41 protein-coding genes (2 of these 41 only partly in view) are annotated in these 57,671 nt (G+C 71.4%); 25 read left to right on the forward strand and 16 right to left on the reverse strand.

Going from position 1 to position 57,671, the window contains the following annotated elements:
• The 3 genes from AB0F56_RS14485 to AB0F56_RS14495 all read right to left on the reverse strand — a co-directional run.
• Nucleotides 1-3,268: the 5' portion of a discoidin domain-containing protein gene (locus AB0F56_RS14485; RefSeq protein WP_362008469.1), read on the reverse strand. It extends 1,028 nt beyond the left edge of the window; the window shows 3,268 of its 4,296 coding nt (coding positions 1-3,268); its start codon is at nucleotides 3,266-3,268; the stop codon falls past the left edge of the window.
• Nucleotides 3,269-3,385: 117 nt separating this feature from the next.
• On the reverse strand, nucleotides 3,386-6,757 hold the full coding sequence (locus tag AB0F56_RS14490; RefSeq protein ID WP_362008471.1) for a CARDB domain-containing protein: 3,372 nt from the start codon (nucleotides 6,755-6,757) through the stop codon (nucleotides 3,386-3,388).
• A 260-nt stretch (nucleotides 6,758-7,017) separates the two neighbouring features.
• Complete coding sequence (locus AB0F56_RS14495) at nucleotides 7,018-8,028, reverse strand: LacI family DNA-binding transcriptional regulator (protein WP_362008474.1); 1,011 nt, start codon at nucleotides 8,026-8,028, stop codon at nucleotides 7,018-7,020.
• 335 nt (nucleotides 8,029-8,363) lie between these two features.
• On the opposite strand from AB0F56_RS14495, the gene AB0F56_RS14500 reads away from it, so the two are divergent.
• From AB0F56_RS14500 to AB0F56_RS14515, 4 genes are all read left to right on the forward strand, one after another.
• Entirely contained in the window at nucleotides 8,364-9,554 is a 1,191-nt protein-coding gene (locus AB0F56_RS14500) for a cytochrome P450 (protein WP_362008477.1), read from the forward strand.
• A 121-nt stretch (nucleotides 9,555-9,675) separates the two neighbouring features.
• The gene (locus tag AB0F56_RS14505; RefSeq protein ID WP_362008687.1) at nucleotides 9,676-10,605 is read left to right on the forward strand and encodes an ADP-ribosylglycohydrolase family protein; all 930 of its coding nucleotides are present in this window, start codon (nucleotides 9,676-9,678) and stop codon (nucleotides 10,603-10,605) included.
• 135 nt (nucleotides 10,606-10,740) lie between these two features.
• A complete protein-coding gene (locus AB0F56_RS14510) occupies nucleotides 10,741-12,417 on the forward strand; it encodes a peptidase M23 (RefSeq protein ID WP_362008479.1) in 1,677 nt (558 codons plus the stop codon).
• 215 nt (nucleotides 12,418-12,632) lie between these two features.
• The gene (locus AB0F56_RS14515; RefSeq protein WP_362008481.1) at nucleotides 12,633-13,247 is read left to right on the forward strand and encodes a hypothetical protein; all 615 of its coding nucleotides are present in this window, start codon (nucleotides 12,633-12,635) and stop codon (nucleotides 13,245-13,247) included.
• 100 nt (nucleotides 13,248-13,347) lie between these two features.
• Here the strand turns inward: AB0F56_RS14515 and AB0F56_RS14520 are convergent, their stop codons facing one another.
• Together AB0F56_RS14520 and AB0F56_RS14525 are read right to left on the reverse strand one after the other, a co-directional pair.
• On the reverse strand, nucleotides 13,348-14,433 hold the full coding sequence (locus AB0F56_RS14520; protein ID WP_362008483.1) for an alpha/beta hydrolase-fold protein: 1,086 nt from the start codon (nucleotides 14,431-14,433) through the stop codon (nucleotides 13,348-13,350).
• Between the two features lie 39 nt (nucleotides 14,434-14,472).
• Entirely contained in the window at nucleotides 14,473-16,953 is a 2,481-nt protein-coding gene (locus AB0F56_RS14525; protein ID WP_362008486.1) for a penicillin acylase family protein, read from the reverse strand.
• Between the two features lie 200 nt (nucleotides 16,954-17,153).
• On the opposite strand from AB0F56_RS14525, the gene AB0F56_RS14530 reads away from it, so the two are divergent.
• From AB0F56_RS14530 to AB0F56_RS14585, 12 genes are all read left to right on the forward strand, one after another.
• Entirely contained in the window at nucleotides 17,154-18,146 is a 993-nt protein-coding gene (locus AB0F56_RS14530; protein ID WP_362008488.1) for an esterase family protein, read from the forward strand.
• A 4-nt stretch (nucleotides 18,147-18,150) separates the two neighbouring features.
• Nucleotides 18,151-19,674 (forward strand): peptidoglycan DD-metalloendopeptidase family protein, encoded by a 1,524-nt coding sequence (locus tag AB0F56_RS14535; RefSeq protein WP_362008490.1) that lies wholly within the window; start codon nucleotides 18,151-18,153, stop codon nucleotides 19,672-19,674.
• Between the two features lie 109 nt (nucleotides 19,675-19,783).
• Nucleotides 19,784-21,817, forward strand: a complete 2,034-nt coding sequence (locus tag AB0F56_RS14540; protein WP_362008492.1) for a family 43 glycosylhydrolase — start codon at nucleotides 19,784-19,786, stop codon at nucleotides 21,815-21,817.
• A 275-nt stretch (nucleotides 21,818-22,092) separates the two neighbouring features.
• The gene (locus tag AB0F56_RS14545) at nucleotides 22,093-22,902 is read left to right on the forward strand and encodes a serine/threonine protein kinase (RefSeq protein ID WP_362008495.1); all 810 of its coding nucleotides are present in this window, start codon (nucleotides 22,093-22,095) and stop codon (nucleotides 22,900-22,902) included.
• A complete protein-coding gene (locus AB0F56_RS14550; protein WP_362008496.1) occupies nucleotides 22,899-24,416 on the forward strand; it encodes a serine/threonine-protein kinase in 1,518 nt (505 codons plus the stop codon). The genes AB0F56_RS14545 and AB0F56_RS14550 overlap by 4 nt, the downstream gene beginning before the upstream one ends.
• Before the next feature lie 75 nt (nucleotides 24,417-24,491).
• Complete coding sequence (locus tag AB0F56_RS14555) at nucleotides 24,492-24,686, forward strand: DUF4236 domain-containing protein (RefSeq protein WP_362008498.1); 195 nt, start codon at nucleotides 24,492-24,494, stop codon at nucleotides 24,684-24,686.
• Between the two features lie 148 nt (nucleotides 24,687-24,834).
• The gene (locus AB0F56_RS14560) at nucleotides 24,835-25,227 is read left to right on the forward strand and encodes a hypothetical protein (RefSeq protein WP_362008501.1); all 393 of its coding nucleotides are present in this window, start codon (nucleotides 24,835-24,837) and stop codon (nucleotides 25,225-25,227) included.
• Nucleotides 25,224-26,996 carry a GMC family oxidoreductase gene (locus AB0F56_RS14565; protein ID WP_362008503.1) on the forward strand — a complete coding sequence of 591 codons (1,773 nt, stop codon included), beginning with the start codon at nucleotides 25,224-25,226 and terminating at the stop codon, nucleotides 26,994-26,996. Before AB0F56_RS14560 ends, AB0F56_RS14565 begins: the two co-directional genes overlap by 4 nt.
• On the forward strand, nucleotides 26,993-27,862 hold the full coding sequence (locus AB0F56_RS14570; RefSeq protein WP_362008506.1) for a hypothetical protein: 870 nt from the start codon (nucleotides 26,993-26,995) through the stop codon (nucleotides 27,860-27,862). Before AB0F56_RS14565 ends, AB0F56_RS14570 begins: the two co-directional genes overlap by 4 nt.
• A gap of 122 nt (nucleotides 27,863-27,984) precedes the next feature.
• Nucleotides 27,985-28,698 (forward strand): VanZ family protein, encoded by a 714-nt coding sequence (locus AB0F56_RS14575; RefSeq protein ID WP_362008509.1) that lies wholly within the window; start codon nucleotides 27,985-27,987, stop codon nucleotides 28,696-28,698.
• A gap of 34 nt (nucleotides 28,699-28,732) precedes the next feature.
• Nucleotides 28,733-29,443, forward strand: coding sequence for a response regulator transcription factor (locus AB0F56_RS14580; RefSeq protein WP_362008512.1), 711 nt, complete (start codon nucleotides 28,733-28,735; stop codon nucleotides 29,441-29,443).
• The gene (locus tag AB0F56_RS14585; RefSeq protein ID WP_362008515.1) at nucleotides 29,436-30,527 is read left to right on the forward strand and encodes a HAMP domain-containing sensor histidine kinase; all 1,092 of its coding nucleotides are present in this window, start codon (nucleotides 29,436-29,438) and stop codon (nucleotides 30,525-30,527) included. The genes AB0F56_RS14580 and AB0F56_RS14585 overlap by 8 nt, the downstream gene beginning before the upstream one ends.
• 157 nt (nucleotides 30,528-30,684) lie before the next feature.
• Here AB0F56_RS14585 and AB0F56_RS14590 read toward each other — a convergent pair whose 3' ends face one another.
• On the reverse strand, nucleotides 30,685-32,586 hold the full coding sequence (locus AB0F56_RS14590; RefSeq protein WP_362008517.1) for an alkyl sulfatase dimerization domain-containing protein: 1,902 nt from the start codon (nucleotides 32,584-32,586) through the stop codon (nucleotides 30,685-30,687).
• Between the two features lie 117 nt (nucleotides 32,587-32,703).
• On the reverse strand, nucleotides 32,704-33,498 hold the full coding sequence (locus AB0F56_RS14595) for a YhjD/YihY/BrkB family envelope integrity protein (RefSeq protein ID WP_362008520.1): 795 nt from the start codon (nucleotides 33,496-33,498) through the stop codon (nucleotides 32,704-32,706).
• Nucleotides 33,499-33,820: 322 nt separating this feature from the next.
• On the opposite strand from AB0F56_RS14595, the gene AB0F56_RS14600 reads away from it, so the two are divergent.
• From AB0F56_RS14600 to AB0F56_RS14630, 7 genes are all read left to right on the forward strand, one after another.
• A complete protein-coding gene (locus AB0F56_RS14600) occupies nucleotides 33,821-35,476 on the forward strand; it encodes a GMC family oxidoreductase (protein ID WP_362008523.1) in 1,656 nt (551 codons plus the stop codon).
• A complete protein-coding gene (locus AB0F56_RS14605) occupies nucleotides 35,473-36,984 on the forward strand; it encodes a patatin-like phospholipase family protein (RefSeq protein WP_362008526.1) in 1,512 nt (503 codons plus the stop codon). Before AB0F56_RS14600 ends, AB0F56_RS14605 begins: the two co-directional genes overlap by 4 nt.
• Before the next feature lie 75 nt (nucleotides 36,985-37,059).
• On the forward strand, nucleotides 37,060-39,006 hold the full coding sequence (locus AB0F56_RS14610) for a hypothetical protein (protein WP_362008529.1): 1,947 nt from the start codon (nucleotides 37,060-37,062) through the stop codon (nucleotides 39,004-39,006).
• A gap of 172 nt (nucleotides 39,007-39,178) precedes the next feature.
• A complete protein-coding gene (locus AB0F56_RS14615; protein ID WP_362008532.1) occupies nucleotides 39,179-40,591 on the forward strand; it encodes a family 2B encapsulin nanocompartment shell protein in 1,413 nt (470 codons plus the stop codon).
• 4 nt (nucleotides 40,592-40,595) lie between these two features.
• Nucleotides 40,596-41,819, forward strand: a complete 1,224-nt coding sequence (locus AB0F56_RS14620) for a family 2 encapsulin nanocompartment cargo protein terpene cyclase (protein WP_362008688.1) — start codon at nucleotides 40,596-40,598, stop codon at nucleotides 41,817-41,819.
• A gap of 14 nt (nucleotides 41,820-41,833) precedes the next feature.
• Nucleotides 41,834-42,718 carry a geranyl diphosphate 2-C-methyltransferase gene (locus AB0F56_RS14625; protein WP_362008534.1) on the forward strand — a complete coding sequence of 295 codons (885 nt, stop codon included), beginning with the start codon at nucleotides 41,834-41,836 and terminating at the stop codon, nucleotides 42,716-42,718.
• 153 nt (nucleotides 42,719-42,871) lie between these two features.
• Entirely contained in the window at nucleotides 42,872-44,158 is a 1,287-nt protein-coding gene (locus AB0F56_RS14630; protein WP_362008690.1) for a cytochrome P450, read from the forward strand.
• 194 nt (nucleotides 44,159-44,352) lie between these two features.
• On the opposite strand, the gene AB0F56_RS14635 is transcribed toward AB0F56_RS14630, so the two are convergent.
• The 4 genes from AB0F56_RS14635 to AB0F56_RS14650 form a co-directional block, all read right to left on the reverse strand.
• Nucleotides 44,353-44,628: a hypothetical protein gene (locus AB0F56_RS14635; RefSeq protein ID WP_362008692.1), complete on the reverse strand. Its 276-nt coding sequence runs from the start codon at nucleotides 44,626-44,628 to the stop codon at nucleotides 44,353-44,355.
• Between the two features lie 181 nt (nucleotides 44,629-44,809).
• Nucleotides 44,810-46,372, reverse strand: a complete 1,563-nt coding sequence (locus AB0F56_RS14640) for a GMC oxidoreductase (RefSeq protein ID WP_362008537.1) — start codon at nucleotides 46,370-46,372, stop codon at nucleotides 44,810-44,812.
• 55 nt (nucleotides 46,373-46,427) lie between these two features.
• Nucleotides 46,428-47,975 carry an APC family permease gene (locus AB0F56_RS14645; protein WP_362008540.1) on the reverse strand — a complete coding sequence of 516 codons (1,548 nt, stop codon included), beginning with the start codon at nucleotides 47,973-47,975 and terminating at the stop codon, nucleotides 46,428-46,430.
• A complete protein-coding gene (locus AB0F56_RS14650; protein WP_362008542.1) occupies nucleotides 47,972-49,441 on the reverse strand; it encodes an aldehyde dehydrogenase family protein in 1,470 nt (489 codons plus the stop codon). The genes AB0F56_RS14645 and AB0F56_RS14650 overlap by 4 nt, the downstream gene beginning before the upstream one ends.
• A 314-nt stretch (nucleotides 49,442-49,755) precedes the next feature.
• On the opposite strand from AB0F56_RS14650, the gene AB0F56_RS14655 reads away from it, so the two are divergent.
• Complete coding sequence (locus AB0F56_RS14655; RefSeq protein WP_362008545.1) at nucleotides 49,756-51,138, forward strand: MFS transporter; 1,383 nt, start codon at nucleotides 49,756-49,758, stop codon at nucleotides 51,136-51,138.
• A gap of 61 nt (nucleotides 51,139-51,199) precedes the next feature.
• Here the strand turns inward: AB0F56_RS14655 and AB0F56_RS14660 are convergent, their stop codons facing one another.
• From AB0F56_RS14660 to lnt, 4 genes are all read right to left on the reverse strand, one after another.
• On the reverse strand, nucleotides 51,200-53,095 hold the full coding sequence (locus tag AB0F56_RS14660; RefSeq protein ID WP_362008547.1) for a GAF domain-containing protein: 1,896 nt from the start codon (nucleotides 53,093-53,095) through the stop codon (nucleotides 51,200-51,202).
• Nucleotides 53,096-53,173: 78 nt separating this feature from the next.
• On the reverse strand, nucleotides 53,174-54,034 hold the full coding sequence (locus AB0F56_RS14665) for a 3-hydroxybutyrate dehydrogenase (protein WP_362008549.1): 861 nt from the start codon (nucleotides 54,032-54,034) through the stop codon (nucleotides 53,174-53,176).
• A 55-nt stretch (nucleotides 54,035-54,089) separates the two neighbouring features.
• Complete coding sequence (locus tag AB0F56_RS14670; RefSeq protein WP_362008552.1) at nucleotides 54,090-54,572, reverse strand: NUDIX domain-containing protein; 483 nt, start codon at nucleotides 54,570-54,572, stop codon at nucleotides 54,090-54,092.
• A gap of 65 nt (nucleotides 54,573-54,637) precedes the next feature.
• Nucleotides 54,638-56,239 carry an apolipoprotein N-acyltransferase gene (gene lnt, locus AB0F56_RS14675; RefSeq protein WP_362008555.1) on the reverse strand — a complete coding sequence of 534 codons (1,602 nt, stop codon included), beginning with the start codon at nucleotides 56,237-56,239 and terminating at the stop codon, nucleotides 54,638-54,640.
• Between the two features lie 212 nt (nucleotides 56,240-56,451).
• On the opposite strand from lnt, the gene AB0F56_RS14680 reads away from it, so the two are divergent.
• The gene (locus AB0F56_RS14680; protein ID WP_362008558.1) at nucleotides 56,452-57,531 is read left to right on the forward strand and encodes an O-antigen ligase family protein; all 1,080 of its coding nucleotides are present in this window, start codon (nucleotides 56,452-56,454) and stop codon (nucleotides 57,529-57,531) included.
• 5 nt (nucleotides 57,532-57,536) lie between these two features.
• Here AB0F56_RS14680 and AB0F56_RS14685 read toward each other — a convergent pair whose 3' ends face one another.
• Nucleotides 57,537-57,671, reverse strand: partial view of a hypothetical protein gene (locus AB0F56_RS14685; protein WP_362008561.1) — the 3' portion only. The gene runs 441 nt beyond the window's last position; 135 of the gene's 576 nt are visible here — the last part of the coding sequence; its start codon lies beyond the right edge, outside the window; it ends in the stop codon at nucleotides 57,537-57,539.

The following is a 57,671-nucleotide window of genomic DNA, read 5'->3' on the forward strand; positions in this document are numbered from 1 at the left end:
ACACCTGGAACTTGCTCGACGTCTGGTAGTCGCCCGCCGGCAGGTAGACGCCCACGAGGGTGCCCGTGGTGTCCATCCGTACCCTGTCGAGCGCGTTCTGGACGTCCTGGTGGCCGAAGCCGGCCGGGACCGCGTACGTGGCCGGGTCGGGGTTCGCGACCGGCGCGACCTGCTCCAGGTTCACGAAGTCGACCGCGTAGTACGGCTGGTTGTTCGCGGCGTCCTTCTGCAGCCGGATCCTGCTGCCCGCCCGCACGGTCTCGCCGAGCATGACGTTCGCCTCGTCGTAGATGTGCCGCGGGGCGCCCGAACCCGGGGAGTTGCCGGGCGCGGTCTCGGCGCCGTACAGCCAGGCGTACTTCGAGGTCACCGGGAGCGCCTTCTTGAACACCCCGTCGATGTAGACGTTGATCGTGGAGTCGACGCCCCCGCCGCCCGGGGCGTCGGGCAGCGAGACCCGGGCGACCAGGGTGTTGGTGTCGGCGCGGGTGGTGAACTCGACGTACTCGCCCGTCGCGTCCAGGTTCACGGCCTTGCGGCCCGAGGCCTCGCCCGCGATGTCGCCGACGGTCCGGTTCGGGCCGACGACCTGCGCGCCTCCCCCGGCGGTGCCGTCCTCCGCCTCGTACATGTCGTACGGCATGTTGGCGCCGCGGCCGACGAAGAGCGGCTGGGTGGAGGTGTTGTTGGCGCGTTTGACCGGCAGCTCGTTGGCGTCGTCGGCGAGGACGACCTTCACGGTGTACGAGCCGCCCGCCGCGGTCCAGGGGCCGAGGCCCACCTCGGTCATGGCCCCGGCCGCGAGGGCCCCGCTGTGCGCCCCGGTCAGCGTCCTGACCGTGGCGCCCGTGGAGTCGAGCAGGGTGAGGGTGACACCGTGGCTGCCCGGGGCGCTCGCCACGGTGCCCTGGTTCTTCACGGCCACCTTGAACGTGACGGCCTGACCGGCGGCCGGGCTGGACGGCGAGGTGGTCACGGAGCTCGCGATCAGGTCCGAGCTGGCGACCGGCCTGACCACCAGGGCGGTGGGGCTGGTGAACGTGTTGTTGGACTCGTTCTGCTCGATGACCGCGCCCGCCTCGTCGGCGACCGCGCTCAGCTCGTACGAACCGGCGTCCCGCGCCCCGATGGAGGCTTGAGCCGTGGTCTGGGCGCCGGCGGCCAGGGCTCCGACCTGGGCGGTGGCGACCTTGGTGCCGCCCAGGCGCAGCGCCACGGCGCTCGCGGGCGAGGCGGCCGGGCCGCTGTTGCGGACGGTCGCGCTCACCGTGATCGGGTCCGACTCGACCGGGGAGGCGGGCGAGGCGGTCAGTCCTGTGACCTCCAGGTCCGGGTTGGGCGCCGGGACGCCGACGACCTGGAACTCGGCGAGCTGGCCGGCCGGGGCGCCGGAGTTGGCGGTGAACCTCAGCTGGACGTCGGCGACCCGGGCGGAGACCGGGATCGTGACCGTGTTGCCGCTCGACGGGTCGAAGGTGTAGCTCTTCGCCGCGACGAGGCCGGTGTGGCCGGAGGCGCTCTGCTCGCGGCCGAGGACCTCGATCGTCTGGCTCCGGGTGGCCCAGGCTCCGTCCGGGTTGAGCTTGAGGACGAGCCGTTCGACGTCGGCGTTGGAGCCGAGCTTCACGGTGAGGGTCTGCGGGTAGCTGCCGCCCGCGCCCTCCCAGTACGTCGTGAGGTTGTTGTCGTTGGCGTTGACGGCGGCGTACGTGTGCACCGTGGAGGAGGCGGCGATCTCCTTGCCGACCGCGAGGTTGGAGCCTGTGCCGCCGGTGCCGTCGCGGGTCACGGCGTTGCTGTTGGCCGACTGGTTGCCGGCCGCGTCCTTGGCGCGGACGTGGTAGGTGACGGTCGCGGAGGCCGGCTGGGTGTCGGTGTACGTGGTGACGTTGCCGGCCACGCTGCCCCGGAGGGTGTTGTTGGCGTAGACGTCGTAGCCGGTGACGCCCACGTTGTCCGACGAGGCGTTCCAGGCCAGCCGGATCTGGCCGGCCGCGGGCTCGGTGAGCTGGAGGTTCGCGGGGGCTGTGGGTGCCTGGGTGTCCCCGGTGTCGCCGGTGCGGGTCACGGTGTTGCTGTCGGCGGACTGGTTGCCCGCCGCGTCCTTGGCACGGACGAGGTAGGTCACCGTCTGGTTCGCCGGCCGGGTGTCGGTGAACGTGGTGACTCCCCCGGCGACACTGCTGAGCAGGGCGCCGCCCGCGTAGATGTCGTAGCCCGTCACGCCGACGTTGTCGGTGGCCGCGTTCCAGGTGAGCCGGATCTGGTCGGTGGCGGGCTGGGTGAGCGCGAGGTTCGCGGGCGCGGACGGTGGCTGCGTGTCGCCGGTCTCCGGGCCGTAGACCTCCAGCTCGGAGAGCTGTCCGGCGGGCTGGACGCTGTTCGCGGTGATGAGGACGCGGACGTGGCGGGTGGTGGTGGCGTCGAAGGTGATCGTCGCGGTGTGTCCGCCGGCCGCGTCGAAGGTGTACGCCTGGGATGCGGTCAGGTCGGTGAAGGCGGTGCCGTTGGTGCTGCCCTGGATCTTCAGGGTCTGGCTGCGCGTCTCCCAGCCGGAGGGCAGCCGCAGGACGACCCGGTCGACGCGGACGGCGGAGCCGAGGTCCGCCTGGATCCACTGCGGGAGGGCGTTGTTGGCGCTCTCCCAGTAGGTGGCCCGGTTGCCGTCGTTGGCGTTGCCCGCCCCGTACACCTGGGTGTGGCTGCTCGCGGTCAGGGTGCGGCCCGCCGCGAGGTCGACGGAGGAGGCGTCGGCGGCGTGCACCTCCAGCTCGGAGAGCTGGGCGGCCTGCCAGCCGGTGTTGGCGGTGACGGCGATCCGGACGAACCGCGTCTGGGTGGCAGGGAACGTGACCGTGACGGTGTTGGCCGTACCGGGGCTGAAGGTGTAGGTGGCGGAGTTCTTGAGGGTGGCGAAGCTGGTGCCGTCGGCGCTGCCCTGGACGGAGAGCGTCTGGTTACGGCTCTCCCAGCCGGCGGGCAGCTTCAGGACCACCTCGTCCACGCGGGTCGTGGTGCCGAGGTCGGCCTGGACCCACTGGGGCAGGCCGCTGCCGGCGCTCTGCCAGTACGAGCCCTGGTTGCCGTCGGTGATGTTGGCGGCGCCGTACTCGGCCAGGGCACTGCTGCCCGCCGCGGCGTCGCCGAGGGCGATGTTGGGGCCGCCCGCGGCCTGCGCGTTCCCGCTCATCAGCGGACCGCCCAGTGCCAGGAGGCTGGTCGCGACCACGGCGCTCAGGAACCGCGGTCTCCATGCGGAGATGCTCATCTGTCCTCTCAAGTCTCGTTCTCGGCCTCGCGCCGACCGGCGACAAGGCACGGCTCAGTGGCGGCGGCCCCGCTGGAACGGGGCCGCCGCATGGCGTTTCTCAGGGGGTGCGGGAGGTCAGTTCCGGTTGACGACGAACTGCGAGCCGGGCTCGATGAGGACGTCGCCCTCGGCCGAGTTGGTGATCGTGACGCCGGTCAGGGTCGCGCTGCCGCGCGCGCCGCTCATGGCGAGGACGCCGGAGCCGTTGTTCGACTTGTCGATCCGGACGTTGGTGATCTTCACGTCCGGCATCTCGCCGCCACCGGTCTTGAACTGGATGCCGTCGTACGTCGAGTCGAGGATGTCGGTGTCCCGGATGGTGACGCCCGGGATGGGCTGGCCCTGCGCGAAGAGCGTGATCGCGCCGAACTCCTGGTCCTCGTTCCAGAACGCGCCGCCGGTGCGGTGCAGGGCGTTGTTGGCGATCAGCGTCTGCCCGGTGAAGGGCAGCGGGTCGTGGTCGGTCGCCAACATGATGCCCGGGTAGTTCATGGTGTCCGCGATGATGTTGTTCTCGATGGTGTTGCCGAAGCCGCCGTAGACGGCGATGCCGTTGGCCCGCCACGGCAGCTGGATGGTGTTGTTGCGGAAGTGGTTGTTGGATCCGATGTCCACCGAGGTGTCCTTGACGTACTTGCTGGCCCACACGGCCAGCGCGTCGTCGCCGGTGTTGCGGAAGGACGAGTCGAAGACGGTGGAGTTGCGGGTGCCGTTGGCGAAGTTGATGCCGTCGGCGTAGGTGTTGCGGATCCGCATCCCGGTGAACTCCAGGCCGTCGCCGGGGCCCCACAGCTCGGGGATGTTGGAGTAGTCGCGGCCGGCCCAGACGCCGACGTTGGCGTGCTCGATCCAGACGTTGTTGATCTTGGTGTTCTTGCCGAAGCGCCCGTTGAGGCCGACTCCGCCCTCCGCGTTGCCGTCACCGCCGCGGATCTGGCCCGAACCGAAGATGGCGATGTCGGAGATCTGCGTGTTGTGGTCGATGTCGAAGCCGAAGTTGCCCTCGTGCGGGTGGTTGATGCCGCCGGCCTGGTGCGGCGGAGTGAGGGTGTAGAGCTGGGAGTGCCACATGCCCGCGCCGCGGATCGTGACGTCCCGGATGCCGACCTGGTTGAACTGGCCGCGGTTGAGCGGGTCGTCGGTCAGGATCTTCTGCTCCTGGCGCCACTGCCCGGCGGGAATCCACACGCAGGAGATCTGGCCGTTCTGGTCGGCGGTGACGGCGCGCTGGAGGGCGTCGGTGTCGTCGATGCCGTCGTTCGGGACCGCGCCGTACTCGGTGATGGAGGTGCAGTTGGCGGGCTTGGCGGCCGGCGGGGCCACCTGCTCCAGGTCGATCAGGTCGATGACGTAGAAGGCCGCCGAGTCGCCCGCGTCGCGCTGGAGCCGGAACTTGGTGCCCACCGGGTACGTCTGGGTGAGCAGCGCGTGGGACTCGTCGAAGAGCCGCCGGGCGTCACCGCCGGGCCGGTTGGTGAGGCCCTCGGGGTCGTCGGTGGTGCCGTAGAGCCAGCTGTGCTTGGACGACAGGGTCAGCTTGCGGACGAAGACGCCGTCCGCGTAGAGGCTGATCGTCGCGTCGGCCCCGCCGCCCGCGGCCGAGTCGGGGACGGAGTTGCGTACGACGATCGAGTTGGAGGGGTTCGTCGAGGTGAACTCGACGTACTGGCCTTGGGAGTTGAGGCGCACGGACCGGCGGCCCGAGGACTCGGTGGCGAAGTTGGTGTGGCCGAAGGTCCGCTTCTGGTCGGCGGTGAGCAGGGTGCCCTCGTACCGGGCGTCCTCCGCCTCGTACTCGGTGTACGGCACGGCCGCGCCGCGTCCGACGACGAGGGAGCGGGTGAAGACGTTGTTGTTCTCGTCGGTCTCGGCGAGGACGCCGGTGGCGTCGGCGGTCGCGGTGAGGGTGGCGCCGCCGCTGGTGGCGGTCCACGTGCCGGAGATGGCGACGGTGGCGGTCTGGCCCGCGGCGATCGCGCCCGCGGTGCCGTTCAGGGTGGTGGTTCCGGCCGTCAGCCGGGTGACCGTGCCGGCCGGGGCGCCGGTCGTGCCGCGGTTGTCGACCGCGACGGTGAAGGTGACGGCGGAGCCGACCGCGGGGCTGGCCGGGTTGGTGGTGATCCCGGTGACCCGCAGGTCGGGGCCGGGGCTCTGGCCGACGACGAGCTTCGTCGCCGCGGTCCGGCTGTTGTTGGTGTTGTCCTGCTCGGCGACGGTGTCGGTCGGGTCGACCACGGCCGAGACGGTGTACGAGCCCATGGGCCGCTTGCCGACCGCGACCGGGACGGTCGCCGAGGCACCGGCGGCGAGGGCCGGGACCGGGGCGGAACCGGCGACGGCGCCTTCCAGGCTGACCTGGACGGTGGTCGCGGCGGCGGCAGCGGTGCCCGCGTTGCGGACCGTGGCGTTGACGGTCACGGTGTCCGTCTCGGACGGGGAGGAGGGGGTCCACGTCAGATCGGTGACGGTGAGGTCGGGGTTGGGTGCGGCCGCGCCCACGACCTGGAACTCCGCGACCTGGCCGCCCGGGGCGCCGGTGTTGGAAAAGATCGTCAGGCGCAGGTCGGCGTACCGGCCGGTGACCGGGATCGTGACGGTGTTCTGGCCGGAGGGGCTGAAGGCGTAGTCCGCGCGTGCCTTCAGCGAGGTGAAGCCGGCGGCCCCCTGCTCACGTCCGAGGACCTCGATCGACTGGGTCCTCGGACCCCACACCGGGTCGGGGTTGAGCTTGACGACCACGGCCGTGACGTCGGCGTTCGCACCGAGCTTCACGGTCAGGCTCGACGGGAAGCCCGCCGACTCCCAGTAGGTGGTGGCGCTGTCGTCGTTGGCGTGGGCGGCGACGTACGTCTGGGTGGTCGACGTCGCCTCGATCGGCTTGTTGCGCGCGAGGTTGGTCCCCGGGGGCGGGTCGACCGGGCCCCCTCCGGCGTCGCCGTAGACCTCCAGCTCGGAGAGCTGGGCGGCGTTCCAGCCGGAGTTCGCCGTCACCTGGATCCGCACGTACCGCGTGGTGACGGAGGTGAGGGCGAGGGTGACGGTATTCGCCTGGGAGGGATCGAACGCGCGGGGCTGGGCCGCGGCGAGGGTGGTGAACGCGGAGCCGTCGGCGCTGCCGAGCACACCGACGGTCTGCGAGCGGGCCTCCCACGTGGTCGGGAGCTTCAGGACGACGCTGTCGACGCGGGTCGCGGCGCCGAGGTCGACCTGCACCCACTGCGGGAAGGACCCGGCCGGGCCCTCCCAGTAGGACTGCTGACCGCCGTCCGTGACGTTGCCGGCCGGATACGCGCCGTGGGCGCCGGCGGCCGTGGCGGGTCTGCCGAGCGCCAGGTTGGGCGCGGCGGTGGCTGCTGCGTGTGCGGTGACCGGCAGGAGTCCGACGGCCACCAACGCGGCTATCAGCATGCCGACCGTCAACCGCCAGCTCAGGGTTGTGCCTCTCATATGGGCCTCTCCACCGTGCTGGGCCCCGGCGCCGCCCCGAAACATGCTTCTCGCCAGGAACCGAGCGGAACTCTGACAATGAATGACGGCTACCTACAGACTTATTGAGCTCTTTCGTTAATCTTTTGCACCGTCGGCGTGTCAGGTTTCTATCAGGTCACCGCTTTGTCAACAGCCGTGACATGAAAAGGCTCCGGCGCCGGGGAGGCGGGATGCCTCCCCGGCGCCGGAGCCGGGGGAAGGGTGGGTGAGGAGTGGGGTCAGCCGAGCGGCGGCGGCGCCGTCGAGCCCCGTACGACGAGTTCGGGCTCGAAGAGCAGCTCACTGGGGTCGGTCTGCGTGCCCTGGATCTGGGCGCTGAGCAGTTCGACGGCCGCGCGCCCCATCGCCTCGATGGGCTGGCGGACGGTGGAGAGGGGCGGCTCCGTGCAGTTCATGAAGGCGGAGTCGTCGAACCCGACCACGGACACCTGGTCGGGAACGGAGAGCCCGCGCCTGCGCGCGGCCCTTATGGCTCCGAGGGCGAGCGGGTCGCTGGCGCAGACGATGCCGGTGACGCCCCGCTCAAGGAGGCGGGTGGCCGCCGCCTGGCCGCCTTCGAGCGAGAAGATCGAGCGGACGACGTGCTCGTCGGGCAGCTTCGCGCCCGCCGCCTCGGCCACCGCGCGAGCCGCTTCGAGCTTGCGCCGCGAGGGGACGTGGTCGCTGGGGCCGAGGACGAGTCCGATGCGCTCGTGCCCGAGGGAGGCGAGGTGGCGCCACGCCTGCTCCACGGCGACGGCGTCGTCGCAGGAGACGCAGGGGAAGTTGAGGCCCTCGATGGAGGCGTTGATGAGGACCACCGGAATGTTGCGCTCCGCCAGCTGGTGGTAGTGGTCGTGCGGCGCGTCCGCCTGCGCGAACAGTCCGCCGGCGAAGACCACGCCGGACACCTGCTGCTGGAGGAGGAGTTCGACATAGTCGGCCTCGGAGACGCCGCCCTTGGTCTGCGTACAGAGCACGGGGGTCAGCCCCTGCTGCGCGAGCGCACCGCCGATCACCTCGGCGAACGCGGGGAAGATCGGGTTCTGCAACTCGGGCAGGACGAGCCCGACGAGCCGCGCGCGCTCGCCGCGCAACTGCGTGGGCCGCTCGTACCCGAGCACGTCGAGCGCCGTGAGGACGGACTGCCGCGTCGCCTCGGAGACACCGGGCTTGCCGTTGAGCACACGGCTGACCGTCGCCTCGCTGACTCCCACCTTCTTGGCCACTTGAGCAAGTCGTCGCGTCATGAACGCAAGCGTAGCGCAAGAACCGCAAGAATGTTGCGCGGCCAGGTCGGCCGATCAGGCGCGACGGGCGTACGCGGACAGCCGCCGGTTCGTCGCGACGCGCACCCGCCTTCGCGATACGGGCGCGAGGGGGACACGACACGGGAGCCGATGGCCGCGCATTGCCTTGAACGCCCACTGATTGCAACGCACCATTGCGTTCACTCCACGTGTCATTGCATCAATTTACCGCCACTCACCTGCTATTACCCCCATCACCTGATTGACGACACCATGAACGCAACGTAGCTTTCGGCATACGTCAAACACGCTATGTCGCGAGATGAGGAACGGCCATGAGTGAAGCCCTCCACCACGTCACGGATCTGCCGACCGAGCGCCCGACCGGCTGCCCCTTCGACCCGCCGGCCGAGCTGACGGAAGCGCATGGACACGGCCCCATCAGCCGGTACACCCACCCCGGCGGCAAACCCGGCTATCTGATCACCGGGTACGACCTGGTCAGGTCGGTCCTGGCCGACTCGCGGTTCAGCTCGCGCAAGGACCTCATGAACGTGGTCGACTTCCAGCTGCCTCCGGCGCCGCCCGGCGAGTTCCTCCTCATGGACGAACCGGACCACAGCCGCTACCGGAAGCCGCTGGTGGGCAAGTTCACCGCACGGCGGATGCGGCTCCTCACCGAGCGCGTCGAGCAGATCACCACCGCGTGTCTGGACGCCATGGAGAGGAACGGCCCCTCTGCGGACCTGGTGACCGCGTTCGCCAAGCCCATCCCCACGATCATCATCTGTGAGCTGCTCGGAGTGCCGTACGAGGACCGGGACTCGTTCCAGGAGCAGATCGACACCTTCATGAGCGGGGAGACGAGCGACGAGGATCTGATCGCGGCCTACACCGCGACGCAGGAGTACCTCGCGCAGCTGGTGGTGGCCAAGCGCGCCAACCCGACCGACGACGTGCTCAGCGAGCTCACCGACAGCGACCTGACCGACGAGGAGCTGAAGGGCATCAGCCTGATCCTCCTGGCGGCCGGCTTCGACACCACCGCCAACATGCTCTCCCTCGGCGCCTTCGCCCTGCTGCAGAACCCGGAGCAACTGGACGCGCTGCGCGCCGATCCCGAGCTCACCGACAAGGCCGTGGAGGAGCTGCTGCGGTACCTGAGCGTCGCCAAGACGTTCATGCGGACGACGCTCGAGGACGTCGAGGTCGGCGGCCAGACCATCGAGGCCGGCACGACGGTCTTCCTCTCGTACAACACCGCCAACCGCGACCCCGAGCGCTTCCCGGACCCCCACACGCTCGACATCCGGCGGGAGTCGGGCGGCCATCTGGCCTTCGGCCACGGCATCCACCTGTGCCTGGGGCAGCAGTTGGCCCGGGTCGAGATGCGGGTCGCGTTCTCCGCCCTCTTCAAGCGCTTCCCCACCCTCCGCCTCGCCGTCCCGGCCGAGGAGGTCGCCCTGCGCCCGGAGACCGCGGACATCTACGGCGTCAAGAGCCTCCCGGTCACCTGGGACGCCTGACCCACGAACCGGTGGTGGGTGAGACAGCGCGGCCCCCCTCACCCACCACCCCTCACCCCCGGGACCGCTCCTGAGGCATCGATACCCTGCGCGAATGCAGCAGATGAAGCAGACGCAGGGGATACGGCGGACAGAGCGGGCCGCCGGCGCGGTCGTCGGCTCGGCGGTGGGCGACGCCCTGGGCGCGCCCTTCGAGTTCGGCCTCCCGGGAGCGTTCTCCGCGCGGTTTCCCGCGCCCGGTGCCGGCGGCGAGATGTGCGGAGGCGGCGGCTGGGACCCGGGCGAGGCCACCGACGACACGCAGATGGCCGTCATGGTCGCGGAGTCCCTGCTGGAGCGGGGCGGGCTCGACCTGCCGGACATCTTCGCCCGCTTCCAGCGGTGGGCGGCGGCCGACCCCAAGGACATCGGCCTGCAGACCGAGGACGTCCTGACCAACGGCGCGCCCTGGGGCCTCGCCGCAGGGATCCACTTCCAGGTCAATCAACGGGCCGCCGGCAACGGCTCCTTGATGCGCGCGTCGACCTCCGCCGTCCACTTCGCGCCCGCCGGCCGGGACGCGACCATGGACGCGGCCCGCCGCATCGCCGCCCTCACGCACGGGGACCGCGCGGCCTGGGAGGGCACCGCGATCTTCCACGAGCTCGTCCGCGTCACGCTCGAAGGCGCCGACCCGCTCGCCGCGCTCCCGGACATCCTGACGCTCGTCCACACCGACCACCGCGAGCGGTACGCGACCGTCCTCGCCCCCGACTGGCACCCCGATCGGGCGACCGAGTTCAACGGCGCCGTCTGGCCCTGCCTGGGCTCCGCCGTCTGGGCCCTCCGTACGACGACGGGCTTCGAGGACGCCGTGCGCGCGGCGGTCGACCTCGGCGGGGACACGGACACGGTCGCCGCCGTGACCGGAGGCCTCGCGGGCGCGTACTACGGCCTCGACGCGATCCCGGCCCGGTGGACCCGGCCGCTCCATGTCCCCCTCCCCGGGTTCGACGGACGGGTGTTGCACCTCGCGGATCTGATCGACCTGGCGCAGCGCCTCGAAGGCTGAACCGGGTCTCCTTCGTCGCGCGTGTCACTCCGGATCGTTCCGGATGCCTTGTCCTCGGTGGCCCCCCTTACTTTGTCGACGGCGCCGGGCGGCCCTCAGCCGGGCGGGAACTCCTCGACGACAGAGAGGCACTCCATGGCAAGAACCGGCTTATCCCGCCTGCTCTCCAGACTCGCCGTCATCACCGGCCTGTGGGCTCTGGTCATCGGCATGACCGCCTCGGCCGGCGTCGCCCGGCCCGTGCCGCCCAGGACCGGTGACGACCATTACGGCGTCTCCCGGTACTTCCTCGGCCCGGAGGGGGTGGCCGAGGGGAAGGCCATTCCGACCGTCCCGTGTGATCCCGCCGGACCGTCGGCCACCGACGGCATCATGGCCGACCAGCTCAACCCGCAGCTCAACAACAAGATGGCCGGCTATCTCGACGCGTACAAGATGTCCTGCGCCCGGATGGTCACGCAGGCGGTGAAGGACCGCGGGCTCAACCCGAAGGCCGCGACGATCTCCATCGCCACGATCATCGTCGAAGCCAGCATGAACAACTACTCCGCGGCCGTCGACCACACCAGCCTCGGCCTGTTCCAGCAGCAGGACTGGTGGGGCACGCGCGAGCAGCGACTGGACCCGACGTACGCCACCAACGCCTTCCTCAACGCGATGGAGCAGCAGTTCCCGAACGGCTCGTGGAACGACAACGAGATCGGCTACGTCGCCTGGAACGTCCAGCGGCCCCGCGAGGACCTGCGCCACCTGTACGGGATCGAGGCCGGCGACGCGGCGCTCATCGCCAACGCGCTCTGGGCCGGTGCGAGCGGCGGGCCCAAGCACCCGTACGGCTCGGGCCGCGTGGTCTCCGGGCGGTCCGCGGACGGGCGCCTCGAAGCGTTCGCCGCCGGGGCCGACGGCGTGTACCACGCGTGGCAGACCGAGGTGAACGGCAACTGGTCGCCGTGGCGGTTCCAGGGCGGTCCGCGCAACGCGCAGCTGGCGGTGGCGGCCAACGCGGACGGCCGCCTCGAGCTGTTCGCCCTTTCGGACACGACCTTCGACCACATGTGGCAGACCGGGCCCAGCGCGGGCTGGTCCGGCTGGGCGAACTTCGGCACCGGCGGATACCGAGTGGCGGCGGGCACCAACGCCGACGGCCGGATCGAGGTGTTCGCCTCCAACGCCGAGGGTGTGTTCCACCGTTGGCAGACCGCACCCAGCGGCGGTTGGGCCCCCTGGGACGGCACCGGCGGCGGACCGGTCACCTCACGCCTCGCCATGGAGACCGCTCCTGACGGCCGGCTTGAGGTGTTCGCGCTCTCGGACTCGACGTTCAAGCACCTGTACCAGACCGGCGTCAACGGCGGCTGGTCCGCCTGGGAGGACTTCGGCGACGGCGGAAAGGCGGTCGCCGTGAGCCACAACCAGGACGGCAGGCTCGAGGTGTTCGCGTCCAACGCCAGTGGCGTGTTCCACCGCTGGCAGACCAGCCCGACCTCGTGGTCGGCGTGGACGGGAACCGGCGGCGGAGGGCCCGCCAACGCCGAGCTGGCCACGTCCCGGTCGGTGGACGGCCGCGTCGAGGTGTTCGCGATCAACGGCACCACCGCGAGCCACGCCTGGCAGACCGGCCCGAACGCGGCGTACGCGGAGTGGGAGACGTTCGGCGGAGGCGGCACGACGGTCGGCGCGAGCAACAACGCCGACGGCCGCATCGAGGTGTTCGGCACCAGCCACGCCGGCGTCTACCACCGCTGGCAGACCGGCTTCACCACCTGGTCCGAATGGCGCTGGCTCAACGACTCCGGGCCCGCGATGAACTAGATGAAGCAGATGGACCGGCTACAAGGCTGCCGCTCGGGCCCGTCCGCCACCTCCGGTGCGCGGGCGGGCCCGGGCGCGCTTCATGAGCCGCCGATGATCTTACGTATTCCTGACGCAACCCGCCTGGAGCGCCCACACGGCCCGTCCTGCCCCTAGCGTGATCGTCATGCCGGTTCGGTCCCGACGAAACCGGAATGTCACGAGAAGGCGGAATCATGACGGTCGAGACGCTTCCCCGCTGCGCGTACCCCGAGTGCACGAACCACCCCGAGGCGCCGACGCCCGACAACCCGGCGCCCCGCTACTGCGCCCACCCGGACCACAACGCGCTGGGGGCGTTCCGGTTCTTCCGCGCCAAGCGGCAGCAGCGCAAGGAGGAGAAGCGGCAGGCGGCCAAGGCGGCCGGCGCCCAGCTCCCCGCCCAGATGTCCGGCGGTCGCGACGACCTCGTGGCGCTCATCAACCAGCTCGCCACGGACCTTCCGGGCTACATCGAGGAACTGGCCATCATCACCGACTCGGCTGCCGCCGAGGCGCGCATAGAGACCCTGACCGAGCGCACCGCGCTCGCGGAGGAGGCCGCGGAGATGGCCGTCGCCGAACTGGACGCGGCCACGCGGCGGTTCGAGGCGGAGACGGAGAAGGTCCGCAAGGAGACGGCACAGCAGGTGGCCGATGTCGAGTTCGTCCGTGCCGAGTTGGAGCGCAACCGCGAGCGCGTCGCCCAGCTGGAGGAGCGTCTCGACAAGGTGCGCGACGAGGCGGACGCGGCCCGCCGTGAGCGCGGCGAGCTCGCGCTCCAGGCCGAGCAGCACCGGTGCAAGGTGTGACGACCGGTCGGAGGGACAACCGGCGCGGCCCGTACCCGACGACGGCGTGCGTTGGTCGTCGGGTACGGGCCGGGCATGGGCGAAGGCGTCGACGTCGGTGTCAGGAGGCGAAGGACCTCTCCAGCCTCGGGATCAGGTCCCTCAGCGACTCCTCCCAACAGCCGCCGTTGTGGCCGCCGTTGCACTGGGTGCCCCAGCCGGAGCCGTCGCCGTAGTTGACGTAGTAGTACGACATCCCCAGCGCGTCCATCGCGTTCTTGACGTGCTTCGCCGCTCCTTCGAGCCAGAACTCGATGTCGGCGGGCGAGCCGCCACCGTTGCCCACGTAGATCGAGACGCCGACTCCGGCGGCCTTGAGCCGGTCCATGTGCTGCGACGGGTCGACCTCGTTCCACCGCCAGTCGGCGTTGAACACCGGGTACGGCGAGCCGAACGCGGCGTCACTGTCCACGCCGGGCTTGTACGGGGAGTCCTTGGGGTCGCAGACTCCCGACGCCGAGCCGCAGATCGCGCCCTGCGCGTCGATGAGCGAGGCGACGACGGCGAGCCGCAGGTCCATGGACCTGACCGACATGTCGATGTCGCCGGACAGGGACGCGGTCTGGCTGAACAGGTCGGGACGGGACTGGGCGTAGCGGAAGGCCCCGAACCCGCCCATGGAGACGCCGGCGACGGCCCGCGCCTTCTTGGTGGGGATGGTGCGCAGGTTCGCGTCGATGAACGGGATCACCTGCTTGAGGTGGAAGTTCTCCCAGTTCTGGGCCCCGGCCGCGGTCTTCTGGTTGAGCCAGTTCGCGTACCAGCCACGGGCGCCGCCGTCCGGAATGACGGTGATCATGGAGTCCGACATGGAGAGCGCCGGGTAGTTCTGCCGGACGGGGTCGTCGGGCGAGCCGTGCAGGAAGTACATCACCGGGTAGCGCCGGCCCGGGTCGTCGTAGTATCCCTTCGGCAGAATGATCTTGATGTGCTGCTCGCCGGCGACCTCGGGCGTGGTCACCGTGAGGTAGAAGTCGGTGGAGCTGCCGTACGCCGTGTCGACCTGGGTCAGGCCGAAGCCGTTCGCCATCGGCGGCGGTGCGGTGGAGCCGTCGGCGGCCTGTACGGAACCCGCCGGCGCGACCATGGCCGCGGCGGCGAGCATCCACGCCGCCCCCAGTCGCCACCAGTTCGCTCGTCGTGTCACAGGATTTCCCCCTCGTGAGTGGTCGGGCATGGGGTGTACTCAGTTCAGGACCTTGATCCGCAGCTCCGGTGAAGCCGCGATCTGTTCCTCGGTGAAGCGCTCGGTCACCCACTTCCCGGCCGAGAACAGCTTCGTCTGGTCGGCGTAGTGCGGTGAATTCGGGTTGGCCGACTGGGAGTAGGCCATGACGGACAGGGCCTGCGGCGGGCCGTCGGCGGTGAACCGGACCTGCTGGATGAAGCTCGACCCGTGGACGATGTCGAACTTTCCGTCGACCTGACCAGGAGTGATCACGTTCAGCACGCCCAGCTGGCCGATCGCGCCGTGGATCGGGATCTGCTCGCCGCCACGGGTGACCTTCTGGACGTCCGACAGCGGGGCGTTCAGCGCGATCCCCGCCTTGCGCAGCGCGAGTACGGCCCGGGCGAGGGCGTCACGGACGGCCGAGCTCCCGGGATCCAGCGAATTCGGCGTGTGCACCGGGTCCTTGGGGTCGAAGGGCACCCGCCACGGCAGCTTCTCGATCCCCTGTCCCCCGAGCAGGTAGGACCAGTACGTGGCGAACAGCCAGGAGCCTCGGCTGTCCGACGTGTAGTCATGGCTCTTCCAGGCGGCCAGGATCGGACAGGCCTCACTCACGTTGACCAGGTTGCCGTCCACCAGGACGAGCCCGAAGGGGACGCCCTGGCACATCGACACCGTCGCGTTGAGGGCCAGATCGGCAGCCCGGCTGTTGTCGGCGAACAGCAACTGCCCCATGGTCTCCGGGGTGAAGCCCTTCCCCGGCAGCCCGTCGGTGCCGTTGATCCGCCGCTGCGCGGTCAGGAGGAGCTCCTGCGTGCGCAGCGAGCGGGGCGCCGCGCTGTCGCCCATCACCCTGGGGAAGGTCAGTGGCTGCTCGGGGTTGGCCAGCCAGGCGCTGTCGTTGGCGTTGCCCACGAAGTCGGTACGGATCAGGCGCGGCTGCCTCTTCGGGTCCAGGAGGCCCGGCGCGACCGCGTTCGGGTCGTCGGGCCAGTCGCAGGCGCCGCGCTTGCCGTCGAAGATGGAGATCGGCGGAACGGTCGGCAGGCGTAGCGTCTGGTGGAAGAGCAGCTTGCCGGTCTCGGTGAGACACGACTGGGCGTGCGCGTCGGTGATGTTCGGGGTGGCCTGGATGTCCGCGTACAGGGCGTTGCCCTTGCGGTCGGAGGCGACGGTGTTGAAGAACGGCACACCCTGTGTGCTCTCCAGCGTGTCGACGACCTCGTGGACGTCCTTCGCCTGGTCGAGACGGAACCAGGTGTTGAGCGCGCGCAGGTTGTCCATGTTCACGTCGCGCACCGCGTGCGCGCTCACCACCCACGGCAGGGCGACGCCCTGTAGGGAGGTGGTGATGGGGCCGTAGCGGGTGGACCACAGGGTCCTGGTGACCTTGGAGAGGGTGCCGTCCGCGTTCTTCACGTCGACCGCGACCTGCTGCGAGGTCATCTGTTCCCAGGCGCCGTCGACCAGGTACTTGGTGGGGTTCAGCGGATCCACCTGGACGTCGAAGAGACCGAACGGGGCGACGGTGGCGACGGTGTGGCTCCAGGCGACGTTGTCGTTGTAGCCGATGTTGATCGCGGGGAGGCCCAGCAGGCTGGCCCCGGAGACGTTGACCTTGCCCGGGATCGTCAACTGGCTCTGCCACATGCGGTTCTTGCCCTGCCACGGGAAGTGCGGGTTGGCGAGGAGCATGCTGGTGCCGCCGGACACTCCTTGCGATCCGACCGCCAACGCGTTGCTGCCCATGCCCTGTTCGCGGCTCACGGCCATCGCGTCGCGGATCTTCGCGGCGGTCGTGGCGGGTGAGGAGGCCGGCTTCCTGGGGGCAGCAACCGAGGCGCCCGGGGGCGCGGCGTTGACCAGTCCGTCCAGCAACGCGTCGGCGCTGCCCATGATGATCTCGGCATGGGCGTGCCGGTACACGTCCAGCTCGGTGATGGGTCGCACCCAGGCGGCACCGCGGCAGGCCGGGTCGGAGAGGTTGTCCACGCCGGTCTCCGCCAGGTACCGGTTGTAGCCCTGGACGTACCCGCGGATGCCCTCCTGGACCTCCGGCGTGGGACCGTCGGGGGCGGGCTTGGCGAGCAGCCGCTCCACCACCCCGTTGTCCTTGATCCGCTGGAAGTACAGGTCGCTGTTGAGGTTGGTGGTGGTGTTCTGGTTCTGCCCGGGGCTCGCCCTGCCGTCGGGCCCCAGATGGCGGGACCTCTGGGCGTTGACCATCAGATAGGTGTCGGCCAGGGTGCAGATGTTGTCCTTGGCCGCCGCGTACCCGTACCCCGTGCCGAGACCCTCCCAGTCCGAGGCGACGATGTGCGGGATGCCGTACTCGGTGTAGCGGATCGTCGGCTTGTCCGGCGCCGGCTCGGCGACGGCCGACGTCGGCCTGTCCGGCACCGCGGCCGTCGACCCGGTGGCCGCCATCGTGCTCATCACCGCCACCGCGGCCAGGACCGCCATCGGCAGCCGCGCCCTGAATCTCCTCCGTGCCATCGAGCCGTCCTTCCCCTGGGGTACGGGCCTTGGTCCGAACGCGGACACGCCAGGGATAGCCGACGCGCCTGCCGCCTGTCCCTCCGTAACCTTCCGGAGTCCCCCGGACCCGTGGCGTTGCTACCTTCCAGACGCCCGTTCGCACGGCCGCTCTCCGCCGCGCCGGACACCTCGCCACCACTCCCGACCAGGAGGACACGTTGAGCGCGCAGCAGCCCACCCGCAGGAGCATCCTGAAGTCCGCCGGAGGCCTTTCGGCCGCCCTGGCCCTCGGCGCCGGAGGCGTCCTCGCCGGCGCGTCCCCCGCCGCCGCCGTCGGTGACGGCTTCGGCCTGCGCATCGTGGAGCGCGGCGAGGCCGACCCCCGCATGTGGTACTACCGCTTCCAGACGAACGCGATCGGCTGGAACCCGGCCGTCAACGTGCTCCTCCCGGACGACTACCACTGGAGCGGCGGCCGCAGGTACCCCGTGCTCTACCTCTTCCACGGGGGCGGCGACGGCCAGGACTTCATCACCTTCGACCGCGAGCGCATCCGCGACTGGACCGCGGGCAAACCACTCATCGTCGTGATGCCCGACGGCGGCCGCGCCGGCTGGTACTCCAACCCCGTGAGCTCCAACGTCGGCCCGCGGAACTGGGAGACGTTCCACATCGATCAGCTGATCCCGTGGATCGACGCGAACTTCCGCACCTTCGCGGAGTACGACGGCCGTGCCGTGTCCGGCTTCTCGATGGGCGGGTTCGGCGCGCTGAAGTACGCCGCCAAGTACTGGGGCCACTTCGCCTCGGTCAGCTCCCACTCCGGCCCGGCCAGCCTGCGGCGGGACAACGGCCTCGTGGTCCACTGGGCCAACGCCACCTCCGGCGCCCTGGACCTCGCCGGCGGTACGGTCTACGGCGCGCCGTTCTGGGACGAGGCCCGGGTGAACGCCGACAACCCGATGCAGCGGATCGAGAGCTACCGCAACAAGCGCGTCTTCCTGGTCGCCGGCACCAGCCCCGACCCGATCTCCTGGTTCGACACGGCCAACGAGACCCAAGTCCTGTGGGGACAGCGGGAGTTCCGTGTCGCCCTCGGCAACGCGGGCATCCACCACGAGTGGCACGAGCTGCCCGGCGGCCACTTCGTCCGCCACGACATGCTGGTGCGCGACATCGACGGCGTCATCGCCCGACTGCGCAAGGCGTGACCTCGTGTTCCGTGGACTCTCCCGACGCGCGCTGACCTGTGTCCTCGCGGCGACGGCCGCCCTGCTGCTGCCGACGACTCCGGCTCCCGCCGCGGCCGCCGCTCCGGCCCGCGCCGCCGTCGCCGGGGCGGCCTGTCCGACCTCCGGCACCGTGACCCAGCACTACCACGCCAACCACAACGGCGTGGACATCGCCAACTCCGTCGGCACGCCGATCTACGCGATCGGCGACGGTGAGGTGACCATCTCCGGGTACGAGTCCGGCTACGGCCAATGGATCCGGGTCCAGCACCCCGACGGGCGGATCTCCGAGTACGGGCACATGTCCCGGCGGGACGTCTTCGAAGGCGACCGCGTCGTGGCCGGTCAGCAGATCGCCCTGATGGGCTCCGAGGGGAACTCCACCGGCCCCCACCTGCATCTGCGGATCTGGGGCGACCCGGCCACCTCGTACCACCTCGACCCCGAGGTGTATCTCGCGGAGCGCGGTGTGGTGCTGCCCTGCACCCCGGGCACGGGCCCGCAGCCCAGGCCACTGGTGTATCCGGCGGAGTCGGGCCGGGTCGTGTCGGCGCGCTCCGCCGACGGGCGCCTCGAAGTGTTCGCCGCCGGAGCCGACGGCATCCACCACGCCTGGCAGCAGCAGGTCAACGGCAACTGGTCGTCCTGGGAGGCCCTCGGCGGGCCCGCCAACGCCCAACTCGCCATCGCCCCCAACGCCGACGGCCGCCTGGAGCTGCTCGCCCTCAACGGCAACACCTTCCAGCACCGCTGGCAGCTGAACCCGTCCGGCGGCTGGTCGAACTGGGAGACCTTCGGCATCGGCGGCCGGGACACCGCGGCCGGCGTCAACGCCGACGGCCGTATCGAGGTCTACGCGTCCGGCCCCGTAGGCCTCTTCCACCGGTACCAACTCGCCCCGAACGGCGGCTGGTCGGAGTGGGAACCCACGGGCGGCGGCCCCGCCGACAGCCGCGTGGAGATGGGGAAGGCGCCCGACGGCCGCCTGGAGGTCTTCGCCCTCAACGGCAACACCTTCGAGCACAAGTACCAGACCGCCCCCAACGGCGGCTGGTCCGCCTGGAGCACCTTCGGTGAACAGGGCGGCCACGACCTGACCGTCGACCACAACGCGGACGGCCGCCTGGAGGTCTTCGCCTCAGGCCCGGCTGGGGTATTCCACAAGTACCAGACCAGCCCCACCAGTTGGTCCGGGTGGGAAGGAACCGGCGGCCCCGTCAACGCGCAGCTCACCAGCGAACGCACCCCCGACGGGCGCGTCGAGGTCTTCGCGATGAACGGCACCTCCGCCATGCACATCTGGCAGACCGGTCTCAACGCGCCTTACAGCCAGTGGGCCGCGTTCGGCACCGGCGGTACGGAGGTCACCGCGGCCTCCAACGCCGACGGCCGTATCGAAGTCTTCGGCACCAACCCCGTCGGCACGTTCCACACCTGGCAGACCGGCTTCAGCAGCTGGGCCGACTGGGTCTGGGTCAACGACACCGCAGGTCCCGCCCTCGACTGACCCGCCCCCTCACACCCGCCGTCGACCGACCCGCCCCCTCACACCCCACCCGCGTGGCCGGCCGTGCCCCCTGCGACACGGCCGGCCGCGCGGTACGTCCGGAGGACCCATGCTTCCGATCAGCAGACGGAGCCTGTTGCGCGGCGCGGCCGGAGCGGGCGCGCTCCCGCTCATAGCGATGACGGCCGTTCCCGCCGCCGCGTCCTCCGCGGACGTCCCGCCCCCGCTCTGGGTGGGCGCGGGACCCTTCACGTACGTCTACGACCCGTCCACCTCCACCGGCTCGCGCTATCTCAACGATCACACCCTGGTGAAGGCCCAGGGCCGCTGGCACCTGTTCGGCATCGTCGGGGACAGCGCCCCGCGGGGCGAATCCCCGGACAGCGCCGAGGAGATCACCTTCGCGCACGCCTCCGCGCCGACCCCGGACGGGCCGTGGACCACCCACCGCGACGCGCTCACCCTCGACCCGTCCTACTACGGCGAGGAACACCTGTGGGCCCCGCACGTCGTCGAAGCCGGCGGCCGGTACTGGATGTTCTACGCCGCGGGCGGCGCGACCGGGGCCGCGATCAACCTCGCCACCTCGACCGACCTGTTCACCTGGACCCGCGAGCCGTCGGGCCCGCTCTTCCGGGGGCTCGCGGCGCGCGACCCGATGGTGCTGCGGATCGGCGGCGAGTGGGTCATGTACTACACCGAACTGTCGGCCCCGGGCGGCCACCATGTCGTGGCGTACCGGCGCTCCGCCGACCTGGTGAACTGGAGCGAGCCGGGCGTCGCGTTCACGGACGCGAGCACGGACGCGACCGTCTCCGTCACCGAGTCGCCGTGCGTCGTCGAACGGGACGGCTGGTACTACCTGTTCATCGGCCCGAGGGGCGGCTACGAAGGGACCGACGTCCTGGCGTCGCGAGACCCCTTCCGCTTCGAACTCGCCGGGTACGCGGGCCATGTGGCCGGTCATGCCGTCGAGGTGGTCCGCGACGGGGACACCTGGCATGCCAGCGCCGCAGGCTGGTTCCGGCACGGGCTGTACGTGGCGCCCCTGCACTGGCGGGACGCGCCGCCGCCGTGGCAGAGCGCCGACAACCCGGTGGCCGGTCTCGACGCGCTCGGCCGGCTCACGGTGTTCGCGCTCGACGCCGCCGACCGCTCGATGCTGCGGCGCGTCCAGATCGACCCGTCCACCGACAGCTGGTCGGAGTGGGAGCCGTTCGGCGGGCCCGCCGGTGCGGTGCCCACCCTCGGCCGCACCACCGACGGCAGGCTGGAGGTGTTCTCGCTCGCCCCGGGCGGAGTGAATCTGCACCACCGGGTGCAGCGGCCGGACGGCGGCTGGCACGCGTGGGAGGAGTTCGGCGGCCCGGCCGGCGCCGCACCGTCTGTCGCCCGCGACGCCGACGGCCGGCTCGAGGTCTTCGCGCTGAGCCCCGGGGGCGGCTCCGTCGCACGGCGGCGGCAGCGGTCGGCGGGGGCACTGGTCTGGGACGGGTGGGAGGTCGGCTTCGGCGGGGCGGCGGGCGCGCCCCCGGTCGTCGCGGCGAACGCCGACGGCAGGCTGGAGGTGTTCGTCCTCTCCCCCGGCGGCGCGGGCATCCGCCACCGTTGGCAGGAGACTCCGGGCGGCCCCTGGACCCCGGCATGGCATCCGTACGGCACCGCCGCGGGCGCCGCGCCCCGGGTCGCCAGGGACGGCAGCGGTCGGCTCACGGTCGCCGCGATCGGGCCGTCGGGCGTGGGCACCTTCGCCCGGCGGCAGGCCGTGGCGAGCGGCGGCTGGGCCGAGTGGCTGCCGCTGTTCGGCTGGAGCGCGGCCGCCCCGGCGTTCGCCGCCAACGCCGACGGCCGCCTCGAGGCGTTCTCGTTGTCGCCGGGCGGCGCCCGGCTCAGCCACCGCTGGCAGGTCGCCCCGGGCGGGGACTGGGCCCCCGGCGGGGAGTTCGGGGAGCCCGGTCTCCGGCTCGCGGCGACGCCGACGTCCGCGCTCGACTCGACCGGGCGGCAGCACGTCTTCGCCGTCACCGTCGCGGGCGGGGTACGGACCCGTGTCCAGGAGCGGCCGAGCGGCGGCTGGCGGCCCTGGGCGGCTTTCGGCGAGCGCACGGTCGCGCCCCTCGTGTCGGGCAGCCCCGCGCTCTGAGGAGCGTGCGGATCGCGCCAAGTGAACGGAGCGGGCGGGGTCGCGTTCGCGCGGCGCGGAAGGAGGCTTGCGCAGGTCGACCGCTCGTGACGGCCGCCCGTATCCCCACGCCTCGGCGGGAGTTCGCCCGCCGGGCCACCCCGATTCGCGCCGGAGGGCCGCCCGCCAGGGCAGATCGGGTTTCGGCGATGTGGCCGAAGTGCGCCGGTGAACTCCCCTGAGAGATGAGTATCGTTCCGCTCGTCCGACAAGCGACGCGGGGGAACGGGGGAGCGGTGAGTGGCGTAGTCGTCCATCTGCCGCAGGGAAGCGGTGGCGCCGACGGCGCCGAACCGCGCGGTGCAGCGGTGACGTTACGGCTCGGGCCGGGCGAGGTCGCCCGCTTCGGGCGGGGCTCCCCGAGGGTCCCCGTCGAGCTGTGCCTCGCCGACCCGGCGATCTCCCGGCTGGCCGGTGAGATCCGCGTGACCGACGACCACTGGCAGCTGACGAACCACAGCACCACCCACAGCTATCTCGTGGAGAACCCTGAGGGGGCGGGCGAATACCTGCGGGTTCCGCCGCGCCGAGTCGGGGCGCCGATCCCCTTCGAGTTCGCCCGCGTGGTGCTGCCCACCCGCGGTGACGTCACGGTCTCCTTCCAGGTCTTCGCCCCCGACCACATCTACCTCGACCCCGAGGCCATGGGGCTGCCCTGGGGGAACAGCACGGTCACCGCGTACTCCCTCGACGAGACGGCCACCTACTTCCTGGTCCTCGTCGCGCTCTGCGAACCGCGGCTTCGCGACCAGTCCCGGGTGGCGGTCCCCACGACGCCCCAGATCGTCGAGCGGCTCAAGGGGCACGCCACGTGCTCCACGCTGACCGCGCGGGCGGTCAGCTCGCACATCGACTACCTCGCCGAGGAGAAGCTGCGCATCGGCGGCCAGGACGCCCACGAACCCGGCAAGGGCGACCGCCGCAACGGCAAGCGGGAGGAGATCGTCGGGCTCGCGCTGCGCTTCGGGCTCGTACGGGAGGAGCACCTCGCGCTGCTGCCGCCCCTGACGGCGGCCGGCGGGCGGGAGCGGCAGGCCGCGCGATGACACGGCCGCACGGCCCGGGAGACACCACGGAGTGCGACCGCACGGACCAGCTCCCTCCGGGCTTCCAGGTGGGCGACTGGGTGGTGACCGAGCTCATCGGCGCGGGAGGCTGGTCCACGGTCTACGCGGCACGGCGGGCGGACGGGTCTTCCGGCGGCGCCAGCGGCATCGCGGGCGGCTCGTCTGACGGCCCCGCCGACGTCGCGGGCAGGTCTTCCGGCGGCCCCACCGGCGTCGCGGGCAGGTCCTCCGGCGGTCGCGCCGACGTCGCGCTCAAGATCATGCCGACCGCCGGGCTCGCGCCGCTGCAGACGCGCAGGATCGTGGAGTCCGCCCGCCGCGAGGTCGAGCTCGGGGGCAGGGCCGGGCATCCCCGGCTGATCGGGCTCCTGGAGTCGTTCACCCTGAGCGCCCCCGAGCACCCCTCCCTTGAGGGCGCGATCGTGCTGGTCATGGAGCGGGCCGCCGGCAGTCTGCGGGAGCTCCTGGACGCGGGGGTGCCCGAGGCCGAGCGCGGTCGGCTGATCGCGGGGATCTGCGAGGGGCTCGCCCACCTGCACCGCTCGGGCTGGGTCCACGCCGACCTCAAGCCGGAGAACGTCCTGCTCGCCGAGGACGGCTCCGTGAAGCTCTCGGACTTCGGCCTCGCCACCGAGCTGACGGGCACCCACGGGTACGCGCCGCCCATGGGCACCCTCGACTACCTCCCGCCCGAGCGCTGGCGGGCGCCCCTCGGCGAACTCGGCGTACGGGTCAGGCCGACCGCCGACATCTGGGCCCTGGGCATCGTCGTCCACGAGGTGTTCGCGTCGGGCGGCTCACCGTTCCCGGGCGCCACCCCCATGGCGCGGGGCGCGTCGGTCCAGGCGTACGGCCAGGGGCGCGCCCCGCTCCGCATGGACCACGAGATCCCGCCGTTCTGGCGCGCCCTGGCCGCCGACTGCCTCGCCCCGAACCACGAGTCCCGCGCCCCGCACACCGCGGAGAGCCTGCTGGCCCGGATCAGGGCGGAGCAGGGGCCGGCCGGGGCGCGGCCGGGCACGGGTACGGGGCGGTTACGGCACCGGGCCCGCGCCGCCGTCCTCGCCACCGCGCTGTGCGGGATCGCCGGCGCGACCCTGGCTTCGGACGCGGTACGGGCGGGCTCCCCCGCGCCGACGGGCCGCGCGGGCGCGACGGCCGGCACGGTACGGGTGTTCAACGCGGAGCGCGGCTGCCGGGAGCGGGCCGACCGGGACCGGCAGTGCAGCCTGGGCCTGGCGATCGACCCGGCGCGGCCGTACACCGCGGACAACGTCGTGGAGACCCGGGTGTGGCACGGCGACGCCCTGGTCGCCGACTGCCGGTTCACCGGCGGCGAGCTCATCATCGACGAGGAGGACGTGCGGTCCACCGACTGGTACCGCGTCCGTCTCCCGTCCGGCGCCCTGCCCCCGGCGGCCTGGCTCCCGGCCGTGCGCACCAGGGACCGGCCGTCGCTGCCGGACTGCCCGCACCCCACGGCCGGACGCTGAGCGGTGACACGACCGTGGCGTGGCAGTGACGGCCCCGCCGCCACCTTGACGCAGCATGGAGTCGAGGAGGCCGACATGTCGATCTACTACCACAAGCAGATCACGATCATCCCGAAACTGCTCCGCCTGAACATCGGCACGCACGGCTGGTCGCTGAGCTTCGGCCCGCGCCGGGCTCACGTCACCCGGCACAGCGGCGGCGGGCACAGCGCGTCCGTGCGGCTGCCGGGCGGCATCAGCTGGCGCCGGCGCTTCCGCCGCCGACGCTGAGGCACGGGGCGGGCGGGTTGTCATGTGAACGCCCGTCGAACGGCAGGCCGTACGCCGCCATTCGTACGAGGGAGAGCCCGGCGTCGCAATCGAGCCGTTGCGGGGGCGCACCGCATGGGCCGGCGGGCGGCGGGGCACCGATGATCACGTGCCCAACAGAGACGAGACACAGCGCTTCACCGCCCTGTCGGTACGGCTGACCGGATTCGACGAAGTGGCCCTGGAGGCCACCGAGTTGACCGAGGTGTATCGGTCGGTGGCGGCGGAGCAGCTCGGCGCGCAACGGTACGAGCGCCTGCTGCGCGAGCTGCGGAACCCGGACGAGGCCCTGGACCATGAGCTGCAGGAGGCGGCCCGGGCGGTGACGTACCTCTGGTACACGGGCAGTTGGCCGGGCACGCCACCGATCGTGGTGTCCCCGCGCGCCCAGGCCGAGGGCCTGGTGTGGAAGGCGGCCGACCTCTACGCACCGGCCACCGAACCGTTCGGGTACGGAAGTTGGGCCGACGCGGGCGACGCCGTCAAGGGGAGCGTCCGGTGAGCTCGATCCGGTACGACGTGATCGTCGTCGGCGCCGGGGTCGCGGGCTCGCTCGTCGCGGATCGGCTCGGCAGGCAAGGCCGCCGGGTCCTGGTACTGGAGGCGGGCACCTCGGGCGACGCGCCCCCGGCCCGATCGAATCCGGCTGCCCCCTCGCCTGAGGTGACGGACCTCGTCGGCACCGACGACGTACCCGGCTTCCGCGCATCCGGCCACCTGCTGCAGGACGGCCCGCTCCCCTACGCGAGTGGTTACGTCCGCGCCAACGGCGGTACGGGCAACGTCTGGACGGGCCTCGCGCCGCGCATGCTCCCGGAGGACTTCGACACGGAGGCCTTCGGCTACGGGCGGCGGTGGCCGCTCTCGTACGAGGAGCTCGAACCCCACTACCGGGCGGCCGAGGAGGAGTTGGGGGTGGCCGCCGACGCCGACGAGCAGCGCGAACAGCTCGGCCTGCCGTTCCCCGACGACTACGTCTTCCCCATGCGCCCCTTGCCGGCCGCGCGTCTGGACCGCCTCCTGGCCGGCCGCCTCGACGGGCGGCGCGTCAAGGACCCGGTCGCGCTGCGGGAGGTGGAGCTGCGGGTGGTCGGCACCCCGCACGCGCGCAACGGCGTCCCGGACCCCCGCTACGACGGCGGTCGCGGTTACGTGCCGCGCGGGCGGGACGGGCGGCCGGATCCGGGCAGCCGGTGCGTGGGCAACGCGAGCTGCATCCCGCACTGCCCCTCGTACGCGAAGTACACCCCGCTCAAGACCCAGGGTCGCTGGAGCAGGACCGTCACGCTCCGGGACCGGTCCGTGGTGAGCCGCGTCCTCGTGGACGGGCGGGGGCGGGCGACGGGGGTGGAGTACCGCGCGTACGACGGGGAGGTGTCCGTCGCGTACGCCGATGTCGTCGTGCTCGCCGCGCACGCCGTGGAGAACGCCCGGCTGCTGCTCCTCTCCGAACTGGCCGAGGGCAGCGGCCAGGTCGGCCGCAATCTGATGGACCATCCGGTCCTGCTGACCTGGGGCCTGCTGCCCGAGGACACCGGACCGTACCGGGGTCCGGGCTCCGTCTCGGGCTTCGAGGGCTTCCGCACCGGCCCGGCCCGGCAGCTGCGGGCGCCGTTCCGCGTGGAGTTCGGGACGTGGGGCTGGGTGTGGGCGAAGGGCCCGGTGGACACGGACGTCCACCACTTCCTCACCGAACAGGGCTTGTTGGGCGCCGAGTTGCGGCGGGCGGTAGGTGACCGGCTCCGCCGCCAGTTCACGTTCCAGTTCGAGATGGAGCAGGCCGCCGATCCGGCGAACCGGGTCACTCTCCACCCGTACGAGCGCGATGCGTTGGGCCTGCCGCGCCCTCTCGTCACGTACGACCTCGACGACCATGTGAAGGAGGGCATGGCGGCGGCGCGGGCGGTCTCGGACCAGATCTTCGCGCTCCTCGGCGCCGAGGACCACACGGACTACGCGCCGGTGGCGGCCTGGCCAGGCCGTTTCGAGCACGGTGGCCGTACGTACGGCTACCGCGGGGCCGGTCATGCCGCCGGCACGCACATCATGGGCGACTCCCCCGCCACCTCGGTGGTGGACGCCTGGCAGCACTGCTGGGAGCACCCCGGCCTGTACGCAGTCGGCTGCGGCAGCATGCCGTCGGTGGCCACCTCGAACCCGACGCTGACGATGGCGGCGCTCGCGTTGCGCAGCGCCGAGCGGATCGAGCGGGACCTGACGGCCCGCGACCGCCCGACCTCCCTCTCACCGACCGAAGGAGCCCAGCAGTGACGCCCCACCTCCCCCTGCCTCCCGTCCTGGACCCTTTCCAACTCCCCTTCCATTACGGGGCGTTGCACCAGCTAGGCATCGACTGGCTGGTCGAACCGGAGCCGGTCCGCGAGCTGCTCGCCAAGCAGCACCCGGACCTGACCGCGGCGACGTTCGAGGACGGCCGGGCGCTGGTCTCGCTCAACTACCAGCTGTACTTCGCGCAGTACGCGTTCGGCGGCGGGGTGACCCAGGAGATCGAGGTCAACGTCATCGCCTTCCCGACGGCCGAGGGCCACCGCCTGCCGCGGCTTACCTACGCCCAGTACGCGCAGGGCTGGGACCAGACCAAGCTGCTCGGCATCGCCCGCCTGCACGTCGTGTGCGACAACCCGTTCGCGATCCGCGCCGGTCGCGAGCTCTACGCCGAGCCCAAGCACCCGGGCTGGTTCGAGGTGAGCCTGCCGTCCCTCAACGGTCCGGCGGGTGACACGTGGACGGTGCGGTGCAACGCGGCCGCGATCGGTCCGGGCGACGCACTGGAGAAGGGCCTGAGCCCGCTGCTCGACCTCACGGCCGACCTGGACGGCCTCGCCTCGGTCGCCGCCAACTCCGCCCCGGTCACCGGCTACGGCACGGACGCCGAAGGCCGCCTGCTCGCCGGCCCCATGAACCTCTCCCAGCCGTACCGCTGGTACGACCTGACGTCCCCGGAACACTCCACCCGCACGCACCTGACGCTCCACACCCCGGCCGCCACCCTGGGCGACGACCTCCACACCCTTCTCCCCACGACCATCCCGGCCACCGGCGCCTGGACGTACCAATCACCCCCGGTGGCCACCCACAACCGCCCTTACTACCTGCCGAAGGGACCCCGCGCATAACCACCGGCCCCTTCGCACCGTCGCGCCGGCCGAGTGGGACCGACGAGCCGGCGTCGCGTGTATCGCGGGCATATCGAAATCCGCATATGCCCTCGCAACGGCCGTCCGCTTCTCATGGGGGCATGAACCATGACGCCTCCCTGTCCGCACCACCCCGCCGCACGCTCAGGATCGTGATCGTCGGCCTGTTGGTCCTCGGCCTGGGGTGTGCCCTGTTCGTCATACGGGGGCCGCTCATGATGTCCGCTCCCCGGTGCATGGCCGGGCGGTGGCACGGTTGCTACGACACGTTCAACGGTGTGGTGCTCATGACCCTGGTCGCGGTGCCGCTGTCCCTGCTGGTGGTGTGGGCGCTGGCGCGCCTTCGGCGGACCGCCGGTGTCGACGGCACATCGGCGTGGCGCAGGTCGCTGGCCGAGGTGGGCATGGTGCACGGGACGGTGCCGTTCGTGTGGATGATCCTGATGCCGGGCGGCGGGGCCGGCGTCGTTCCCCAGCGGGTGAGCCTGGTGCCGCTGCGGGACCTGGTCACGATGGGGACGCTCGGGATCGTCGGCAACCTGCTGGTCTTCGCGGCGCTCGGGTTCTTCGCCCCGATGCGGTTCGCCGCGCCGGCCTCCGTACCGCGGATCCTGGCGCTCGGGGCAGGCTGCTCGGTCCTGGTCGAGACCGCACAGTACGTCCTGGACCTCGACCGGGTGTCCTCCGTGGACGACGTCCTGGTCAACGCCACCGGCGCCGTACTGGCCGGGCTCGCGTCGCGCCGCTGGTGGCGGACGCGGGCCGAGGAGCCGGTGGACCGGCCGCGCCGGCCGGTGCCCGCGGCGGCAGGCTGAGTGGCGTGCCCTGTGATGTGTCTAGGCTTCGGTCATGCGCGTACTGATCGTGGAGGACGAGCCCTACCTGGCCGAAGCCGTCCGTGACGGTCTGCGCCTGGAGGCGATCGCCGCCGACATCGCGGGCGACGGCGACACCGCCCTGGAGCTGCTGAGCGTCAACACCTACGACCTCGCGGTCCTCGACCGCGACATCCCCGGCCCCTCCGGCGACGAGGTCGCCCGGCGCATCGTCGCCTCCGGGAGCGGCATCCCGATCCTCATGCTCACCGCCGCCGACCGGATCGACGACAAGGCCTCCGGGTTCGAGCTCGGCGCCGACGACTACCTCACCAAGCCGTTCGACCTGCGGGAGCTGGTGCTGCGGCTGAGGGCGCTCGACCGGCGACGCGCGTACGCCCGGCCCCCGGTCCGCGAGATCGCCGGGCTGCGGGTCGACCCGTTCCGCCGGGAGGTCTACCGCGACGGGCGGTACGTCGCGCTCACCCGTAAACAGTTCGCCGTCCTCGAAGTCCTCGTCGCCGCCGAGGGCGGGGTCGTCAGCTCCGAGGAGCTCCTCGAACGGGCCTGGGACGAGAACGCCGACCCCCTCACCAACGCCGTGCGCATCACCGTCTCGGCGCTGCGCAAGCGGCTCGGCGAGCCGTGGATCATCGCCACGGTGCCGGGGGTCGGCTACCGCATCGACGCCCGCCCCGGTCCCGGCCCGGGTCCCGATCCCCGTCCGGGCCGTCCGCATGGCTAGGCGGCGCGGGCTCAGCGCCCGGTTGAAGCTCACCCTCAGCTACGCCGGGTTCCTCGCCGTCGCCGGAACCCTGCTCCTGGTCGTGGTGTGGGTGTTCATCCTGCGCTACGTCCCCGACAACCCGCAGGGCCTCCTCGGGAAGTCGCCCAACCGCTACCTCCTCGTGCGTACCTTCGCGCCCGCCGCGGCGCTCTCGATGCTCTTCCTGCTCGTGTTCAGCCTGGTCGGGGGGTGGTTCCTGGCCGGCCGGATGCTCGCGCCGCTCACCCGGATCACGGCCGCGGCACGGACGGCCGGGACGACCGGGTCGCTGTCCCATCGGATCCACCTGGAGGGCCGCCAGGACGAGTTCCGTGAACTCTCCGACGCCTTCGACTCGATGCTCGCACAGCTCGAGTCGCACGTCGCCGAGCAGCAGCGGTTCGCCGCGAACGCCTCCCACGAGCTGCGCACCCCGCTGGCGATCTCGCGGACCCTGCTCGACGTCGCCCGCAAGGACCCGACGCGGGACCGGGAGGAACTCCTCGCACGCCTCCAGGTCGTCAACACGCGGGCGATCGACCTGACCGAGGCCCTCCTACTGCTGAGCCGCAGCGACCGGCGGACCTTCGCCCGTAAGAGCGTCGACCTCTCCCTCATCGCGGAGGAAGCGGCCGAAACCCTGCTTCCTCTCGCCGAACAGCGCGGGATCACGCTCGACGTCACCGGCGGAGCGACCCGGACCAGCGGCTCCTCGGAGCTTCTGCTGCGGATGATGACGAACCTCGTCCAGAACGCCATCGTCCACAACGTCCTCGTCGGGGGGACCGTGACGGTTCACACCGAAGCGGGGGGCGAGGCATGCGTGCTGCGGGTCGAGAACACGGGCCACCCGATCGCCCCGGACCTCGTACCGACCCTCACCGAACCCTTCCAGCGCGGTACGGAACGCACACGCGACGCCGCCCGTACCGACGAGCACGTCGGCGCCGGGCTCGGCCTGGCCATCGTGCACAGCATCGTCCGCGCCCACGACGGCACCCTCGATCTCACCCCGCGCCCCACCGGCGGCCTCGTCGTCACTGTCCGACTCCCCGACATGTGACCCACCTCACACGCTCGGGACGCGCTGCACCGCCCCGAACAGCTCGCCGGGGTCGTCCTGTGCGAGAGCACGCCCGTCACCGGACCCGAGCACGGCGAGGAACTCATGCGCCGGGTGGCGGGGTTCGCGGTCCGGTACGCCGGCGGGAGCCGTGCGCTCACGGCGTGACGATCGCGAAGTCCGGGTCCGGATCGCTGAGGTGGCCGAGGAGTTCGGCCACCTTCGTCAGGTCGCCTTCGGCCGTCGCCCTGCCCTGCTCGACGAGGTCGGGCAGGGGGGTGACGCCCAGCAGGACCGCGCGCAGGGCCTCCTCGTCCAGGGTCAGCTGGACGTCCGGTTCGGGCGCGGCCGGGCCGGTGCCGGTGCCGTGGGTGAGGACGCCGTTACGGAGACGGAGGGTGACGGGGTCGCCCGCCGTGAGGTTCCAGCGGACGCAGATGTCCGCGTCCCAGCAGTTCGGGCCGTCGACCCGGATGGCGAGGGAGTCGAAGAGCTGGTCGAGGGTGAGCGCCCGCAGCACGTCGGGAGAGGCCACGACCGTCGGCGTACCGGCCGAGCCGTGCCGCAGCTCCATGGCTCCCGTCAGGTAGAAGTTGCGCCAGGTGCCGTTCTCGCTGCCGTACCCCAACTGCTCCAGGGCGTCGGCCTGGAGTTCGCGGGCGGCTGCGTTGCCGGGGTCGGCGAACACGACGTGGTTGACCACCTGGACCACCCAGCGGTAGTCGCCCCGCGCGTACGACTCACGGGCGCGGCGCAACACCTCGTCGGCGCCGCCCATGAACTCCACGTACCGGGTGGCGCTCTCGACGGGCGGATGCTCCCAGAGGTGGGCCGGGTTGCCGTCGAACCAGCCCATGTACCGCTGGTAGACGGCCTTGGTGTTGTGGCTGACCGAGCCGTAGTAGCCGTGGGTGTGCCAGGCCCGCTCCAGGGCCGGCGGCATCCTCATCTCCTCGGCGATCTCCAGCGGCGTGTACCCCTGGTTGAGCATGCGCAGGGTCTGGTCGTGCAGGTAGGCGTAGACGTCGCGCTGCTCGGAGAGGTATTCGACGACTCGCTCGCGCCCCCAGACCGGCCAGTGGTGCGAGGCGAACGCGACGTCGGTGTCGGCGCCGAAGAGGGCGACGGCCTCGGTCAGGTACCGCGCCCACTCGCGTGGATCGCGTACCTCCGCTCCGCGCAGGGTGAGCAGATTGTGCAGGTTGTGGGTGGCGTTCTCGGCCATGCAGAGCGCGGCGTGGTCGGGGAAGTGGATGTTCAGTTCGGCGGGGGCTTCGGTGCCGGGTGTCAGCTGGAAGACCATGCGGATGCCGTCCACGGTCTCCGTCTGTCCGGTGCGGGTGATGTCCAGGGTCGGTGCGATCAGTCCGACCGAACCCGAAGAGGTGGCCTGTCCGAGGCCCGCGCCGATCTGCCCCCGCTCGCCCGTCGGCAGCACGGCACCGTACATGTAGGCCGCGCGCCGGGCCATCGCCGTACCCGCGTAGACGTTCTCGCTGACCGCGTGCTCCAGGAAGCCGATCGGGGCGATGACCGGGACGCCGGTCGACACCTCCTCGTCGGTCAGCACGCCGCGTACGCCGCCGAAGTGGTCGGCGTGGCTGTGGGTGTAGAGGACTCCGATCACCGGACGGGCGCCCCGGTGGGCGCGGTAGAGCGCGAGGGCCGCGGCCGCGGTCTCCGCGGAGATGAGGGGGTCGATCACCAGGACGCCCCGCTCGCCCTCGACGACCGTCATGTTGGAGAGGTCGAACCCGCGGACCTGGTAGATGCCTTCGACGACTTCGAACAGGCCGTGTTCGGCGGCGAGCCTGCTCTGCCGCCACAGGCTGGGGTTGGCCGTGTCGGGGCACTCCCGCTGGAGGAAGTCGTACGCCTCCAGATCCCAGACGGTATGCCCCTGGTCGTCGCGGACGAGGGTCTCCTCCGCCGTCCCCATGTAGCCGCGGCGCGCGTCGTCGAAGTCGCGCGTGTCGTCGAAGGGGAGCCGCCGCAGAACCTCCTCGTTGCCCTGTACGATCCCCTGCTCGGCCGGCCTGGAGTCCTCGTTCCCGGTCATCGATCGGGCTCTCCCTCGCTCCTCGCGCACCTGCCGGGTGGTGGCCGACGCGTCACCCCACCCTCCGCCCGCGTTCGGGACGGGCACGATCCGGACTGCTCCGTACGGGTGAACGCTTCAGGCGTCGATGTCAGTGTCAGTAGTGGCGTCGGGGTCGGCGTCGGCGGGACGGTCGGTTCCCAGGTGGCGGTTGAGCGGAGGTTCCCTCGCGAGTACGGCCCCGATGGTGAACGCGAAGGTGAGCGCGGCGCACACCACGATCAGCCACGACAGCATTGTCAGGACCAGGCCAAGCGAGCCGTACTCGCTCAGGGCCCGGTTGAGCGCGTTGGGCATGTAGAGGCGGGCCGTGAGGCCGAGGACGGTCGTGGCCGTCGCCGCGAGAAGGGCGCCGGGCAGGAGTGGTAGCCAGCGGACGCGCTTGACCAGCAGGAGGCGCTGGGTCCACAGCCACACCCCGGTGCTGACGAGGAAGTACAGCGGCACGCCCAGCCACGCGCCGGCCCCGAAGCCGCTGCGGATCGGCGCCTGGAGGAGCACCACGAGGACAAGGGCCAGCAGCCACACCGTCCACCGCCAGGCGGCGATCCGGGTCCCCGCCCTGGGCAGCCCCCAGGCCCGCTCGCACACCCGGGCCATGGCGCGGCTGAAGCTCGTGGCCGAGACGAGGGCCACGAGCGCGCCCACGGCCCCGCTGGTCTCCTTCAGCCCTTCGGTGCCGGAACCGTTCAGGACCTTCTGCAGTTCCTGGTCCGACACGCCGGTCAGGCCGAACATGGCGCGCAGGGAGTCGCGCATCTGGTCCCGCACGCCGTGCGGTGCGAAGGCCGCCAGGGCGAACAGCAGCGGCACCGCTGCCAAGAACGCCTGGGCCGCGAGCCGGGTTCCCGCGTCAAGCAGGTTCCCGCTCATCAGCCTGCTCGTCAGCTCGGTGAGAACGGGAAAGCGGCTCTCGGCACCCCTCCGGATGCTCCGCACCCGGCTCGCCCACCTCATCCGGCCTCCCGTACCCACCCCGCCCGTCCATTGGACGGGCCGGCACGGTCCCGGGCGAGCCCGCCGACCCGTACGGGGGAACGCCGGGGCGCGTCAGGGGGCGCTTCCGAGGGCGCGTCCCACCAACGTGCGCGGGACGCCACCTGGGTGAACCATGGAGGGAGGTCGTGCGTGCGGCAGCCGCCGACGGGGGCAGTCAGAGCACTTGTTTCGGCTTCGTCTCCGAGAGGTGGCGAGCGTGGACGTCTTCGATGCCGTCGTCGTCGGATCGGGGTTCGGCGGGGCCGTGACCGCGTACCGGCTGGCCGAGGCCGACCTCCGCGTGTGCGTGCTCGAACGGGGAAAGCCGTTCCCTCCCGGATCCTTTCCTCGGAGCCCCCACGAAACGGCCAAGAACTTCTGGGATCCGGATTCCCGCCTGTTCGGGATGTACGACATGTGGAGCTTCTCGACGATGGACGCGCTGGTGTCCAGCGGGCTCGGCGGTGGCTCCCTGATCTATGCCAACGTGCTGATCCGCAAGCCGGAGGACTGGTTCGTGCACGAGTCGTTCGACGGCGGCTACGAGAACTGGCCCGTCACCTATCAGGACCTCGACCCGCATTACGAATCCGTCGAGACCATGCTGGGCGCGGAGCGGTACCCCTTCGATGTGGAGCCCTACGCGCACACGCCCAAGACCCATGCCATGCGGGACGCTGCCGAGAGCCTCGGTCTTCCGTGGGAACTTCCGCACCTGGCCGTCTCCTTCGGAGACCGTCCTGGTGCTCCCCTCCCGGGCGGTGAGGACAATCTGCACCACGCCCCGCGCTACGGGTGCAGGCTCGTCGGTGAATGCGACCTCGGCTGCAACTTCGGCAGCAAGAACAGTCTGGATTTCACCTACCTCAGCGCCGCGGACCGGCTCGGGGCGGAGATCCGTACCCTCTGCGAGGTCCGCTCGTTCGAACGGGTCGAGGAAGGGTTCCTGGTCTCCTACATCGACCACGACGCCGACGCAGATCCGTCCGCTCGTCCCGTGCGGCACACCATCAGGGCCAGGCGCCTGATCCTCTCCGCCGGCACGCTCGGCACCACCTATCTGCTGCTGCGGAACCGCAGCGCCTTTCCCGCGCTCAGCCCCGCCCTTGGTACGCGTTTCTCCGGGAACGGGGACTTTCTCGGCCTGGTGTTCAAGGCGCGGCGGGGACATGAGCCCCGTCTCCTGGAACCGAGTTTCGGCCCGGTCATCACGAGTGCCATCAAAGTGGACCGCGAAGGGAGCGGCGCGAAGGACCGGGGTTTCTACATCGAGGACGCCGGATACCCGGAGTTCCTCAACTGGCTCGTCGAGCACAACGTCCTCACCCTGTCCCACAGGGTCGGCAGGTTCCTGTTGCGGCGAGGGTGGTCCCAGCTGACCAGGACCGCCAGAAGCCGGGTGGGGCGACAGCTCAACGAGGCGATGGGCAAAGGGCTGTTCACCGCGACGTCCGTGCCGTTGCTCGGCATGGGCCGAGACGTCCCCAATGGCCGGATGTTCCTCCGGGACGGGCATCTGGACCTCGACTGGAAACTGGCCGCGTCCAATGAGTACTTCAACCAGATGAACGCGACCATGCAGGCCGTGTCCCACAGCCTCGGCGGACGCTACGCCGCGAATCCCCTGTGGTTGCTCAACCGCCTCATCACCGTGCATCCCGTGGGCGGCGCACCGATGGGGCACAACGCGCGGGAAGGCGTGGTGGATTCCTTCGGGCGGGTGTACGGCTGCCCCGGCCTTTCGATCGCCGACGGCTCGGTGCTGCCCGGACCCGTGGGCCCGAATCCCTCGCTCACCATCGCGGCGCTGGCCGACCGGTCGGCCCTCCGTCTCGTCGAGGACTTCCAACAGAACGGTACGGGACCCTCATGACGCGCAGATCACTCATCCTCGCCGGCGGCGGCCTGAAGGTCGCCTATCAGGCGGGCGTCCTCCAAGTCCTGCTCGACGAGGCAGAGTTGACCTTCGACCATACCGACGGCGCCAGCGGAGGCGTGTTCAACCTCGCGATGTACTGCCAGGGGATGTCCGGGCGCGAGATCGCGGACAACTGGCGCAAGCTCTCTCCCTTGAAAGGCGTCACCCCGAACTGGCGTGAACTGCCGAAGGGGCCGTACGCCCGCTCTCTCTTCACGCTGGACGGCTATCGGCGTCGCGTCTTCCCGGAGTGGGGGTTGGACTGGGCTCGCATCCGGGCGACCGATCAGGAAGCCACCTTCAATCTCTACAACTTCAGCGCCAACGAACTGGAGGTAGTCACCGCCGACGGCATGGACGAGGAGCGGTTCTGCGCCGGGGTGGCCCTGCCCATGTGGTTCCCTCCGGTCGTCATCGACGGGCAGACCTACATCGACCCGGTCTATCTGACCGATGGAAACGTCGAGGAGGCGATCCGGCGAGGCTGCGACGAGCTGTGGATCGTCTGGACGGTCAGCCGGAGGCACCGCTGGCGGGACGGCTTCATCGCCAACTACTTCCACATCATCGAGACGACGGCCAACGGTCAGCTGCAGCACTGGCTGCGCCGGATCGAGGCGAACAACGCGGCCATTCGCCGAGGGGACGAAGGAGAGTTCGGCCGCCCGATCGAGGTCCGGCTCCTGGAGGGCGAGGTACCCCTCAACTACCTCATCAACTTCAGCAGGGACCGATTCGCCCAGGCCGTCGAGCTCGGAGTCCAGCGTGCGCGCTCCTGGTGCACGGAGCAGGGGATCCCCTGGAAGCCCGGCGCCCCTCCGGGCCGCCCCGACGATCGGACCCGGCTGCGCTTCACCGAGCGCATGGTGGGCCGTGTCGTGTTCGGGGAGGACGAGGACCCGCAAGGGACCCCGCCTGAGGTGCGACCGGCGGCCGACCTCGCCCTGCACGTGACCGTCGACATCCAAGGCGTCGACCGCTTCCTCGTCGACCCCGCGCACGAGGCCGCGCTGCGCGGCGAGGTCGTCTGCCAGGAGCTGGGCGGGCGCCTTCCGATCGACCGAGGAACCTTCCAGCTGTTCGTGGAACACGACGACCCGCAGCATCTGCGGATGCTCTACCGCGTGTTCTTCGCCGACCGGGCCGGCCACCCGCTCACGCTCAGCGGGTACAAGGACGTCCGCGAGGACTCCCGCAAAGGGGTCTGGAAGGACACGTCCGTCCTCCACACGCGCGTGCTCCGCGGCCACGTCCACGCCGACGAGGAGTCCGAGGCCGAGACGGTGGCCTCGGGAACCATCCGCATCCGCCCCAGCGACTTCCTGAAGCAGCTCACCACCTTCCGGGTCGAAGCCCCGACGCTGCCCGGCAGGGTGACCACACTCGGGCGATTCGGCCAGTTCTTCGCCGGCAAGCTCTGGGACGTCTACGCACAGAACGTCCTGCCCTGGTCCCCACTGTGACCGGGTCCGCCAAGACCGGGTCCGCCGTAACAGAGTCCGCCTGATCGAGTCCGCCGTGACCGAGGAGGAGCCGTCGTGGACTTCCATGAGCTGCGCAAGCACGCGGAGGCGCTCCGGTTCACCCCCCAGGAACCGGTCCGCTGGCTGGCGCCGAAGGAGCTGACCCGTACGGCGGTCAAGGTCGGCCTCGCCGCCATGTTCGCCGGCTACTCGGACAAGCGCGAGATCCAGGGCGCGCTCGAAGCAGGACTCCTGCACGCACCGCTCTCCCACCCCCGGGCCGAGGAGATCTGGATCGACTTCGTCGCGGACCTCGGCGACGGCTTCGAGGCGACAGCCTCGGTGGCGGCCGCCCTGGGGGCCGACTCCATCGCCGTACCCGAGCACACCCGGCTCCCCCGTGGCTCGCTGCTCGTCCTCGGCGGGGACCAGGTGTACCCGGTGGCGTCGACGAGCGCGTACGAGGACCGGATGAAGGGCCCCTACCGCGCCGCGCTGCCGTGGGCCCCGGACGAGCCGCTCATGGTCGCGCTGCCGGGCAACCACGACTGGTACGACGGACTCACCGCGTTCCTGCGGGTGTTCGCCCAGGAGCGGCCCATCGGCGGCTGGGAGACCCGGCAGACCCGGAGCTACTTCGCCGTGCAGCTGCCCCAGCGCTGGTGGCTCGTCGGCCTCGACAGCCAACTCGGCTCGTACGTCGACGACCCGCAGCGACGCTACTTCGAGACCCACCTGTCGCCGCTGCTGGAGCCGGGTGACAGCGTGATCGTCTGCTCCGCCGCGCCCACCTGGGTGAAGAGCGTCGAGGAGCCCGACGCCTTCAACTCCCTGCACTGGTTCGACCGCAACATCGTACGGACCCGGTTCGACCGGGAGACCCGGACGCACGAGCCCACGGGGGCGTCGATCCGGCTGTGGCTGACCGGCGACAAGCACCACTACGCCCGCTACGCGGAACGGCTGCCGGACGACGCGCCCGGAGCCGGCGACAGGCCGGGAGCCGAGGGCGGTCCTGGAGTCGACGGCGGCCTGCCGCCGGACCCGCGGCGCCGCCAGATGGTGACGTGCGGCCTGGGCGGCGCGTACCTGGCCGCCACGGAGCGGCTCCCGAAGGAGCTGTCGCTGCCGTCGGCCGCCTCGCGCCTGCGCGAGAAGGACGACCCGCCCGTCTCGTTCGCCCTCGCCCCGCACACGTACCCGGATCCGGAGGAGTCCCGCTCGCTCGCCCGCGCGATCGCCAAGCCCTGGTCGCGGCACTGGCTCCCGTTGCGCAACCCCGGGTTCGCGGTCCTGGCCGCGGTCGTGCAGATCGTGCTGGCCCTCGTCATGACGGGCGCCTTCGCGCTGGGCGAGGGCAGACACAATCCCGTCGACGCGCTGCGGGCCGCCGACGGCGAGGACCTGCTCGGGCTGCTCTGCACGAGCGCCGGCTTCTTCCTCCTGCCCTTCGTGATCGGCTGGTGGCGGGGACTGTTGCGCGAACGGCGGCCCAGGGCGCCGTCCGGTCCGGTCGTGGCCGTGCTGTTCCAGCTGGCGGTCACCGCCGCCGCGGTGGCCGCCACCGTCGCCATCGCGCGGGAGGTGCCGGACTCCTGGAACGGGCTGCTGGTGCTCCTCATCCTGCTGGTCGTCGCCGCCGTGGCGGGCGCGTCCCTCGGGTCGGAACTCTTCGCCCTGTGGGTGCGGTGGTCGCACGAGGGCGAGGCCGCCGAGTGGCAGATGTCCGGCCAGTCCATCGACGACCACAAGGGCTTCGTCCGGATGCACATCGCGCGGGACGGCACCCTCACCCTCTTCCCCCTTGCGCTCGACAGCACGTGCCGGGACTGGCGCCTGGAGGAGGTCGCGGATCCCCGGGCGGCGGCGTGGACGCGGCCGGTGCCCGTGACACCGCCGACCGTCCGGCTCATCGAAGAGCCCGTCGTGATCGCGGGTCGGCCGGAGGTGGCCTCCTCCTGGCTGGCCTCCGCCCGGCAGCTCTCGGTCAAGTGGCTCAAAAGCCGTCGGTCGCCCGAATAAACCCCGTACGAATCAAGGTCACTTCATCGAGGTAATCCCCCGGGGATCAAGCGGTGACCAGGGCAATTCCGCGGCTACTGTTCACCGGGATCCGGACGGATTCCCGACGGTACGACCCGCTTTCCACCCCTCGACGTTCCCTCTCTCGCCGTGCGTAAGGAGTTCTCGTCCGATGACCGTTGAGACCGGCCCGGAAGCCGAGGCGGCACTGCCCCGGCAGTCCAGCCTGAGCACCGCGGCCGCCCGCAAGCTCGCCTCCACGACCAAGTCCGCCCCGCAGATGCGGGAGATCACCGATCGCTGGCTGCTGCGGATGCTCCCCTGGGTCGACACCAAGGGCGGCGCCTACCGGGTGAACCGGCGGCTCAGCTACACCGTCGGCGACGGGCGCATCGAGTTCGTCCAGGACGGCACGGACGTACGGGTGATCCCCCAGGAGCTCGGCGAACTGCCCCTGCTGCGCGGCTTCGAGGACGTGGAGGTGCTCACCGCGATCGCGGGCCGGTGCGTCCAGCGGGACTTCCGGGCCGGTGAGGTGCTCGTCGAGCGCGGCACTCCCGCCCGGCACATCCACCTGATCGCCCGCGGCCGGATCAACCAGACCTCCGTCGGCAAGTACGGCGACGAGGTCGGCGTCGCGGTGCTCGCCGACGGCGACCGGTTCGGCGAGCACGTCCTCCTGGACGGCGAGGGCAGCTGGCCCTACTCCGCCACCGCCGAGACCGCGGGCACCCTGCTCACCCTGTCCCGCGCCGACTTCGCCGCCGTGCTCTCCTCGACACCCCATCTCCAGGCCCACGTACGGCAGTTCAGCTCGCTGCCCGGCCGACGGCAGAACCACCACGGCGAGGCCGAGATCGCGATGTCCGCGGGACACACCGGCGAAGTCGCGCTGCCCGGTGCGTTCGTGGACTACGAGCTGAAGCCGCGGGAGTACGAACTCTCCCTCGCTCAGACCGTCCTGAAGGTCCACACGAGGGTCGCCGACCTCTACAACGGGCCGATGAACCAGACGGAGGAGCAGCTCAGGCTCACCGTCGAGGCGCTGCGGGAGCGCCAGGAGTACGAGCTCATCAACAACCGCGAGTTCGGTCTGCTGCACAACGCCGACTACAAGCAGCGGATCCAGCCCCACTCCGGCCCGCCCACCCCGGACGACCTCGACGAGCTGCTCTGCCGCCGCCGCGGCACCAAGCTCTTCCTCGCCCACCCGCGGACGATCGCCGCGATCGGGCGCGAGTGGAACGCCTGCGGGCTCTACCCGGAGACCGCCGAGCTCGAAGGGCGCCAGGTCCTCGCCTGGCGCGGGGTCCCGATCCTGCCCTGCGACAAGATCCCCATCAGCGCGGAGAACACCAGCTCGATCCTCGCCATGCGCCTCGGCGAGGACAACCAGGGCGTCATCGGGCTGCGCCAGACGGGCCTGCCGGAGGAGTACGAACCGGGCCTGTCGGTGCGCTTCATGGGCGTCAGCGAGCAGGCGATCATGTCGTACCTCGTCACCGCCTACTACTCCGCCGCGATCCTCGTGCCCAACGCCCTCGGCGTGCTGGAGAACGTACAGATCGCGCGCTGGCGCCACTAGGGCCCTGGAGGCCCGCGTCCGACAGCCGGTCACGTCAGTTCCCCACCCCATCAAGGAGTTACGGATGCCCGATCCCGGGCTTTCCCCTGCCCTGTCCTCGCTGGAACGGATCCTGCGCGGCCCCACCGGTCTGGGCACGTCGAGCCTCTATCCGGTCCGGCGCGAGGAGCCCCCGGCGCCGTCGGCGCCCGAGGAGCCGGCGGAATCGGCGGAATCGGCGGGACCGGCCGAAGGGGCCGCCGCGGCGGAGGGCCGGCCGATCCCCGGCCTCTACCACCACCCGGTCGCCGAACCCGACCCGGTGCGCGTGGAGGAGGTCAGCCGCCGGATCAAGGACTGGGCGGTGGAGGAGGTCGAACTGTTCCCCGAGGAGTGGGAGGGCCAGTTCGACGGATTCTCCGTCGGGCGCTACATGGTCGCCTGCCATCCGGACGCTCCGACCGTCGACCACCTGCTGATCGCCACGCGGCTGATGGTCGCCGAGAACGCGGTCGACGACTGCTACTGCGAGGACCACGGAGGTTCGCCCATCGGCCTCGGGGGCCGCCTCCTCCTGGCGCACACCGCCCTCGACCCGCTCCACACGACGGCTGACTACCAGCCGCAGTGGGCCGAGTCGCTGCACGCGGACGCCCCGCGCCGCGCCTACCGCTCCGCCATGGAGTACTTCGTCCAGCAGTCCACCCCCTCCCAGGCCGACCGGTTCCGGCACGACATGGCCCGACTGCACCTGGGGTACCTCGCCGAGGCCGCCTGGTCCGAGACTGACCACGTCCCTGAGGTGTGGGAGTACCTGGCGATGCGGCAGTTCAACAACTTCCGCCCCTGCCCCACGATCACCGACACCGTCGGCGGCTACGAGCTGCCGGCCGATCTGCACGCGCAGCCCGCCATGCAACGGGTCATCGCGCTCGCCGGCAACGCGACCACCATCGTCAACGACCTGTACTCCTACACCAAGGAGCTCAACAGCCCCGGCCGGCACCTCAATCTGCCCGTGGTGATCGCCGAGCGCGAGAAGTGCTCGGAGCGCGACGCGTATCTGAAGGCGGTCGAGGTCCACAACGACCTCATGCACGCCTTCGAGGACGCGGCCGCCGACCTGGCCGCCGCCTGTCCCATCCCGAACGTGGTGCGGTTCCTGCACGGCGTGGCCGCGTGGGTCGACGGCAACCACTACTGGCACCAGACCAACACCTACCGATACAGCCTGCCCGATTTCTGGTAAGAACGGATCGATACATGACAAACACCCAGCTCCCCTCTGTCGCCGGCGCCACCGCTTTCATCCCGGCCCCGGCGACGCCCTACCAGGGAGACATCGCCCGTTACTGGAACAACGAGGCCAGGCCCGTGAACCTGCGCCTCGGTGACGTGGACGGGCTCTATCACCACCACTACGGAATCGGCGACGTGGACCACGCCGCTCTCGGGGATGCCGAGGACAGCGCGTACGAGAAGAAGTTGATCGCCGAACTCCACCGTCTGGAGTCGGCCCAGACGGACGTTCTCCTGGACAACCTCGGCTCCATCGGGAGCGACGACACGCTCGTGGACGCGGGCTGCGGCCGGGGCGGTTCGATGGTCATGGCGCACCAGCGGTTCGGCTGCAAGGTGGAGGGCGTGACCCTCTCGGCCACGCAGGCCGATTTCGCGAACACGCGCGCCAGGGAACTCGGCATCGAGGACTCCGTCCACGCCCAGGTGTGCAACATGCTCGACACGCCGTTCGAGACGGGGCAGGCGGCGGCCTCGTGGAACAACGAGTCGAGCATGTACGTCGACCTGCACGACCTCTTCGCCGAGCACTCCCGTGTGCTTGAGGTCGGCGGTCGCTACGTGACCATCACCGGCTGCTGGAACCCGCGTTACGGTCAGCCCTCGAAGTGGGTCTCCCAGATCAACGCGCACTTCGAGTGCAACATCCACTCCCGCCGGGAGTACCTGCGCGCCATGGCCGACAACCGTCTCGTCCCGCAGGCGATCGTCGACCTGACGCCCGCGACCCTGCCCTACTGGGAGCTGCGGGCGACGTCGTCCCTGGTCACCGGGATCGAGGAGGCGTTCATCAACTCGTACAAGGACGGCTCGTTCCAGTACGTCCTGATCGCGGCGGACCGCGTCTGACCTGACGTGGGTGTTTGACCGAGAGCGGGCGTGGTGGTCTGTCGTCCACCGCGCCCGCTCTCCTACAGTGCGTGCTGCGCCGCCCTGCTTTTCGTCCGCCCCCGTGTCCGACCGCGCCGACGTACAGCCGTCGAACAGGAGCATCCCGTGGACATGACCACCCGCCCCGGCTCCGTCCCCGAACTGGACCCCGCACTCGTGCGGCGGTGGCAGGCCGACGGAGGGGAGCTCGTCGACCTGCTCGCCCAGGCACGCGAACGGCTCGGCGGCATCGCCGCGTTCCGGCTCGGTCCGCGGCCGACCGTCCTGGTGACCGACCCGGAGGCCGTGCAGCACGTCCTCGCCTTCCGTCCCCACGTGTACGTGAAGCGCTCGCACCGTGCGCGGCTGCTGATCGGCGACGGCGTCCTGGCCGCGACGGGCGACGCCTGGCAGAGGCAACGGAAGGTGCTGCAGGCGCAGTTCACGGGCAGAGGCATGCGGCGCTACGAGCAACGGATCGGCGAGGCCGCCCGGACGGCCGCGGCGCGCTGGGCCGCGTACGCCCGCACTGGGCAGGAGTTCGACGTCGGCGAGGAGATGCGCCGGTTCGCCCTGGACACCATCTGGCGCTCGATGACGGGGCATCCCCTGGACCCTCTGACGGAGCGTGAGCTCGACTCCGTGCCCGCCGTGGTGGCCGCGCTGCCGACCCTGCCCGCCGACGGGGACGCCGCCCGAGGGGCCGTCGCCGACGAGCTGGCGCGGATCGACGCCGTGGCGAGCAGGGCCATCGCCGCTGTCCGGGACGGAGACACGGCGCCGCCCGGCGGCCCGGGCCTGTTGCACGTCCTGGTCGAGGCGGGCGAAACGCTCCCCTCGTACACCGACCGGCTGATCCGGGACGAACTGGTCACGCTCCTCGTCGCCGGCCACGAGACCACCGCCACCACCCTCACGTGGCTCCATCTCCTCCTGGACCGCAACCCGCAGGCGCGGGAGCACGCGCTCGCCGCGGGAGCCGAGGGCTCCCCCGAACGGCGCCAGGCCGCCCAGGCGCTCGTCCACGAGACGCTGCGGCTCTACCCGCCGGCCTGGATGCTGCCGCGCAGCGCCGCGGAGGACGACGTCCTCGCCGGCCACGAGGTCGAGTCCGGAACCGACGTCCTGGTCTGCCCGTACCTCACGCACCGGGACCCGGACCTCTGGGAGGACCCCGAGTCCTTCGACCCGGGGCGCTTCACGACCCCCGGACGCCGTCCCGGTCACCCCGGGAGCTACCTCCCGTTCGGCATCGGGCCCCGGGCGTGCCTGGGTCTGCAGTTCGCACTGCGGGAGTCGACCGTGCTCCTCGAGCACCTCCTGCCCGTCCACGTACCGCGCTTCCGCTCGGCGCCGACCAAGGCCGCGTACGGCATCACGGTGCGGCCCGACGGCCCGGCCCTCGCAACGCTGGGGTAGGGAGTCGGCGTATTGACGCCACCCGCTGCACAGGCGCGGCCCTGGCCCGCCTGGAGGTACGGATCGCCTTCCGCGAACTGCTGCGGCGCTGCGGCACGTTCGAGATCGCCCACTTCCGGACCGGCCCCACGAAGCTGTTCCGGGGACCGCGCGCGCTGTCCGTGGCGTACGGCCCCCAGAGCTGACGTCGCCCCTCAGTGGGCGAGCGGCAGGCCGCCGAGCAGCTGCGTCGGGTCGCCGGTCGCCTTGAGCCCGTCCGAGGCCTGCTCGACGATGTCGGCGGCGTCGTTCTCCCCGACGCCCAGCATGCTGGTGCTCACCGGCGTCACGTCCAGGGTCGGCTGACTCAGCAGCGTGTCCAGGCCGCCGTCCAGGCTGGTGGGCATCGGGCCCTCGGCGTGAGCGGGCGCGGCGGCACCCGCGATCGCCACGAATCCGGCGAGGACAGCGGCAGCCTTCAGGGACTTCATCATGTTCCTTTCACGGTCACTCTCGTCGCCCTGGGCCGGGCCACCCAGGGCGTCACTGCTCAGGCGACCACGTCTGCCCGGGCCTCTCACCGGTCCTAACGACCGGAGACCGCGGCGGACACATCCCTGGCCGGCGCCGCCTTGCCCAGCTGAGAGGGCCTACGTCAGTCCCGGGTGACGTTCACCGCCCGGCCCGGATCATGTCCGAGCACTTCTCGCCGATCATCATCGTGGTGATGCACGGATTGACCGCGGGCAGGAACGGCATGATCGAGGCGTCCGCCACCCGTAGCCCCTGCACTCCCTTGACCCGCAGCTGCGGGTCGAGGGGGGAGTCCGCGTCGCCCTCGGCGCCCATCCGCACGGTGCCCGCCGGGTGGTAGACCGTGTTGTGCGTCTGGCGGATGTAGGAGAACAGCTCCTCGTCGGTCGTGGCGTCCGGGCCGGGCGCCAGCTCCGCGCCCTTCCACTCGGCGAGCGGCGCCTGCGCCGCGATCTCCCGTGCCAGGCGCAGCCCGTAGGTCATCACCCGGATGTCGTGCTCGTGGGTGAAGTAGCGCGGGTCGACCTTGGGCTTGTCCCGGAAGTCACGGCTGCGCAGCCGGACCGTGCCCTGCGAGCGGGCGCGGGTGACGTTCGGAGTGAGACAGAAGGCGTTGTCGGTGGTCGGATAGCCGCGACGGTAGGTGTTCATGTCGAACGGGACCGAGCCGTAGTGGAACATCAGATCCGGCCGGTCGAGACCCGGTTCGGTGTCCGCGAAGATGCCGATCTCCCACCACTGCGTGGACGAGGTGACCATGGGCTGCTTGGCCTCCCACATGATCACCCCCTCAGGGTGATCCTGGAGGTGGGAGCCGACGCCGGGAGAGTCCACCCGTACGTCCACGCCGTTGTCGCGCAGATGGGCGGCGGGCCCGATGCCCGACAGCATCAGCAGCTTCGGCGAGTCGATCGCCCCGCAGGAGACGATCACCTCGCGCCGCGCCCGTACGGAGTCGACGTGGACGGCGTCCGGCTGCAGGTACTCGACACCCGAGCAGCGCGCGCCGTCGAAGAGCAACCGCCTCGCCTGCACCCCGGTGCGTACCTCCAGATTGGGCCGCCCACCCATCACGGGATGCAGGTACGAGACCGAGGCGGACGAACGGGTCCCGTCCTCACGGCAGTTGATCTGGAACCAGTTCGCGCCGCGCACCACCGTACGGCCGGAGTTGAACGGCACCGTCGGGATGCCGTTCGCCGCACAGGCCGCCAGCAGCGCCCGGCCGCACGGGTCCCGGGGCGGCACCGAGCGGATCGTCACGGGGCCGGAGCGGCCATGGTGGTCGCCGGGGCCGTCGTTGGTCTCAAGGCGCCTGTACAGCGGGAAGCAGTCGGCCGCGCTCCAGCCCGTGCACCCCATCGCGCCCCACTCGTCGAGGTCCTCGGCCGGCGACCAGAAGGCGATGCACGAGTTGTGCGACGAGCAACCGCCGAGCACCTTGGCGCGGGCGTGGCGCATGAAGCTGTTGCCGTTCTCCTGCGGCTCCACCGGGTAGTCCCAGTCGTAACCGGACTCGAGCAGCGCCATCCAGCGGTCGAGGCGCAGGACGGCCTCGTCGCCCTCGTCGGAGGGGCCCGCCTCCAGCACGCAGACGCTGACACCGGGATCCTCGGACAGGCGGGCCGCGACGACCGCCCCGGCGGTGCCGCCGCCGACCACGACGTAGTCGAACTCAGGTGCAGAGGGCTGTGCGGGCATGGTCTCTCCAGTACCAGTACGAGATGTCGCGTGGAGGGGGAGGAGGGAGCGCGGATCAGGGGGCTTCCGCGCGGTGTTCGGCCAGTACGCCCGTACGGTGCCGTTGTACGAACCAGTAGTAGGCGAAGCCGCCGAGCGCCACGATGCCGATGAACAGGAACGCACCCCAGCGCAGGTACCAGTGCTGGGCCCCGGTCGCGTTGTAGACCTCGGCACGGGGCCAGGCCAGGTTCAGGGACATGGCCGCGCCCCACAGCACCGCCAGGATGTTGATCGGCAGTCCGAAACGGCCGAGGGAGAAGTCTCCCTCTCGGGGGTGCCACTTCCCGCGCAACCGCTGGATCAGCATGGGGAGGGTGACCATCAAGTACGCCAGATAGATCATGATGACCGCGATGCTGGTGATGACCGAGAAGATCTGCGGCTGGTTGATGTTGATGACCAGGATGATCACACCCACCAGGCCGATCACGACGGCGGGGATCACCGGGGTCCGGAAGCGGGGGCTCACCTTGGCGAGCACCGATCCGGCGGGCAGGTTGTTGTCCCGTGCCATCGCGAACATCAGCCGGATGCCCGCCGCTTGGACGGCCAGCACGCACACGGTGATCGCGACGACCACGCACCACAGGAAGATCTCACCGATCGTCGACCCGAGCGTCTCCAGCACCACGTACTGCAGGCCACCCGTGCCCAGCTCCTCCGCCTGCAGATTCGGGACGGACATCAGCGCGAACAGCAGGATGAGACCACCGATGACGAAGGACGCGACGAGCGCCCGCAGAATCGCCCGCGGCGCGTTGCGGCCCGGGTTGTGCGACTCCTCGCCGAGCGAGGACGCCGTGTCGAAGCCGTACATCACGTACGCCGACGCGAGTGACGCGGTGAGGAACGCCCCGAAGTAGCCGAGCGTCTCCCCGCTGCCCAGACCGTACGTCTCGGTGAGCACCGTGCTGGGTCCGCGGGTGATGTGCGCGGCGAGGAAGATGATCAGACCCACGGCGGCGATCAGCTCGATGAAGACACCCGCCGAGTTGATCCGCGCCATCAGCTGGACGCCGAAGGCGTTGACCAGCGTGGAGAAGAGGATCAGCACCGTGCCCAGCAGGACCGCGTTGGCCGCGGCGTCGTTCTCGCCGCTGCCGTCGCCGACGAACTGGAACCAGGAGTCGATCTGCGGCAGCGTGATCTGGTACGCGAGGGCCACGGCCGACAGGGTCACCATGGTGGCCGTCATCATCATCCAGCCGCCGAGCCAGCCCACGTGCGGGCCGCCCATCTTCTTCGCCCAGTTGTAGACCGAGCCCGCGACCGGGTAGCGCGCCGCCAGCTCGCAGAAGCACAGGGCCACCATCAGCTGGCCCACGAACACCATCGGCCACGACCACCAGTAGGCCGGGCCGCCGAAGGCGACGCCGAAGTAGAACAGCTGGAACGTGCCGGTCAGGATCGAGATGTAGCTGATCCCCGCGGCGAACGTGTGGAAGTTGCCCAGGGTGCGCTTCAGTTCGGGCCGGTAGCCGAGTTCGGTCACCGAGTCGTCGTCATGCGCGGCTCCGTCGCCGGCACCGGGCCGGTCCTGGCCTGTCGGCTGTGCCGTCACTCGAACCACCTCTGCGCCTTGGGGGCGAGATTGCGCCAGATGTGCTTGGTCTCCTGGTATTCGGCGAGTCCCGCCGGCCCCAGTTCACGGCCGAAGCCGGATTGCTTCATGCCGCCCCACTCCGCCTGCGGCACGTACGGATGGAAGTCGTTGATCCACACGGTGCCCGCCCGGAGCCGGGAGGCGACCCGGTGTGCGCGGCCGGTGTCCTGCGACCAGACCGCACCCGCCAGGCCGTACATGGTGTCGTTGGCGACGGCGACCGCCTCGGCCTCGCTGCCGAACCGCTCGACCGTGAGCACCGGGCCGAAGGACTCGTCCCGGACCACCGACATCCCGGGCGTGCAGTCGTCGAGGACGGTCGGCGGATAGTAGTAGCCGTCGGCGAGTGCCGGGTCCGTCGGCCGTGCCCCGCCGCAGCGCAGCACCGCGCCCTCGGCCAGGCCCGCGGCCACGTAGGCCTCCACCTTGTCGCGGTGTGCCGCCGAGATCAGCGGCCCGGTGCGCGCGTTCTCGTCGAACGGGCCGCCCATCGGGATGGCCCGCGCGCGGGCCACGATCTCGTCGACGAAGGCGTCGTGCAGCGAGTCCTCCACGAGAAGCCGGGCGCCTGCCGAGCAGACCTGTCCGGAGTGCAGGAAGACGGCCATCAGCGCGTAGTCGACGGCCGCCTCGAAGTCCGCGTCCGCGAAGACGATGTTCGGGTTCTTGCCGCCGAGCTCCAGGGCGACCTTCTTCACCGTGGGCGCCGCCGCCGCCATGATCCGGCGTCCGGTGGCCAGGCCGCCGGTGAACGACACGAGATCCACGCGGGGATCCTCGGTCAGCGGCGCGCCGGCCTCGGCGCCCGTCCCCAGGATCAGATTCCCGACCCCGGGCGGCAGCCCCGCCTCGGTGAGCAGCCGCATCAGCAGGATCGCGGTGTGCGGGGTCAGCTCGCTCGGTTTCAGTACGAACGTGTTGCCCGCACCGAGCGCGGGGGCGACCTTCCACGCGGTCTGCAGCAGCGGATAGTTCCATGGGGTGATGAGGGCGCACACCCCGACCGGTTCGTGCACCACCCGGCTGTCCGCGTCCGGGTTGCCGGTGGCGATGATCCGGTCGTTGCCGCCCGCCGCGGTCAGGTTGCCGAAGTAGCGGAAGCAGGCCGCGATGTCGTCCATGTCGTACTCGGACTCGACGAGCCGCTTGCCGGTGTCCAGGGACTCGGCGCGGGCGAAGGCCGCCTTGTCACGTTCCAGCAGATCGGCGACGCGCACCAGCAGCCGTCCGCGCTCCGCGACGGGCGTGGTGGGCCACGGCCCGCTGTCGAACGCCTCACGGGCTGCGGCGACGGCCGCCGCCGCGTCCTGGGGCCCGGCCTCGTCCACGGTGGCGACCAGGCTGCCGTCCGCCGGGCAGCGGATCTCCCGGGTACGACCGTCGGCAGCGGCGGCCCACGTGCCTCCGATGAACAACTCCGGCATCACGCACCTCCGGGTCGACGGACCGGGCACTGTCTGTGTGCTCCACCCCATGACACTAGGCAGCCTCGGCCGACCCCGCAGAACGAAGACACGCACGGCTGACGCCACCACAGGCGATGTCCACCCGTCGGCGAGCCTTCCCGACGAGGCGGTCGCGGAGCCCCCGACACCGCCCCATGGTTGTCCCGCGCACTCCGTCCGATAGAACTATGGTGTCCCACCACATACGACGGTGACCTGCGCGTTTCTACGGTGTGGCGACACGGAAACGTTCCCCGTCCCCCGCCCCCGTCACACGCCAGGAAGTGGTGCCGATGTCCTCCCCCGCGAGCGCTCCACCCGCCCCCTCGAACCTCAAGCGCATCGTCGCCGCGAGTCTGATCGGCACCACCATCGAGTGGTACGACTTCTTCCTCTACGGCTCGGCCGCCGCGCTGGTCTTCAACAAGCTCTTCTTCCCCGACTCCGACCCGCTCGTCGGCACCCTCCTCTCCTTCCTCACCTACGCCGTCGGCTTCGCCGCCCGGCCGATCGGTGCGTTGGTGTTCGGGCATTACGGTGACCGGCTCGGGCGCAAGAAGCTGCTGGTGCTCAGTCTGCTGCTGATGGGTGGGGCCACCTTCGCGATCGGACTGCTGCCGACGCACGCGACCGTCGGGTCCGCCGCGCCTCTGCTGCTCACCGCGCTGCGGCTCGTGCAGGGGTTCGCGCTCGGTGGTGAGTGGGGCGGGGCCGTGCTGCTCGTCTCCGAGCACGGGGACGCGAAGCGGCGCGGGTTCTGGGCCTCGTGGCCGCAGACGGGGGCGCCCGCCGGGCAGTTGCTCGCGACCGGTGTGCTCTCCGCGCTCACCGCGCTGCTCTCCGACTCCGCGTTCCTGTCATGGGGCTGGCGCATACCCTTCCTGCTCTCGGGTGTGCTCGTGATCGTGGGTCTGTGGATCCGGCTCTCCGTCGACGAGTCGCCCGTCTTCAAGGCCGCGCTCGCCGCCGCAGAGGAGCGCAAGGCCTCCGCCGCGCAGGTCGAGAAGATGCCGCTGATCGCCGTCCTCAAGCACCACTGGCGGGACGTGCTGATCGCGATGGGCGCCCGTATGGCGGAGAACATCTCCTACTACGTGATCACCGCGTTCATCCTCGTCTACGCGACGACCCAGGTGGGCCTCTCCAAGCAGACCGCGCTCAACGCCGTCCTCATCGCCTCCGCCGTCCACTTCGCCGTCATCCCCGCCTGGGGCGCGCTGTCGGACCGGATCGGCCGGCGGCCCGTGTACCTGATCGGCGCGGTCGGTGTCGGCGCCTGGATGTTCCCCTTCTTCATGCTCATCGACCGGGGGACCTTCGGTGCGCTGCTGCTCGCCGTCACCGTCGGACTGATCCTGCACGGGGCGATGTACGCGCCGCAGGCCGCGTTCTTCTCCGAGATGTTCGCGACCCGGATGCGCTACTCGGGTGCCTCCATCGGCGCCCAGTTCTCCTCGGTCGCCGCCGGCGCCCCGGCCCCGCTGATCGCCACGGCGCTGCTCAGCGACTACGGCTCCTCGACCCCGATCTCCCTGTACGTGATCGCCGCCGCGCTCCTCACGGTCGTCGCCATCGCCTGCGCCCGGGAGACCCGCAACCGCGACCTGTCGGAAGTCGCCGAGGACGCCCCTGCCCACACGACCGCCTCAGCCGCCTCCGTTCGCGCCGACGTCTGAGCGCACGACCACTGAGAAAGGCGCCGGTCCCCTTCCTGGGGACCGGCGCCTTCTCGCGTGTTCAGCGGGCGACCGCCGCCGACATCGCGTGCAGGCGCAGGGCCAGTTGGATCTCCAGGGCGCGGGCCGGGGACTGCCAGTCCGGGCCGAGGAGGCGGCCGATGCGTTCGACCCGCTGGGCCACCGTGTTCACATGGACGTGGAGGTCGTCCTTCGTACGCGCCGGGCTCATCCCGCTCGCGAAGTACGCGTCCATCGTGCGCACCAGGTCCGTGCCTCTTCGCCGGTCGTACGCGACGACCTGGCCGATCGTGCGGTCGACGAAGCCCTCGATGTCCCGCGTGTCGGCGAGCAGGAGTCCGAGGAAGCCCAGGTCCTCGGCGGCCGCGCCCTCGCCCGAGCGGTGCAGCAGGCGCAGGGCGTCCAGGCAACGGCGGGCCTCCTCGTACGCGGAGGCGACCTGGTCGGGGGCGGCGAGCGGTGAGGGGACCGGCGACGAGGCGCCCACCGTGACCGGTTCCCGCAGGGCTCCGCCGAGGTGCTTGGCGGTCTGGCGGGCCAGTTCGGCGGCGTCCTCGCCGGGGCCGAGCGGGAGCAGCAGGACCGTGCCGCCGTCGCGCGCGGAGGCCAGGCCCTGCCGGGTGGCGGCCAGATGCGAGGCGGCCGACCAGAGGCGCTGCCGGTCCGCGCTCTCCCGTACGCCGCCCTCGGCCTCGCCCCCTGCTCCCGCGCGGTCGATCCGGGCGGCGAGCACCACATGCGGCGCGTCGACGTCCGTACGGAGCCGGGCGGCGCGCTCGCGCAGCAGCCGGCGGTCGCGGTCGGGGGCGTCGAGGAGGTCGTCGAGGAGTTCGCCCCGTACCCGCTGTTCGGCCTCTCCGGCCGAGCGGCGGGCGAGCAGCAGCAGGGAGGTCACCAGCGCGGCCCGCTCCAGGGTGCGCTGGTCGACGGGGTCGAGGTCGGGCTGCCCGTGCAGGACGAGGGCGCCGAGACACTCGCCGCCGGCCGCGACGGCGGCCACCCACGTGTCGCCCTCACGCAGGGCGTGGCCGTCGGCGAGCCGGGCCGAGCCCGCGCCGTGGCCCTGCTCGATGAACTCGACCCGGCCCCCGAGGACCTCGGAGACCGCGTCGGCCACGTCGTGGACCCCGCCGCCGCGCAGCACCAGTTCGGTGAGCCGGTCGTGGACCTCGGAGGCCCGCTCGATGACGCCGCTGTGCTCGCGGATGATGTCGTTGGCCCGCTCCAGCTCGGCCAGGGCCGAACGGGTCTCGGCCAGCAGGTTGGCGGTGTCGATGGCCACGGCCGCGTGCGCGGCGAAGGAGCCGAGCAGGGCGACCTGCTCCCGGCCGAAGACCCGGGCGCGCCGGTCCGCCGCGAAGAGCACGCCGATGACCTGGCTGCCCAGGGTCAGCGGGACACCGAGGATGGCGACGAGCCCCTCGTCGCCGACGGCCGAGTCGATGGTGCGCGTGTGCTGGAAGCGGGCGTCGTCGAAGTAGTTCTCGGTGACGTACGGCAGGGCGGTCTGGGCGACGAGCCCGCCGAGGCCCTCCCCCATGCCGAGCCGGAGCTGCTGGAAGTGCGCGGAGACCGAGCCCTCGGTGACGCGCATGTACGTGTCGCCCGCGGCCGGGTCGTTGAGGCTGAGGTAGGCGACCTCGGTGCCGAGCAGGGAGCGGGCCCGCTGGACGATGGCGCGGAGCACCGCGTCCAGGTCGCGCAGCCCCGCGAGGTCGTGGGCGGTCTCGAAGAGCGCGGAGAGCTCCGCCTCGCGGCGCCGTCTCCCCTCCAGCTCGGCGCGGACGCGGAGCGCGAGCTGCTTGGCCCGCTCCAGCTCGGCCAACGCCTCGGGGCCCGCGCCGCTCGCACGGGCGAGCAGCACGGGCCGGTCGTACGCCTCCGCCGCGGCGCCTCGGGCGAGGAGCTCCAGGTAGGAGACCGGTTCTTGGGACATGGACACAGGGATACCTGCCGTACGGGTCGGAGCACCAGCCCTGTGGAAAAGCTGTCGGCGCGCGGCTGTGGACAACCGTCAGTGCGCGGTCCAGCCGCCGTCGAGGGTCAGGGAGGCACCGGTGATGAACGAAGCCTGGGGCGCGCAGAGGTAGAGCACCGCCTCCGCGACGTCCTCCGGCTCGATGAGCCGCTTGAGCGCCGAGTCCTTGAGGAGGACCTCGGTCAGGACCCGCTCCGGAGGGATGCCGTGGGCCGCGGCCTGGTCGGCGATCTGCCGCTCGACCAGGGGCGTGCGCACATAGCCGGGGTTGACGCAGTTGGAGGTGACGCCGTGCGGGGCGCCTTCGAGGGCGGCGGTCTTGGAGAGCCCCTCGAGACCGTGTTTGGCGGCCACATAGGCGGACTTGAAGGCCGAGGCGCGCAGCCCATGGACGGAGGAGATGTTGACGATCCGCCCCCAGCCCTGCCCGTACATGTGCGGCAGGGCGCCCCTGATCAGCCGGAACGGTGCCTCCAGCATCACGGTCAGGACCGTGTGGAAGACGTCGGGCGGGAACTCCTCGATGGGGCGCACGAGCTGCAGCCCCGCGTTGTTGACGAGGATGTCGGCGCCCGCCGCCGCCTGCTCGGCGGCGTCCAGGTCGGTCAGGTCCAGGGTCTGCGGGTCGACGGCGCCCGGCAGCCCGTCCGCCGCCTCCACGAGCGCCACGAGGCCGTCGGCGGCCCGGTCGACGGCTCTGACCGTGGCGCCCGCCGCGGCGAGCCGGAGCGCGCAGGCCCGGCCGATGCCGCCGGCCGCGCCGGTGACGAGCGCGGTGCGGCCGGCGAGGTCGAGCCGGACGGAGCCGGGCGCGGGGACGGCCTCGGGCCCCTGGGAAGCGGCGGGGGCCTGGACGACTGGTGCCGGTACGGGACCGGATGTGGTGGGGGCGCTCATGCTCCGCACTGTATGAAGCGCCCCACCCTCAACCGATGTGTGCTGAAGCCATACTTCAGCCGTTCGGCATGGGGTCGAACCATGTGGGTTCGTCGAGGAGTGCCTGCTCGATCCGGAAGTGCGAGAACCGCTTCATCTGCGGCAGGTCGTCCACGTCGAACCAGCCGACCTCCGTCGACTCCTCGTCGTTGACCCGGGCCTCGCCGCCGACCGCGCGGCAGCGGAAGGTGACGTCCATGAACTGGCAGGTGTCGCCGTTCGGGTACACGATCGGCTTGCGCAGGGTCTGCACGATCACGACCCGCTCCGCCTCGCAGCGCACGGCGGTCTCCTCGTACACCTCGCGGACGGCGCAGGCGGCCGGCTGCTCCCCGGGCTCGACGATGCCGCCGACGATGGCCCAGAGGCCGTTGTCGGCCCGGCGGCCCAGCAGCACCCGCCCCCGGTCGTCGAAGACGACGGCGCTCACGCCCGGCAGGAAGAGCAGCTGGTGGCCGGCGCTGGCCCGGATCTCGCGGATGAAGTCAGGTGTACCCATGACTCGACCCTAAGCCCCGGTGGATCAAGCACCCCGGGCCACGATGCCACCGCCGTACCGGAGGCTCAGGCCTCGCGGCTCCGGCGGGCCCGTACGGAACGCAGCATCGACCAGCCGAGTCCGGCGGCGGCCACGGCCACCAGGAGCGCCTCGGGCAGCGTGCCCATGCGGGTGGCCGGGGTGAGCGAGGAGCGCAGCGGCACCTTCTCGACGAGGACGTCCGGGGTGAACATCTTCGTCTGCTCCACGATCCGGCCGTCCGGCGCGATGATGGCGCTGACGCCGCTGGTGACCGGTACGACGACGGCGCGGCTGTGCTCGACCGCCCGGACCCGGGACATCGCGAGCTGCTGGTACGTCATCTCGCTGCGGCCGAAGGTCGCGTTGTTGCTCGGCACCGAGATGAGCTGCGCGCCGTGGGTGACGGTGTCGCGCACGGCCCAGTCGAAGGCGGCTTCGTAGCAGGTGGCGAGGCCGACCTTGGTGCCTGCGAGGTCGAAGACGCCGATCTTGTCGCCGGGGCCGAAGTCGCGGCTGACCCGGTCCACGTTGCTGTTGAAGATGCGGACGAAGGACCGCATCGGGATGTACTCGCCGAACGGCTGGACGTGGCGCTTGTCGTAGGTGGTGACGGGGCCCTTCTGCGGGTCCCACTCGATGAGCGTGTTGCGCAGCTTGCCCGTGGGCGGGGCAATGACGGCGCCGATCACGGTCGGCACGCCGATCTTCTTCACGGCCTGGTCGATGGCGTCCGCCGCGTCGGGGTTGGCGTACGGGTCGATGTCGGAGGAGTTCTCCGGCCACAGGACGAAGTCGGGCTGCGGCTCCTCCTTGCGGGCCACCGCCTCGGCCAGTTCCTCGGTGCGCGCCACATGGTTGTCGAGGACCGCGCGCCGCTGGGCGTTGAAGTCGAGTCCGAGGCGCGGAACGTTGCCCTGTACGGCGGCGACGGTCGCCGTGCCGTCCTCGGCGCGGTCGTCGACCAGCGGGAGGGCGGCGAGGGCGCCGGTGACCGGGACCAGGACGGCGAGGGCGGCGGCCGCGAGCGGGCCGCGCGGGACGACGCCCGTGGCGCGGTACGCGCGGACCTGCCGGATCACCTCGTACAGGCCGAAGCCGCAGAGGGCGACGGCGAAGCCGAGCACCGGGGTGCCGCCGACGGCCGCGAGCGGCAGGAAGACGCCGTCCGCCTGACCGAAGGCGATCTTGCCCCAGGGGAAGCCGCCGAACGGGACACGCGCGCGTGCCGCCTCGGCGAGGATCCACACCGCCGCGGCGAAGACCGGCCAGGCGGGGAGCCGGGAGACGGCGGCGATGCCGAGGCCCGCTGCGGCGATGAAGAGTGCCTCGACGGCCGACAGCGCGATCCACGGGAACTGGCCGACCTCGGACCCGGTCCAGATCAGCAGCGGGAGCAGGAACCCGAGACCGGCGAGGTAGCCGAGGCCGAAGCCCGCGCGCAGCCGGCGGCCGCGCAGGGTCCAGCCGAGCAGCGCGAACCCGGCCAGCGCGAGCCACCACAGCGGGCGGGGCGGGAAGCTCAGGAAGAGCAGCGCCCCGGACAGCACGGCAGCGCCGGGCCGTACGAGTCGCCGAAGTCCGGCCGGGCCGGGCTCGGGTGCGGCGGCGGAGCCGGAGGCGTCGACGGGGGTGATGGTGGTGCTCACGTTGCGGAGTCTACGGCGCGCACCTGTGCCCCGAGCAGGGCGACCCCGGCCGGTCCGGGTGATCGCGGGCGCGATCGCGGAGAGGCCGTGCGCGGCGCGGCGGAGCGTCATCACGCTTCCTTCACTCCTGCCACAACGTTTCTGCGCATCTGCTCCCCAAATCTCGGCCGCCCCGTTACGGTGTCGGCCAGACGGAGCGGGGGTCGACGGGGATGGCTGCATCTGCGGCGCGGGTGGTCGTCGTGCGCGAGCGCGACGGCCGGGGCGTGGACGTGGCCGGGGTGCTGGTCCTCGGCGGCTGTGTCCTGTGGTCGCTCGTCAGCGCGACCGGGCGGGAGGCGCGCCCCGAGGGCGTCCTCCTCGCCGTGCTCGCCCTCACCGCCGGCTACGCCTGCGGCCGGATCGCCGGCTCGCTGCTCCCGGTGGCCGCCGCCGTCGCGGCGGCCCTGGTCGCGCTCGGCCTGGCGCTCGCCTCCGGGCCCGGAGTCCCGGGGGCCACCCCCGTCGGCTCCGTACCGACCGGTCATACGGGCGCGGCGGCCGCGCTGCTCGTCCTCGCCGCCGGAGCGGCCTGCTGCGCGGCCGCGGCGGCCGGTTCGCGGCCCGCCAGGCTCCTGCTGCGCCTCCTCGCCCTGGCCGTGGCGGGAGCGGCGCTCGCGCTGGGCTCGGTCGCGGGGTTCGTCGCCTCGGCCGGGGTCCTGCTCTGCTCCCTGGCGGCCGTACGGATGCGGCGTCGGCTGCTCGGCCTCGTGGGGCTCGCCCTGGCGACGGGTCTGGTGGTGGGTGCCTCGTGGGCCGTGGCGGAGGAGCGGCTTCCGGAGGGGCTCGCGGCCTCCCTGGAGGGCCAGCTGACCGGGCACCGGGTGCTGCTGTGGCAGGACGCGGTCGCGCTGGCGGAGGAGAACCCGGTGCTCGGGGTCGGCCCCGACCGGTTCGGAGCCTTGAGCCCGACGGCCCGGGAGACATTCGCGGCGGACGGCAAGCCGCACTCGGCTCCGCTCCAGCAGGCGGCGGAGCAGGGCGTTCCGGGGGTGGTCCTGCTGGGAGCGGCGTACGGCTGGCTGCTCTGGGGGCTGCGGTCCTCGCCCCGCCCGACGGCGGTCGTGCTCACGGCGGGCGCGTCCCTGACGGCGCTGGCCGCCCTGGCGACGGTCGGCAACGCCCTGAGCTTCACCCCGGTGACCGCCTGCGCGGGCCTCCTCGCGGGCCTGGCGACAGCGGGCGTCGCGGGAGCGGGGCCGGGTACGGGCGGTGGCGGTGGTGGCGGCGGGAGTACCCACCCGGCGGACTGAGCCGGTCAGGCGCCCGGTGGCGCCGTCGGGGTGGCGGGACGGAGCCGGTCGAGGATCACGCGTACGCCCGACTCGGCGTCGTCGACGGTGACCGTGAACGTGCGGCCGTCCTTCAGCCGCAGCAGCAGCGCCTCGCCCCG

The organism is Streptomyces sp. NPDC026092 (genome assembly GCF_040638605.1).
GTDB lineage: Bacteria > Actinomycetota > Actinomycetes > Streptomycetales > Streptomycetaceae > Streptomyces.

What these genes read in the sequence shown, in the direction of transcription:
- AB0F56_RS14640 (WP_362008537.1), bottom strand. Translation starts at nt 46,372, where the DNA reads ATGCCCGCACAGCCCTCTGCACCTGAGTTCGACTACGTCGTGGTCGGC.
- AB0F56_RS14580 (WP_362008512.1), top strand. Translation starts at nt 28,733, where the DNA reads ATGCGCGTACTGATCGTGGAGGACGAGCCCTACCTGGCCGAAGCCGTC.
- AB0F56_RS14665 (WP_362008549.1), bottom strand. Translation starts at nt 54,034, where the DNA reads ATGAGCGCCCCCACCACATCCGGTCCCGTACCGGCACCAGTCGTCCAG.
- AB0F56_RS14630 (WP_362008690.1), top strand. Translation starts at nt 42,872, where the DNA reads ATGACCACCCGCCCCGGCTCCGTCCCCGAACTGGACCCCGCACTCGTG.
- AB0F56_RS14555 (WP_362008498.1), top strand. Translation starts at nt 24,492, where the DNA reads ATGTCGATCTACTACCACAAGCAGATCACGATCATCCCGAAACTGCTC.
- AB0F56_RS14650 (WP_362008542.1), bottom strand. Translation starts at nt 49,441, where the DNA reads ATGCCGGAGTTGTTCATCGGAGGCACGTGGGCCGCCGCTGCCGACGGT.
- AB0F56_RS14680 (WP_362008558.1), top strand. Translation starts at nt 56,452, where the DNA reads ATGGCTGCATCTGCGGCGCGGGTGGTCGTCGTGCGCGAGCGCGACGGC.
- AB0F56_RS14660 (WP_362008547.1), bottom strand. Translation starts at nt 53,095, where the DNA reads ATGTCCCAAGAACCGGTCTCCTACCTGGAGCTCCTCGCCCGAGGCGCC.
- AB0F56_RS14590 (WP_362008517.1), bottom strand. Translation starts at nt 32,586, where the DNA reads ATGACCGGGAACGAGGACTCCAGGCCGGCCGAGCAGGGGATCGTACAG.
- AB0F56_RS14585 (WP_362008515.1), top strand. Translation starts at nt 29,436, where the DNA reads ATGGCTAGGCGGCGCGGGCTCAGCGCCCGGTTGAAGCTCACCCTCAGC.
- AB0F56_RS14635 (WP_362008692.1), bottom strand. Translation starts at nt 44,628, where the DNA reads ATGAAGTCCCTGAAGGCTGCCGCTGTCCTCGCCGGATTCGTGGCGATC.
- AB0F56_RS14500 (WP_362008477.1), top strand. Translation starts at nt 8,364, where the DNA reads ATGAGTGAAGCCCTCCACCACGTCACGGATCTGCCGACCGAGCGCCCG.
- AB0F56_RS14510 (WP_362008479.1), top strand. Translation starts at nt 10,741, where the DNA reads ATGGCAAGAACCGGCTTATCCCGCCTGCTCTCCAGACTCGCCGTCATC.
- AB0F56_RS14595 (WP_362008520.1), bottom strand. Translation starts at nt 33,498, where the DNA reads ATGAGCGGGAACCTGCTTGACGCGGGAACCCGGCTCGCGGCCCAGGCG.
- AB0F56_RS14495 (WP_362008474.1), bottom strand. Translation starts at nt 8,028, where the DNA reads ATGACGCGACGACTTGCTCAAGTGGCCAAGAAGGTGGGAGTCAGCGAG.
- AB0F56_RS14605 (WP_362008526.1), top strand. Translation starts at nt 35,473, where the DNA reads ATGACGCGCAGATCACTCATCCTCGCCGGCGGCGGCCTGAAGGTCGCC.
- AB0F56_RS14550 (WP_362008496.1), top strand. Translation starts at nt 22,899, where the DNA reads ATGACACGGCCGCACGGCCCGGGAGACACCACGGAGTGCGACCGCACG.
- AB0F56_RS14625 (WP_362008534.1), top strand. Translation starts at nt 41,834, where the DNA reads ATGACAAACACCCAGCTCCCCTCTGTCGCCGGCGCCACCGCTTTCATC.
- AB0F56_RS14655 (WP_362008545.1), top strand. Translation starts at nt 49,756, where the DNA reads ATGTCCTCCCCCGCGAGCGCTCCACCCGCCCCCTCGAACCTCAAGCGC.
- AB0F56_RS14540 (WP_362008492.1), top strand. Translation starts at nt 19,784, where the DNA reads ATGCTTCCGATCAGCAGACGGAGCCTGTTGCGCGGCGCGGCCGGAGCG.
- AB0F56_RS14515 (WP_362008481.1), top strand. Translation starts at nt 12,633, where the DNA reads ATGACGGTCGAGACGCTTCCCCGCTGCGCGTACCCCGAGTGCACGAAC.
- AB0F56_RS14490 (WP_362008471.1), bottom strand. Translation starts at nt 6,757, where the DNA reads ATGAGAGGCACAACCCTGAGCTGGCGGTTGACGGTCGGCATGCTGATA.
- AB0F56_RS14670 (WP_362008552.1), bottom strand. Translation starts at nt 54,572, where the DNA reads ATGGGTACACCTGACTTCATCCGCGAGATCCGGGCCAGCGCCGGCCAC.
- AB0F56_RS14525 (WP_362008486.1), bottom strand. Translation starts at nt 16,953, where the DNA reads ATGGCACGGAGGAGATTCAGGGCGCGGCTGCCGATGGCGGTCCTGGCC.
- AB0F56_RS14575 (WP_362008509.1), top strand. Translation starts at nt 27,985, where the DNA reads ATGAACCATGACGCCTCCCTGTCCGCACCACCCCGCCGCACGCTCAGG.
- AB0F56_RS14615 (WP_362008532.1), top strand. Translation starts at nt 39,179, where the DNA reads ATGACCGTTGAGACCGGCCCGGAAGCCGAGGCGGCACTGCCCCGGCAG.